This is a genomic window from Paraburkholderia panacisoli, assembly GCF_008369935.1.
Classification (GTDB): domain Bacteria; phylum Pseudomonadota; class Gammaproteobacteria; order Burkholderiales; family Burkholderiaceae; genus Paraburkholderia; species Paraburkholderia panacisoli.
Map to the genome: position 1 here is coordinate 113,453 of NZ_VTUZ01000011.1, position 55,613 is coordinate 169,065.

57 protein-coding genes (2 of these 57 running past the window's edge) are annotated in these 55,613 nt (G+C 61.3%); 34 read left to right on the forward strand and 23 right to left on the reverse strand.

All coding sequences use genetic code 11. The features are described from left to right. Together FVF58_RS18235 and FVF58_RS18240 are read left to right on the forward strand one after the other, a co-directional pair. Positions 1–418, forward strand: the 3' portion of a protein-coding gene (locus FVF58_RS18235) for a CGNR zinc finger domain-containing protein (RefSeq protein WP_149671275.1). 215 nt of this gene lie to the left of the window's left edge; 418 of the gene's 633 nt are visible here — the last part of the coding sequence; its start codon lies beyond the left edge, outside the window; the stop codon is at positions 416–418. A 97-nt stretch (positions 419–515) separates the two neighbouring features. Next, complete coding sequence (locus FVF58_RS18240; protein WP_149671276.1) at positions 516–1,100, forward strand: TMEM175 family protein; 585 nt, start codon at positions 516–518, stop codon at positions 1,098–1,100. Between the two features lie 29 nt (positions 1,101–1,129). Here the strand turns inward: FVF58_RS18240 and FVF58_RS18245 are convergent, their stop codons facing one another. The 3 genes from FVF58_RS18245 to FVF58_RS18255 all read right to left on the reverse strand — a co-directional run bounded on the left by FVF58_RS18245 (position 1,130) and on the right by FVF58_RS18255 (position 4,654). Then, positions 1,130–1,546, reverse strand: a complete 417-nt coding sequence (locus tag FVF58_RS18245; RefSeq protein ID WP_149671277.1) for a hypothetical protein — start codon at positions 1,544–1,546, stop codon at positions 1,130–1,132. Between the two features lie 39 nt (positions 1,547–1,585). Further along, positions 1,586–3,349: a M30 family zinc metallopeptidase gene (locus FVF58_RS18250; RefSeq protein ID WP_188130856.1), complete on the reverse strand. Its 1,764-nt coding sequence runs from the start codon at positions 3,347–3,349 to the stop codon at positions 1,586–1,588. 288 nt (positions 3,350–3,637) lie between these two features. Then, the gene (locus FVF58_RS18255) at positions 3,638–4,654 is read right to left on the reverse strand and encodes an ABC transporter substrate-binding protein (protein WP_246217104.1); all 1,017 of its coding nucleotides are present in this window, start codon (positions 4,652–4,654) and stop codon (positions 3,638–3,640) included. A 664-nt stretch (positions 4,655–5,318) separates the two neighbouring features. Here FVF58_RS18255 and FVF58_RS18260 point away from each other — a divergent pair. Beyond that, on the forward strand, positions 5,319–5,588 hold the full coding sequence (locus FVF58_RS18260) for a MoaD/ThiS family protein (protein WP_149671279.1): 270 nt from the start codon (positions 5,319–5,321) through the stop codon (positions 5,586–5,588). A 130-nt stretch (positions 5,589–5,718) separates the two neighbouring features. Beyond that, a complete protein-coding gene (locus tag FVF58_RS18265; RefSeq protein ID WP_149671280.1) occupies positions 5,719–6,891 on the forward strand; it encodes a WD40/YVTN/BNR-like repeat-containing protein in 1,173 nt (390 codons plus the stop codon). Positions 6,892–7,013: 122 nt separating this feature from the next. Here FVF58_RS18265 and FVF58_RS18270 read toward each other — a convergent pair whose 3' ends face one another. Together FVF58_RS18270 and FVF58_RS18275 are read right to left on the reverse strand one after the other, a co-directional pair. Further along, complete coding sequence (locus FVF58_RS18270) at positions 7,014–7,457, reverse strand: cupin domain-containing protein (RefSeq protein ID WP_149671281.1); 444 nt, start codon at positions 7,455–7,457, stop codon at positions 7,014–7,016. Between the two features lie 441 nt (positions 7,458–7,898). Next, positions 7,899–8,162, reverse strand: coding sequence for an EAL domain-containing protein (locus FVF58_RS18275; RefSeq protein WP_342802405.1), 264 nt, complete (start codon positions 8,160–8,162; stop codon positions 7,899–7,901). Positions 8,163–8,320: 158 nt separating this feature from the next. Between FVF58_RS18275 and FVF58_RS18280 the strand changes: the two genes are divergently transcribed. After that, positions 8,321–8,728, forward strand: a complete 408-nt coding sequence (locus tag FVF58_RS18280) for a GFA family protein (RefSeq protein WP_149671282.1) — start codon at positions 8,321–8,323, stop codon at positions 8,726–8,728. 251 nt (positions 8,729–8,979) lie between these two features. On the opposite strand, the gene FVF58_RS18285 is transcribed toward FVF58_RS18280, so the two are convergent. Continuing rightward, positions 8,980–10,053 carry a GGDEF domain-containing protein gene (locus FVF58_RS18285; RefSeq protein ID WP_149671283.1) on the reverse strand — a complete coding sequence of 358 codons (1,074 nt, stop codon included), beginning with the start codon at positions 10,051–10,053 and terminating at the stop codon, positions 8,980–8,982. A gap of 454 nt (positions 10,054–10,507) precedes the next feature. On the opposite strand from FVF58_RS18285, the gene FVF58_RS52290 reads away from it, so the two are divergent. From FVF58_RS52290 to FVF58_RS18325, 9 genes are all read left to right on the forward strand, one after another. After that, positions 10,508–10,612, forward strand: coding sequence for a potassium ABC transporter ATPase (locus FVF58_RS52290; RefSeq protein WP_223191159.1), 105 nt, complete (start codon positions 10,508–10,510; stop codon positions 10,610–10,612). After that, positions 10,609–10,704: a K(+)-transporting ATPase subunit F gene (gene kdpF, locus FVF58_RS18290; RefSeq protein ID WP_028193906.1), complete on the forward strand. Its 96-nt coding sequence runs from the start codon at positions 10,609–10,611 to the stop codon at positions 10,702–10,704. The genes FVF58_RS52290 and kdpF overlap by 4 nt, the downstream gene beginning before the upstream one ends. After that, the gene (gene kdpA / locus FVF58_RS18295; protein WP_149671284.1) at positions 10,701–12,509 is read left to right on the forward strand and encodes a potassium-transporting ATPase subunit KdpA; all 1,809 of its coding nucleotides are present in this window, start codon (positions 10,701–10,703) and stop codon (positions 12,507–12,509) included. Before kdpF ends, kdpA begins: the two co-directional genes overlap by 4 nt. Before the next feature lie 85 nt (positions 12,510–12,594). Next, entirely contained in the window at positions 12,595–14,658 is a 2,064-nt protein-coding gene (gene kdpB, locus FVF58_RS18300) for a potassium-transporting ATPase subunit KdpB (protein WP_149671416.1), read from the forward strand. 19 nt (positions 14,659–14,677) lie between these two features. Beyond that, positions 14,678–15,259, forward strand: a complete 582-nt coding sequence (gene kdpC / locus FVF58_RS18305) for a potassium-transporting ATPase subunit KdpC (RefSeq protein WP_149671285.1) — start codon at positions 14,678–14,680, stop codon at positions 15,257–15,259. A gap of 20 nt (positions 15,260–15,279) precedes the next feature. Further along, positions 15,280–15,978 carry a response regulator gene (locus tag FVF58_RS18310; protein WP_149671286.1) on the forward strand — a complete coding sequence of 233 codons (699 nt, stop codon included), beginning with the start codon at positions 15,280–15,282 and terminating at the stop codon, positions 15,976–15,978. 115 nt (positions 15,979–16,093) lie between these two features. Then, entirely contained in the window at positions 16,094–16,309 is a 216-nt protein-coding gene (locus FVF58_RS18315) for a hypothetical protein (protein WP_149671287.1), read from the forward strand. Between the two features lie 6 nt (positions 16,310–16,315). Next, positions 16,316–16,660: a hypothetical protein gene (locus FVF58_RS18320; protein ID WP_246217105.1), complete on the forward strand. Its 345-nt coding sequence runs from the start codon at positions 16,316–16,318 to the stop codon at positions 16,658–16,660. 112 nt (positions 16,661–16,772) lie between these two features. Then, positions 16,773–17,189 carry a universal stress protein gene (locus FVF58_RS18325; RefSeq protein WP_149671288.1) on the forward strand — a complete coding sequence of 139 codons (417 nt, stop codon included), beginning with the start codon at positions 16,773–16,775 and terminating at the stop codon, positions 17,187–17,189. Between the two features lie 179 nt (positions 17,190–17,368). On the opposite strand, the gene FVF58_RS18330 is transcribed toward FVF58_RS18325, so the two are convergent. The 3 genes from FVF58_RS18330 to FVF58_RS18340 all read right to left on the reverse strand — a co-directional run bounded on the left by FVF58_RS18330 (position 17,369) and on the right by FVF58_RS18340 (position 20,859). Continuing rightward, positions 17,369–18,883, reverse strand: coding sequence for a CoA transferase (locus FVF58_RS18330; protein WP_149671289.1), 1,515 nt, complete (start codon positions 18,881–18,883; stop codon positions 17,369–17,371). Positions 18,884–18,975: 92 nt separating this feature from the next. Further along, a complete protein-coding gene (locus FVF58_RS18335) occupies positions 18,976–19,923 on the reverse strand; it encodes a 3-hydroxyacyl-CoA dehydrogenase NAD-binding domain-containing protein (protein ID WP_149671290.1) in 948 nt (315 codons plus the stop codon). Between the two features lie 21 nt (positions 19,924–19,944). Beyond that, complete coding sequence (locus FVF58_RS18340) at positions 19,945–20,859, reverse strand: 3-hydroxyacyl-CoA dehydrogenase (RefSeq protein ID WP_149671291.1); 915 nt, start codon at positions 20,857–20,859, stop codon at positions 19,945–19,947. A gap of 585 nt (positions 20,860–21,444) precedes the next feature. On the opposite strand from FVF58_RS18340, the gene FVF58_RS18345 reads away from it, so the two are divergent. The 5 genes from FVF58_RS18345 (at position 21,445) to FVF58_RS18365 (ending at position 26,623) form a co-directional block, all read left to right on the forward strand. Beyond that, positions 21,445–22,335 carry a LysR substrate-binding domain-containing protein gene (locus FVF58_RS18345; protein WP_149671418.1) on the forward strand — a complete coding sequence of 297 codons (891 nt, stop codon included), beginning with the start codon at positions 21,445–21,447 and terminating at the stop codon, positions 22,333–22,335. A gap of 189 nt (positions 22,336–22,524) precedes the next feature. Further along, positions 22,525–23,274, forward strand: a complete 750-nt coding sequence (locus tag FVF58_RS18350) for an SDR family NAD(P)-dependent oxidoreductase (protein ID WP_149671292.1) — start codon at positions 22,525–22,527, stop codon at positions 23,272–23,274. Between the two features lie 135 nt (positions 23,275–23,409). Beyond that, positions 23,410–24,738, forward strand: coding sequence for an MFS transporter (locus tag FVF58_RS18355; protein WP_149671293.1), 1,329 nt, complete (start codon positions 23,410–23,412; stop codon positions 24,736–24,738). Between the two features lie 44 nt (positions 24,739–24,782). Next, positions 24,783–25,625 carry a transketolase gene (locus tag FVF58_RS18360; protein WP_149671294.1) on the forward strand — a complete coding sequence of 281 codons (843 nt, stop codon included), beginning with the start codon at positions 24,783–24,785 and terminating at the stop codon, positions 25,623–25,625. Next, entirely contained in the window at positions 25,622–26,623 is a 1,002-nt protein-coding gene (locus FVF58_RS18365) for a transketolase family protein (protein ID WP_149671295.1), read from the forward strand. The genes FVF58_RS18360 and FVF58_RS18365 overlap by 4 nt, the downstream gene beginning before the upstream one ends. A 312-nt stretch (positions 26,624–26,935) precedes the next feature. Here the strand turns inward: FVF58_RS18365 and FVF58_RS18370 are convergent, their stop codons facing one another. Then, entirely contained in the window at positions 26,936–27,580 is a 645-nt protein-coding gene (locus FVF58_RS18370) for a hypothetical protein (protein WP_149671296.1), read from the reverse strand. Between the two features lie 697 nt (positions 27,581–28,277). Here FVF58_RS18370 and FVF58_RS18375 point away from each other — a divergent pair. Beyond that, complete coding sequence (locus FVF58_RS18375; protein WP_149671297.1) at positions 28,278–29,273, forward strand: ferritin family protein; 996 nt, start codon at positions 28,278–28,280, stop codon at positions 29,271–29,273. Between the two features lie 44 nt (positions 29,274–29,317). Here the strand turns inward: FVF58_RS18375 and FVF58_RS18380 are convergent, their stop codons facing one another. Beyond that, on the reverse strand, positions 29,318–29,953 hold the full coding sequence (locus tag FVF58_RS18380) for a LysE family translocator (RefSeq protein WP_149671298.1): 636 nt from the start codon (positions 29,951–29,953) through the stop codon (positions 29,318–29,320). A gap of 108 nt (positions 29,954–30,061) precedes the next feature. On the opposite strand from FVF58_RS18380, the gene FVF58_RS18385 reads away from it, so the two are divergent. Next, positions 30,062–30,514 (forward strand): Lrp/AsnC family transcriptional regulator, encoded by a 453-nt coding sequence (locus tag FVF58_RS18385; RefSeq protein WP_149671299.1) that lies wholly within the window; start codon positions 30,062–30,064, stop codon positions 30,512–30,514. A gap of 336 nt (positions 30,515–30,850) precedes the next feature. Here the strand turns inward: FVF58_RS18385 and FVF58_RS18390 are convergent, their stop codons facing one another. Then, positions 30,851–31,195 carry a hypothetical protein gene (locus tag FVF58_RS18390; protein WP_149671300.1) on the reverse strand — a complete coding sequence of 115 codons (345 nt, stop codon included), beginning with the start codon at positions 31,193–31,195 and terminating at the stop codon, positions 30,851–30,853. Between FVF58_RS18390 and FVF58_RS18395 the strand changes: the two genes are divergently transcribed. After that, entirely contained in the window at positions 31,194–31,598 is a 405-nt protein-coding gene (locus tag FVF58_RS18395; RefSeq protein WP_149671301.1) for a hypothetical protein, read from the forward strand. The two genes, FVF58_RS18390 and FVF58_RS18395, sit on opposite strands and share 2 nt — an antisense overlap. A gap of 680 nt (positions 31,599–32,278) precedes the next feature. Here the strand turns inward: FVF58_RS18395 and FVF58_RS18400 are convergent. Continuing rightward, positions 32,279–32,875, reverse strand: a complete 597-nt coding sequence (locus tag FVF58_RS18400; RefSeq protein ID WP_149671419.1) for a TetR/AcrR family transcriptional regulator — start codon at positions 32,873–32,875, stop codon at positions 32,279–32,281. Positions 32,876–33,167: 292 nt separating this feature from the next. On the opposite strand from FVF58_RS18400, the gene FVF58_RS18405 reads away from it, so the two are divergent. From FVF58_RS18405 to FVF58_RS18420, 4 genes are all read left to right on the forward strand, one after another. Continuing rightward, positions 33,168–33,827, forward strand: a complete 660-nt coding sequence (locus FVF58_RS18405) for a DUF3313 domain-containing protein (RefSeq protein ID WP_149671302.1) — start codon at positions 33,168–33,170, stop codon at positions 33,825–33,827. A 130-nt stretch (positions 33,828–33,957) separates the two neighbouring features. Next, entirely contained in the window at positions 33,958–34,179 is a 222-nt protein-coding gene (locus FVF58_RS18410; RefSeq protein WP_149671303.1) for a hypothetical protein, read from the forward strand. A 245-nt stretch (positions 34,180–34,424) separates the two neighbouring features. Further along, positions 34,425–35,957 carry a PqiB family protein gene (locus FVF58_RS18415; RefSeq protein WP_246217106.1) on the forward strand — a complete coding sequence of 511 codons (1,533 nt, stop codon included), beginning with the start codon at positions 34,425–34,427 and terminating at the stop codon, positions 35,955–35,957. A 400-nt stretch (positions 35,958–36,357) separates the two neighbouring features. Next, positions 36,358–36,876: a winged helix DNA-binding protein gene (locus FVF58_RS18420; protein WP_246217107.1), complete on the forward strand. Its 519-nt coding sequence runs from the start codon at positions 36,358–36,360 to the stop codon at positions 36,874–36,876. Here the strand turns inward: FVF58_RS18420 and FVF58_RS18425 are convergent. The 9 genes from FVF58_RS18425 to FVF58_RS18465 all read right to left on the reverse strand — a co-directional run bounded on the left by FVF58_RS18425 (position 36,795) and on the right by FVF58_RS18465 (position 45,044). Next, positions 36,795–37,157, reverse strand: a complete 363-nt coding sequence (locus FVF58_RS18425) for a Rieske 2Fe-2S domain-containing protein (RefSeq protein WP_246217108.1) — start codon at positions 37,155–37,157, stop codon at positions 36,795–36,797. The two genes, FVF58_RS18420 and FVF58_RS18425, sit on opposite strands and share 82 nt — an antisense overlap. A gap of 74 nt (positions 37,158–37,231) precedes the next feature. Continuing rightward, the gene (locus FVF58_RS18430) at positions 37,232–38,587 is read right to left on the reverse strand and encodes a purine-cytosine permease family protein (RefSeq protein WP_149671305.1); all 1,356 of its coding nucleotides are present in this window, start codon (positions 38,585–38,587) and stop codon (positions 37,232–37,234) included. 150 nt (positions 38,588–38,737) lie between these two features. Next, a complete protein-coding gene (locus tag FVF58_RS54200; RefSeq protein ID WP_149671306.1) occupies positions 38,738–40,303 on the reverse strand; it encodes a methyl-accepting chemotaxis protein in 1,566 nt (521 codons plus the stop codon). A 172-nt stretch (positions 40,304–40,475) separates the two neighbouring features. Further along, complete coding sequence (locus tag FVF58_RS18440; protein ID WP_246217109.1) at positions 40,476–40,835, reverse strand: BON domain-containing protein; 360 nt, start codon at positions 40,833–40,835, stop codon at positions 40,476–40,478. 43 nt (positions 40,836–40,878) lie between these two features. Beyond that, positions 40,879–41,622, reverse strand: a complete 744-nt coding sequence (locus tag FVF58_RS18445) for an SDR family NAD(P)-dependent oxidoreductase (protein ID WP_149671307.1) — start codon at positions 41,620–41,622, stop codon at positions 40,879–40,881. 20 nt (positions 41,623–41,642) lie between these two features. Then, the gene (locus FVF58_RS18450) at positions 41,643–42,143 is read right to left on the reverse strand and encodes a bacteriohemerythrin (RefSeq protein ID WP_246217110.1); all 501 of its coding nucleotides are present in this window, start codon (positions 42,141–42,143) and stop codon (positions 41,643–41,645) included. Between the two features lie 23 nt (positions 42,144–42,166). Next, positions 42,167–42,712, reverse strand: coding sequence for a cupin domain-containing protein (locus tag FVF58_RS18455; RefSeq protein WP_149671308.1), 546 nt, complete (start codon positions 42,710–42,712; stop codon positions 42,167–42,169). A 28-nt stretch (positions 42,713–42,740) separates the two neighbouring features. Then, positions 42,741–43,856, reverse strand: coding sequence for an alcohol dehydrogenase catalytic domain-containing protein (locus tag FVF58_RS18460; RefSeq protein WP_223191160.1), 1,116 nt, complete (start codon positions 43,854–43,856; stop codon positions 42,741–42,743). 114 nt (positions 43,857–43,970) lie between these two features. Continuing rightward, positions 43,971–45,044, reverse strand: a complete 1,074-nt coding sequence (locus FVF58_RS18465; RefSeq protein ID WP_149671309.1) for a porin — start codon at positions 45,042–45,044, stop codon at positions 43,971–43,973. 460 nt (positions 45,045–45,504) lie between these two features. Here FVF58_RS18465 and FVF58_RS18470 point away from each other — a divergent pair, with 460 nt between their 5' ends. The 4 genes from FVF58_RS18470 to FVF58_RS18485 are packed head-to-tail and all read left to right on the forward strand — an operon-like array spanning position 45,505 to position 50,692. After that, positions 45,505–46,854: an aromatic ring-hydroxylating dioxygenase subunit alpha gene (locus FVF58_RS18470; protein ID WP_149671310.1), complete on the forward strand. Its 1,350-nt coding sequence runs from the start codon at positions 45,505–45,507 to the stop codon at positions 46,852–46,854. 25 nt (positions 46,855–46,879) lie between these two features. Beyond that, positions 46,880–47,902, forward strand: coding sequence for an FAD-binding oxidoreductase (locus FVF58_RS18475; protein WP_149671311.1), 1,023 nt, complete (start codon positions 46,880–46,882; stop codon positions 47,900–47,902). 34 nt (positions 47,903–47,936) lie between these two features. Beyond that, on the forward strand, positions 47,937–49,262 hold the full coding sequence (locus tag FVF58_RS18480; protein ID WP_149671312.1) for a M20 family metallopeptidase: 1,326 nt from the start codon (positions 47,937–47,939) through the stop codon (positions 49,260–49,262). Positions 49,263–49,294: 32 nt separating this feature from the next. After that, positions 49,295–50,692 (forward strand): amidase, encoded by a 1,398-nt coding sequence (locus FVF58_RS18485; protein WP_149671313.1) that lies wholly within the window; start codon positions 49,295–49,297, stop codon positions 50,690–50,692. 48 nt (positions 50,693–50,740) lie between these two features. Here the strand turns inward: FVF58_RS18485 and FVF58_RS18490 are convergent, their stop codons facing one another. Then, positions 50,741–51,313, reverse strand: a complete 573-nt coding sequence (locus FVF58_RS18490) for a winged helix DNA-binding protein (protein WP_149671314.1) — start codon at positions 51,311–51,313, stop codon at positions 50,741–50,743. A 411-nt stretch (positions 51,314–51,724) separates the two neighbouring features. Here FVF58_RS18490 and FVF58_RS18495 point away from each other — a divergent pair, with 411 nt between their 5' ends. The 4 genes in view from FVF58_RS18495 to FVF58_RS18510 are tightly spaced (at most 39 nt apart) and all read left to right on the forward strand, a layout consistent with a single transcriptional unit that may run on beyond the window. Continuing rightward, positions 51,725–54,097, forward strand: a complete 2,373-nt coding sequence (locus FVF58_RS18495) for a bifunctional salicylyl-CoA 5-hydroxylase/oxidoreductase (RefSeq protein WP_149671315.1) — start codon at positions 51,725–51,727, stop codon at positions 54,095–54,097. A gap of 5 nt (positions 54,098–54,102) precedes the next feature. Continuing rightward, complete coding sequence (locus FVF58_RS18500; protein ID WP_149671423.1) at positions 54,103–54,876, forward strand: SDR family NAD(P)-dependent oxidoreductase; 774 nt, start codon at positions 54,103–54,105, stop codon at positions 54,874–54,876. After that, a complete protein-coding gene (locus tag FVF58_RS18505; protein WP_149671316.1) occupies positions 54,873–55,433 on the forward strand; it encodes a MarR family winged helix-turn-helix transcriptional regulator in 561 nt (186 codons plus the stop codon). Before FVF58_RS18500 ends, FVF58_RS18505 begins: the two co-directional genes overlap by 4 nt. A gap of 39 nt (positions 55,434–55,472) precedes the next feature. Further along, on the forward strand, positions 55,473–55,613 hold the 5' end (the start) of the coding sequence (locus FVF58_RS18510; RefSeq protein ID WP_149671317.1) for an enoyl-CoA hydratase family protein. 711 nt of this gene lie beyond the right edge of the window; only the first 141 of its 852 coding nucleotides appear in the window; the start codon lies at positions 55,473–55,475; its stop codon lies beyond the right edge, outside the window.

Sequence of the window (55,613 nt, forward strand, 5' to 3'; positions counted from 1 at the left end):
CCGGGCGCGCGAGTTGCGCGAGTGGTTCAGGGCCTATGTTCAGAAACGCAAAGGACGCTCGTTGGTCGCCAAAGACCTGCGTGAACTTGAGCCGCTGAATCAATTGCTCGAACGCGATGAGCAGTACGGGCAAATCGTGGCGGATGTCGCGGACGGTGTAGTGAGCTTTGAATTACGTGCCAACCGGCGCTGGAAATCGGCGGAGTCGTTGTTGCTGCCGATCGCAGAGTTGCTAGCGAGGCTGGTGTGCGAGGAAGACTTCGCGCACGTCAAGGCGTGCGAAGGTCCACGATGCACGTTGATGTTTGCCGATCACACGCGCGGTCATGCGCGCCGCTGGTGCAGCATGGCGATCTGCGGTAATCGCGCGAAGGTCGCGGCTCACCGCGCGCGTCTGAAGGAACAGAAGAACGGCTGACACGACGGCGGCGGTGAACCGCACAGCCGCCTGCCTGCGCGTGTCTGCCTTGTGCGATCCAGTTCGATCAACGTCTTGCTCACAGCGGGGGGACGCCATGCACGAAGTCAAGCTAACCGCGGAACGGCTGACTGCATTTTCCGATGCGGTCTTCGCCGTGATCGTGACCATCATGGTGCTGGAACTCAAGGCGCCGGACCAGCCGGCATTCTCGGACCTGTGGCCTCTGTGGCCGCAGGCCATCAGTTATGCGGTGAGTTACCTGTTCATCGTCATTATCTGGATCAACCATCATCACCTGATGAGGTTCGTCGGTCCGCCGACGCTGGGACTGATATGGATCAACTTCATCCATCTCTTCATGGTTTCGCTTCTGCCCTTCGCGACTGCCTGGGTTGCGCGCACGCAGCTCGCGTCGTCGCCCGTGGTGTTTTATGCAGGACTGTTTGTCTGCATCGACATCGCCTACAACGTTTTCGAAAAACAGGTGTTGTCGGGCGCGGATGCGAGCCTCGTGCCCATGCGCATGCGGCGCGCGGCCAGGTCCAGATCGCTTGTCGTTCTTGCGGGCTTCATCGGCGCCATGCTGGTTGCAATCGTCGCGCCGCGCGTGGGTTTCGGTTTGATATGCGCGGCGCTGATGCTTCATTTGCGCCCGGATGTGTCGGGCAATCGGCGGTGAGTGCTCTTCGCGGGGCGCCGCCGTGAAGTTCAGCGTGCCGTTCCTTCGTCCGTCGCCGTGACCGAATCGACCTGGAGAGCAGGCAGTCTGGAAGGCCCGGCGGTTTCCGCCACCCGGCCCGTGACGTGCACGACCCGGTTCTGCAACCGGCCCGCGGTGGCATGGTCCACGCCCACGAGTTGCCACATCTGCTTGCCGTCGGAGACGACGGGGTACGTGAAGGGCTCGTTGCCGCGAAGGGTCAATGTGCCGCGCAAATCGACCCGATCGCCCATATGCGCTGTTCCCGCACACGCGGTGCCGGCACACAGAACGAAAGCAGCAAGAAGAAAGTTTCGGAGCATGGCAGCGACGTGAGCCTGTACAAATGCGTTATCGGAAACCCGTTGATGCGCGCCCAGCATGCATGAAAAAAGCCGTCCCTGGAAGGGGACGGCTTCGTGCATCGGACAAACGCGAGGCAGACGCGATGTTGCGCCGCCGCGTTACTGCACGATCACCGACAACGTCACACCGGGCGGCAGCGTCACCGTTTCCTGGTAGGTGCTCGCGACGTGCGAGCGCACGGCCGGGAAGCTCGCGTAGCCCAGCAGGACGCCCGGCGAGGCCGACGGCAGCGCGCGGGTCATCTTCGACGGGTCGATGGACGGCAGCGAGAAGCCGCCTTCCGCGCGCGATGCGAAGCTGTACTGCGCCATGTCCGCCCCGAGCGGCAACAGCGCGCCCGCCGCGACGGTGAAGTGACGCAATTCCTGCGCGACGCTCGAGTCCGGACGAATCTGCCTGATCGCGTCATTCAGAATGTCCGTCGACACCGTCGCGCTTTTGTCGTACAGCAGGTCCTTGTAGAACGTGAGGCCAAGCTGCCGGTTGAGGAATCCGCCGAACGAGCCGTTGGTCGCATAGCTGTCGCATGTCACGTCGCCCACGTCCCATGTCGTCAGACCGCAGGTATAGCTGCCCTGGTTGTGGTACGTCAGATAGCTGATGAAGCGGTCGTCGCGAACGGAGTTGTACGTCGGGTCGATGTTGAAGCTGACCCAGTCCTCCATCATCATCGCCGACATTTCGTCGAGCCACGTGTCGTACGCGTACTGCATACCCATCAGCATGTCGCGGCGGTAGAAGTTCTGCATGTGCGTGCTTTCATGCGCCATCACGGTCTGCATCGTCTTCATGCCGGCGGTGCCCGCCAGATACAGCGTCTCCGAGTCCAGATACAGCGACAGGTCCGCGTTGCTGTAGGTCGTTAAGCCAGTGCCCTGATTCACGAAGTTGTTGAGCGCCCAGAAATAGCCGACTGTGCCGTACGGCTGCGAATCGTGGTTGAAGTTCGCCACGACGAGGTCGACCGGTTGCGATGCGCCGATCATGCCGGCCACGTTCACCGCGCCCCAGAACGGACCGCCGATGCCGGTGACCATGTCGTACACGCCGCCCGTGCCCGCGTAGTTCTGCAGCAGACTGGTGACGATCGTCGGCGTGATTTTCCCGGTGCCGTATTCCGCCGTTTCGACCCAGATATTGACCTTCGTGCCATCGGCCGTCGTGCCGACAGCCTGCAGCGCCATATGACGCTGCGTGCCATCCGCCAACCAGAAGTCGCGCGTATCGCCGATGTTGTAGGTCACCACCGCGCGCTGCACCTTGCTCACGACATCCGCGGACGGACTCGCCGCGGCCGATGCCGCGTTCTGTTGCACGAGCGCCTTCCAGCCGGTCGAGTTGAACTCGTGGATGGCCCGCATGTGCGGGTCTTCGCCGGCCGGCGCTGCCATCAGGGTCTTCGCCGTCGCGGCTACGACATCGGCTGACGGAGTGCTCACGCTGGCATTGATGGGCACCGGCAACATCGCCTGATTGCTACCCTCGTTGGTGAACACGAGCGTGACGTTGCGGCCCGACGTGCCCTTGATCGACACGTTGACGGTATCGGCCTGCGCGCTCGCGTTGAGCGCCTGCCACAAGCCCACGCCGCTGCCTGCGTAGGTCGAATCGTCGGCCGCCCCGCAGCTCGTGCAGGCAGCGTGAAGCTTACCGTCCGCAGACGGCGTCAAAGTGACCGGCGGCGTGCTGCTGACGATGTTCGTGCCGCCACCGGTGCCGCCGTTGGTGGCGCTGCTGCTGTTGTTATTGCTGCCGCCGCTTGCGCTATCGCCGCCACCGCCCCCGCCACATGCCGTGAGGCCTGCCGCCAGAGACAGCGCCACAATCACCTCGAATACACCTTTCCCTCGTTTGATACGCATATTTATTTTTCTCCACTGCCCGATTTTTGCCGTGTAAAAGTCCTTCAACATGCTGTGCGTCTGCTCGTTCCCGGTTCGTTTGGCAAATCGAATCAGGTAGGCGTCAGGCTGCTTCTGGACCGGCCAATGCCGTCATGGCATCGGCACCTTCAAGGCGAACGCTGAGGCCGAGCAAAAACACACCCAGTGTTATCGGCAAAAACATTTCGTAATTTAGGTTAATTTCTTCTTACCCGAATTCAAATGGGTGATTTGCGCTTTAGAAGGGGTTGGGAGCCGGGCTTTTGTCTAGTGGAATTGCCGGTTATTCGAGAGAATTTCGAAATGGAGGGTGCCGCATATAAGGCGGGATAAAACAGTGACCAAAACCTGCAGAGAGCGAGGTACGGGCGTGGTGGCGGTGGCTTCCAGCGTTTCGATCGTCTTGAGATTTTCCTCAAGACCATAGGGCAGCGGATCGTGTCCGACGATCTTGCGCAGTTCGAGATACTTCTTGTCGCTCGCGCTGGTGGCTTCGCCCGCGTCGAGGCGCGCGAGCCATTCCTTCTTCGCCTGTGCGAACGCGTCGTAGATCGACTTCGCGATCCACGGATGCTCGGCGAGCACCGAGTCCTTCACGACGATCGTGCCGTGCATCGGGTACACGCCGGTGCGGCCGAAATATTCCTTCTCGAGTTCCGCCGCGTTCGGCAGCAGATCCGGATAGTTCGCTTCGACTTCCTGCCAGCCACCCGTCGGCGCGCCGGTGCGGCCGATGCCGGCGGCGGCGTCGAAGCCCGCCGACAATTCACCCGACGCCATCATGTCCGCGAGCGAGCTGCCTTCCGGCGCATGGATCACGTTCGCCGGCAGCTTCAATTGCGTGACGTGCTCTTCGTCGTCGACCACCCAGGTGACCTTCGACGAATCGAGACCGAATTCATCGATCAGCACCTGACGCGTCCACACGCCGGTCGTGACCGAGTACGCGCGCACGCCGACCTTCTTGCCTTCCAGATCCTTGGGGGTCTTGATCCCTGCGTCCGGGCGCACCAGCAGGCCGCCATGATGGAAGCGCCGCACGACGAAAATCGGCAAGCCGACGAACGGCGCGCCATACGCACGGGCGACAATGTAGGTGGTCGGCGCCAGCTCGCAGACATCGAATTCAACGTCGCGCACCATCCGGCGGAACGCGCCAATTTGCGGCTTGACTGTGACGAACTCGGCGTCCACGCCCTCGATGGGGATGGAGCCGTTACGGATGGCAGACGTGTGCGGATGCTCAGCGATTGCGATCTTGAGCGGGACTTTCTTGGTCAACATCCTCTCCTGTTGGATTAGTCGTCGCCGACGGCTGGACAAAAACTCCAGCGCCGAACGTATCGTCTCGATGAGGTAAGAATATTGGAGGACGGGTCATGCGTCCCTACACAAAAGTGACATTCAATGGCACTTTTGTTGATTGTGCGTGGGGACGTGTATCGGCGGATTCGGCGTAGCGTCCATGAGGGGCAACGGACCCGCCCGCGCCGTGTTTCCATGGGCTTTTCAGCGGCACTGCATGGCAGAAATGCCATGTCCGCGCGCCCTTTTTTCAGATCATACGAACGGTGATGACAAGAATAGAAACTGTAGAAGGAGTCCCGCGCCTCCTTTAGGTTTTCAACTTGCCAAGAGATGTCGAACTTAACGAATTGCCTATATGGGTCAGTGAATAAAGAACAAGAAGCGCCAATTTTCCTCTTTGCGACCCTGGCTCACATCAGCTGTGAGGATCAGTCAACGGCGAGTTCCTTCGGCCATGACATTGGCGAATTCCTGACGATAGGCCGCGTTTTCATCCTGACAGGACGCGGCGGTGAAACATGCCGCTTTGGCAATGTACCGGGCCCCATCGTCTGGTGCATGGCGATGCCCCGCAGCACTCGGCGAATCGCCTAAACTACAGAAGCAACCGACATTGCCATTCTGACGACGCTACCCCGCCATGGCACACATCTTCTTCGCTGCTTCGATTCAGCGTCATATAGCAACGCCCGAGCGCGAGGTCGACGCACGCACGCTCGGCGAGGCGCTCGAGGCCGTCTTCGCCGAGCAACCTCGACTGCGCGGCTACATCCTCGACGATCAGGGTTCGCTGCGGCGGCATCTCGCCGTGTTTGTCGACGGCCAACGGGTGCGCGACCGACAGCATCTGTGCGACGCGCTCGGCGAGCAAAGCCGGGTTTACGTCGTACAGGCGCTGTCGGGCGGATAAGAGGGTTCCGTACCCGAGCTTTGCATGGGAGCGCTGAAGCGCCAGCTCCGATCGACACCTTTGCATGGGATCGGCGTAAGCGCTAAAGCGCCAACTCCGATCGACATCTGGCCGACAGGAGACACTCAATATGAGCGATCGATTGTTTGTAGCAACCCGCAAGGGACTGTTCATTTTGCAAGCCGATGACGAGGGCCGCTGGAAGTTGGATGAGCCGTATTTCGCCGGCGAGCCGGTGAGCATGGTGCTGCCTGATCCGCGCGACGGATCGCTACATACCGCGCTAAATCTCGGCCACTTCGGGGTGAAGCTGCATCGCCGGCGTGCGGGCATGGCGGATTGGGAAGAGTGCGGGGTCCCCGTCTACCCGCCGCAGCCTGCCGACGAGACGCGTACCGGTGACGGCGCACACGCGAGCATGAACGCGAGTGCAGACACCAGCGCGGACAATGCGAGCGCGGCCGCGTCCGGCCCGCCGCCCGCTCCCTGGACGCTTCAGCAAATCTGGTCGCTCGAAACCGGCGGCCCGGACGAGCCGGGCGTCTTGTGGGCCGGCACGATTCCCGGCGGGCTCTTCCGTTCCGACGATGGCGGCGACACATGGGTGCTCAACCGTGCGCTGTGGGATCGCGCGGAACGCCGTGAATGGTTCGGAGGCGGCTACGACGCGCCGGGCATCCATTCCGTGATGGTCGATCCGCGCGACAGCCGGCACGTGACAATCGGCGTATCGTGCGGCGGCGTCTGGCAAACCACCGACGGCGGCGCGACCTGGCGCGTGACCGCCGAGGGCATGGAGGCCGACTACATGCCGCCGGAGCGGCGCGGCGACGCCAACGTGCAAGACCCGCACCGCGTCGTGCAATGCGCGGCCAATCCAGATGCACTGTGGACGCAACATCATTGCGCGATCTTCCGCTCGACCGACGGCGCGGCGCACTGGCAGCGGATCGAAGCGCAGCCATCGAGCTTCGGCTTCGCGGTTGCCGTACATCCGCGCGAGCCAGACACCGCGTGGTTCGTGCCCGCCGTGAAAGACGAGTGCCGGATCCCGGTGGACGGCCAGTTCGTCATCACGCGCACACGCGACGCCGGCCGCACGTTCGAGCGCTTCTCGAACGGGTTGCCGCCTGCACCGGCGTATGACCTCGTGTATCGGCACGGGCTCGCTGTAGATGACACCGGCATGCGCCTCGCGATGGGGTCGACCACCGGCTCGCTATGGACGTCCGACGACGGCGGCGAAAACTGGCAATTGATTTCAGCGCATTTGCCGCCTGTTTATTGTGTCCGGTTTGGATGAGCGCGGGGCAGGCTAGTGAGACATGAAACGCAGACCGTCCCGTTCATTTTGAGGAGATCGCCTAGGTTCACAGGCTGCCGCGGAGCCGCGATCCCCTGCAGACAACGTTGGATGACCGTTGTTTATTGCGGCGGTGCAGGCACCAGTCCGTACCTTGACATGACACCCATAAGCTTCTCGCGGTCGGGCGGTCCGCCAGCATTTACGATTGTTCCGACATCACGAAAATATTGGGCGCCAATGTCGGGCGTCATGACGATCAGCGCGCGGGCCGGGTCATTGTGCGGGTTGCTAAAGTGATGGACCGATCCGCGTGGGGTAAACATCCATTCACCCGGCGTTAGGTCTCGGACTACCTCGTCGACCGAGTACCGAAGCGTGCCCTCCAGCACATAGACGCATTCTTCGTTATGTGTGTGGCTATGTGGCGGCGGAACTTGCGATCTGGAGGGCACAGTCAACTCAAAAACACCCATCCCGCCTGTGGCAGATCCATCTATCAGGTACTGAATGCTCAATTGACCAACGTTGATTGGTGCGCCTCGCGCCATGCCGCTGATAGTCATTCTCAAACTCCTTAAAACCAAGGATTCTCGTCGTTCCGCCAACCTTGCAGATACGGCGCGCTGTTTGTGGCACTTCTGGCGACCTAAGGGAGCGCAAATCAATCATGATTATGCGCCTCTCCGGAACGTATTTCGTACGAGCGGCGACAGCACGGTATTGGCCGACGGCTCCCTGTGGGCGCCGGCGCCCCAAAGCGGCGTTTCACCGAGATGCGCAGTTACCCGACGGCCGCTTTCGGCGAACATTGGGAACCGCGGCCCTGAGCCATTTCCTAACATACTGATCCGATACGCAGATGTCTGCTGTTCGAAACACACAGGACAATCGAATTCAGTGTCGTCGGTCAGTTGGCACGCGCGTCGCGTTGTCTCGTTGCGTACCCGGGTTACTGATGGATCGGCTGAAGCGTCGATCTGCTTTCCTACCCGGTTCCGAAATCGTCAGACCGGGTGGCCAGCATGCCTGAATGCGGCTATTGTTTGCCGCGTTACATCGGCATCCATAGAGCTTCGCTCCGTCGCTTCGATTCTGACCTGGGCAGGCCGGACGCCCGTATCCCTCAGCCGGGCCGTGAGAGCGTTCAGGAAACGGCGCGTCCGCAAATCCTCGCTGCTCACGTTGATAGAGACGTAGAACGAAGGACGCGAGCGCAAGAGCTGCGACAGCTCGTCGAGCGTCTTGTCCAGTACGAAGGAACGACCCATTCAAGGTAGGAATCCAAACTATTAAGAATCGGGTATGGTCCCTATGCCGTCAAGCGGCTTCACCCAAATGTGGAAGAGCCAAATCTCAATCGGCTCGGTCAGTCTGATAAACTCAAAAAAATTGTGCTGAGTGTATCCATAATCCATGGGAGAGCCCAATGCTGCGTACATACCTTGGAAGTTGCTATTGTCAACTAGTGAGGTTTGAAGCTCGGATTGATTTCAACAATGGTACGTGGAAATGCAATTGCAGCTACTGTAGCAAGCTGCGATTCTGGCACGTCTCGGTTCGGCGGGAAGAGTTTCGTCTCCTTTCCGATGAGACTGCTCTGACGGAATATCAGGGCAAAAACCCGGTAGCGCATCACCCGTTTTGCAAGCAGTGTGGGGTTCATGTATTTGATCGCGTGGATACACCGAACGGAACGGGGTACCCGTATATCAATGTGAACATCATGTGCCTCGACGAACTTGACCTCGACGAAGCGCTGAATGCGCCGGTTACCTACCATAATGGCCGGCAAAACGATTGGGACAATCCCCCTTCGGAAACGCGACATCTTTGATTTGTTGATCAAGGGCTTCGGGGTCGACACGGAAAATTCGCGACGAGGCCGGCATCGCGACTAGCGGGCAGTGGGTGAACTTCCGGGTTCGGCTGCTTTAGCGCGTCGTCCGCGGCAGTCAATCCCAGATGTTGAACTTCACACGCAGCCCAACGGCGCTTCGTGTCCAGCGCGGACCGCCAGGCATTCTGACGCAACCCATTGGTAGCGCCATCGCGATGAGTTGGCTCGGAATCCGTAGCCTTGTGCGCTTACTCGCCTGGCTGCATTTCGGCTGCGTCAGCAAACGCAGTCTGCCCCTTTCCCCGTGTTTTTGCACGGTACATTGCGCTGTCGGCGGCGCGCATCAATGTCCGGGCATCGAAACGGGCCTGCCCGTTCCCTTCCGCCAGCATGCATACCCCAATGCTGCCGGAAACGGCGACCGGATGTCCGCCAACGGCTCGCATGTTGTTGAGGATCGCGTGAATACTATCGGCAATGGCTAGTGCGCCTTGCTTGTCATATACGTGTTGGGCCAATACCACGAATTCATCGCCGCCCAGGCGGGCGAGCGTGTCGCCACGGCGCATGCGGCTTGTCAGGGCCGAGGCAAAGCTCCGCAGCAATTCGTCCCCCGCCGCGTGTCCGTGGGTGTCGTTCACGTCCTTGAAACCGTCAAGATCGATGAGAAGCAACGCCGTCCGACCCGCTTCGACACCTCGCGTGACAAGTGTTCGGCTAATGGCCTGCTCGAGCCGGACCCGATTGCTCAGCCCCGTCAGAGGGTCGGTAGCAGCCTGTTTCTTCAGTCGGTACACCAACACCGCCAGATAGACCGATGTTGCTGCCACGCTAAACGCCATACCCAGGCCGACCGTAATGTTCGTCCGCCACCACGGTTGCCAGAGCGTCAGGCCGGCGAGACCACCAAGCGCCACAGCACACGACAAGCCCAGCATGCGTTGGCCATATCGACAGCCGGCGCCTACGAGGAACCAGAAAACGACCCACAGCAGCGGAAGCGCGGCTTGGCCGCCAACCGCCAGAGCCGTCATTAGCAAGGCCTGGTCGGTAAGGGTGGTAAGGGTTAACCTAAGGTGTGAGCGCGCTGGCGCCATTGTCACGGCCATGAACGTCGCCGCGCCGAACGTCACGTAAATTGCGACCGCCAGTAGCGTCTCATAGGTGTTTCTCGAGTGAGAAACAAAGGCGGCAGCCAGGTACGCGAGAAGGACCACGGTGCCGAGCGAAATACGCAGGACCGCTTGCTCCTTCTCAGGGTTCTCCGAAAACGCGCCAAAGACCGCTTGCCCGGGCCAAGAATGAGAATCCGCCGCGCCCATGCCAGCCACCCCGCTCGAATCTGAATTTTATTGTCTGGTAGTTTAACCCGTGCGCGCGTCTCGATGACGTAAGGTTCGGAAAGGAACAGTCATGGCCCGGGTCGCGCGCCAATCGACGCCGCTCAGCGAAAGTCTGATGTCTGGAAGTAGCGACGTTCGAATGTCGGAATCGATGGTCTCTGGGCGAGTCTGAATATGGGCTATGCGCCAGAGTCGGCGCGCTTATTGATTTCACTCCGTCATCGAGCAGAAAGCGGTCGTTCCGCGCTCGCAGGAACCGCCGCATAGTCGACGCCTACCGCCGACCATCCGTGAATGAAGCGCCGTTCCCGTTTCCGACGACATATGCCCCCACGTCCGTGTTTTTTACAAATCTCCGCAGAGTATTAACGCTGCGTTTACGCGGGATTTCCTAGATTTCACGGTGCGGAAGTCCGTCGTGGGAGACCAGGCCATGGATCTGCTTTACCTCATCGCAATCATCGCGTTCAGCGGTCTCGTCGCGGCCTTCGTGGTCGGCTGCGATAAGCTTCGCCGCGCGCCGGGAGGCCGTCCATGACTACCTGGATGACCTGGCTCGCGGCAGCTTCGACGCTGATTCTTTTTGCCTACCTCGTGTACGCCTTACTGCGCGCGGAGGCCCTCGAATGAACTTCAATAACCTGCTTCAACCCGGCGTCTACATCGTCGTGCTGATCGCGCTTGCCATACCGCTCGGCCGCTACATGACCGGCGTCGTGGACGGTACCTCGGTCGTCGTTCGCCGGATAGGACGGCCGATCGAAACCGCGCTCTTCAGGCTCGCCGGGGTCGACCCGAACGCCGAAATGTCATGGAAACAGTATGCGCTGGCCGTGCTGGTGTTCAACACGCTTGGCGTGCTCGCGGTGTATGGATTTCTGCGTTTGCAGCAGTGGCTGCCGGCGAACCCGCAGGGCTTCGGACCGATGACGCCCGACGCCGCCTTCAACACGGCAATCAGCTTCGTGACCAACACGAACTGGCAGGACTACACACCGGAATCGACCGTCAGCTATCTGACGCAGATGGCCGCGTTGACGGTGCAAAACTTCTTTTCGGCTGCTACAGGTATTGCTGTCGTCATCGCGTTGATTCGCGGCTTCGCCCGTCATACGACGGCGACCATCGGCAACTTCTGGGTCGATCTGACGCGTATCACGCTGTATATCCTCGTGCCGCTCGCAACTGTCATCGCGCTCGTATTCATCAGTCAGGGCGTGATTCAAAACTTCAAGTCGTACCAGGACGTGCCGACGCTGCAAGTGACGACGTATCAAACCCCGAAGACGGATGCCCAGGGCAATCCCGTCAAGGACGCCAAAGGTGACCCGGTGATGGTGGACAACAAGTCCGACAAGCAGACGATCGCCATGGGGCCGGTTGCGTCGCAGGAAGCGATCAAGATGCTTGGCACCAACGGGGGAGGCTTCTTTAACGCCAATTCCGCCCATCCGTACGAGAACCCGACTCCGTTCGCCAACTTCGTTCAGATGATCGCGATGCTCGTTATCCCTGCCGCGTTGTGCCTCGTGTTCGGGCGGATGGTGGGTGACCAGCGTCAGGGCTATGCGGTACTCGCCGCGATGACGATCGCTTTCGCGCTCGCGTGCTGGGGTGAAATTTCCTCGGAGCAGAGCGGCAATCCGCTGTTTGCGTCACTGCATGTCGACCAGAGCGCGTCGGCCGGCCAGGTGGGCGGCAATATGGAAGGCAAGGAAACCCGCTTCGGCATCGCGCAATCCGGCATCTTCACGGTGGCAACCACCGCCGCGTCGTGCGGCGCGGTCCTCAACACGCACGATTCGCTGACACCGATGGGCGGCTTCGTTCCGCTGCTGCTGATCGAGCTCGGTGAAGTGATCTTCGGCGGTGTCGGCTCGGGTCTGTACGGCATGCTCGTATTCGCGTTGCTGGCCGTGTTCGTGGCGGGCCTGATGATCGGGCGAACGCCGGAGTACATCGGCAAGAAAATCGAGTCGTACGAGATGAAGATGGTGTCGATCGCCGTGCTGCTCACGCCACTGCTAGTCCTGGTCGGCGCGTCGATCGGTGTACTGACAGCCGCCGGCACGGCGGGCGTCGCCAATCCCGGTCCGCACGGATTCTCCGAGATCCTCTACGCGTACAGCTCGGCTGCCAATAACAACGGCAGCGCTTTTGCGGGCCTCTCGGTCAATACGCCGTTCTACAACGGAACGCTGGCCGTCGCCATGTGGTTCGGCCGTTTCGGCTCGATTGTGCCGGTGCTCGCGATTGCCGGGTCGCTTGCCGCAAAGAAACGCATATCCGCGACCGCCGGCACCCTGCCGACGCACGGCCCATTGTTCGTCGTGCTGTTGCTCGGCACGGTCGTGCTGGTCGGCGCGCTGACCTACGTGCCGGCGCTGGCGCTCGGCCCCGTCGTCGAACATCTGATCATGGTCGCGGGACATTGACTGAGAGGACAGCATGACTAACGGACTCCAACCGCCGGTTCATCAACCCGGCAACATCGGTCAGGCACGCAACGCCGCGCGCTCGATGTTCGACCCGGTCATTGCCCGGCCGGCGCTGGTCGATTCGTTCAGGAAGCTTGCGCCGCGCCATCAGTTGCGCAACCCGGTGATGTTCTGTGTCTACGTCGGCAGCATTCTGACAACCGTTCTATGGATCGCCGCGCTCGCGGGTCAGGCCGAGGCCCCCGCCGGCTTCATCCTCGCGATTGCGCTGTGGCTCTGGTTCACCGTGTTGTTCGCCAACTTCGCGGAAGCGCTTGCCGAGGGCCGCTCGAAAGCGCAGGCAGCCTCGCTGCGCAGCGCGAAGCGCGACGTGATGGCGAAGAAGCTTCAGGAGGCTCATCCCAAGTCGCCGATCCGCATTACCACGGCGACCGATCTGCGCAAAGGAGACGTCGTGCTGGTCGAAAGCGGCGACGTGATCCCGGCGGATGGCGAGGTGATCGAAGGTGTCGCTTCGGTCGACGAGTCGGCGATCACAGGGGAATCCGCGCCGGTGATCCGCGAGTCGGGCGGCGACTTTTCGTCGGTGACGGGCGGTACACGCGTGCTGTCGGACTGGATCGTCGTGCGGGTCAGCGTGAATCCGGGCGAAGCGTTTCTGGACCGGATGATCGCGATGGTGGAAGGCGCGAAGCGCCAGAAGACGCCAAATGAAATCGCCCTGACGATTCTGCTGGTCGCGCTGACGCTCGTGCTCCTGTTCGCTACCGCTACGTTGCTGCCGTTCTCGATGTTTTCCGTTGAAGCCGCGAAAGCGGGGCATGTGGTCACGATCACGGCACTCGTCGCGTTGCTGGTGTGCCTGATTCCGACGACGATCGGCGGCCTATTGTCGGCAATCGGCGTAGCGGGCATGAGCCGGATGATGCAGGCCAACGTAATCGCTACATCGGGCCGCGCGGTGGAAGCCGCCGGCGACGTCGACGTGCTGTTGCTCGACAAGACCGGCACGATCACGCTCGGCAACCGTCAGGCTTCGGCGTTCACGCCGGCGCCGGGCCTCACGGAAGAGATGCTCGCCGATGCCGCGCAACTGTCTTCGCTGGCGGACGAAACGCCCGAAGGCCGCAGCATCGTCGTGCTCGCCAAGCAGCGGTTCAATATCCGCGAACGCGATATGCATGCGTTGCAGGCGACATTCCTCGCCTTCAGCGCGCAGTCGCGCATGAGCGGCGTCGACCTGCCGGAGCGCCAGATCCGCAAAGGCGCAGCCGATGCGATCAAACACTTCGTGGAGGCCCACGGTGGCCGTTTTCCGGCAGAGGTAACGGCGGCGGTCACCGAAATCGCCCGGCGCGGTAGCACACCGCTTGTCGTCGCGGAGCAGAGCCATGACGCCAGCGCCGCACGTGTCCTGGGCGTGATCGAGCTGAAGGATATCGTCAAGGGCGGTATCAAGGAGCGCTTCGCCGAACTGCGCAAAATGGGTATCAAGACCATCATGGTGACGGGTGACAACCGTCTGACGGCAGCAGCGATTGCCGCCGAGGCCGGCGTCGACGATTTCCTGGCCGAGGTGACGCCTGAGGCAAAGCTGACGACGATTCGCGCGCACCAGGCCGAGGGGCGGCTCGTCGCGATGACCGGCGACGGCACCAACGACGCCCCGGCGCTCGCACAAGCGGACGTGGCGGTGGCGATGAATACCGGCACCCAGGCGGCGAAAGAAGCCGGCAACATGGTCGATCTCGATTCGAATCCGACCAAGCTGATCGAGATCGTCGAGATCGGCAAGCAGATGCTGATGACACGCGGCTCGCTGACCACGTTCTCGATCGCCAACGACGTCGCCAAGTATTTCGCCATCATCCCGGCGGCATTTGCGACCACTTATCCGCAGTTGCGCGTGCTCGACGTCATGCATCTGAGTTCGCCTTCATCGGCGATTCTGTCGGCGGTGATTTTCAACGCGCTGATCATCGTGGCGCTGATTCCGCTTGCGCTCAAGGGTGTCAAGTATCGGCCACTGGGCGCGGCGTCGCTGCTGCGTCGCAATCTTTTGATCTACGGGCTGGGCGGCATCCTGCTGCCGTTTCCATTCATCAAGCTGATCGATATGGTGCTGAACGTGTTCGGCTGGGTTTGACCACGAAAGAGTGAACATCATGAAAACGCTGATTCGCCCGGTACTTGTCCTCTTCATCCTGATGACCGTGATCACCGGCGTGATCTATCCGGTCGTCGTCACGGCTCTCGGCCGCGGCGCCTTCGGGGCACAGGCCAACGGCAGCCTGATCGAGAGGAACGGCAAGCCGGTCGGCTCTAACCTGATCGGTCAGCAGTTCGACGCGCCGTACTATTTCTGGGGACGCTTGTCGGCCACAAGTCCCATGCCCTACAACGCGCAGAATTCGGGCGGTTCGAACCTCGGGCCAACCAACCCCGCGCTTGCGGGCGAAATCAAGGGCCGTCTCGATGCCTTGAAAGCCGCGGGTAACGACATGTCGCAACCTGTGCCGGTGGACCTGGTGACGTCCTCGGGCAGTGGACTCGACCCGGAAATCAGCCCGGCGGCCGCAGCCTATCAGGTTGCGCGTGTAGCGCAAGCGCGAGGTTTGCCGGCCGACCAGGTTCGTGATCTTGTCGCCCGGAATACGTCGGGGCGGCAGTTCGGCATTCTCGGCGAGGCACGCGTGAACGTGCTGAAGCTCAACCTTGCGTTGGACGACCTCAGGCCAATGCAGTGACGTCAGCGCTCGCGGCCGTTATGAGCGAACCCACCATAACAGTCGTTGTGATAGACGATGACAAAACCATAAGCCGCTTCATTCGCACGTACCTCGAAGCGCACGGGATGAACGTGTTCGGAGCGCAGACAGGCGCACAAGGTCTCGCCCAGGCCGCGACGCGGCTGGCGGATCTTGTCATCATCGATCTCGCGTTGCCTGATATGGACGGCATCGATGTGATCCGCCAGTTGCGCGGCTGGTCGGCGATGCCGGTGATCGTCCTGTCGGCGCGAAACCGCGAGGAAGACAAGGTCGCCGCGCTCGACGCCGGTGCCGACGATTATCTGACCAAGCCGTTTGGCTTGCCTGAGCTAGGCGCGCGGATTCGTGCCCATCTGCGCAGGCAAGCCGCACCCGGACGGGTCGGTTCGCCGCTGGTCCATTTCGGCCAGGTCACCGTCGATCTCGGCGAGCGGCAAGTGCTGCGCGATAGCCGTATTGTTCATCTCAGCCCGACCGAATATCGGCTTCTCTCAACACTGGTGCGTCATTCGGGACGGGTCTTGACGCATGCGCAACTGCTTGGCGAGGTATGGGGTCCCTTGCAAACCGATAACCACCACTACCTGCGGGTCTACATGGGACATCTGCGCCACAAGCTTGAAAGCGATCCGGCGCACCCCGAGCACATCATCACTGAGTCGGGCGTGGGGTACCGGCTGGTCGGCGCGCAGTGAAATTCATTGGATTTTTATACCATCACAGGCAATCGTTTCGCGGTCTTAACGCAGCCCTCCGTATAGTTTGTGGCTGGCATTCGCCACAAAGAATATCCGAATTGCTGGAGGCTGCATGGCATTCAAACAAACGAAGGGAAACGTGACCGTCGAGGCTTGTGTGTTTCCCGCCCCGGGCCGCATGTTCAAAGGAGCGCTACGCGTGACGACCACACGGCACGGCAAGGAGGTTCAGCGAGTCACCGGGCGCGGCTGCGGCCGGCCGATGCCGATTTCCGCTCAAGCGCTGGAGCTGGCCGAAATCGAAGCTCGCCGCGTGCTTGGAATCTGACCTGCCATGACACCCTCAAGATTCGCGATGATGTTCCGGGGAATGTGCAAGGTCGTCGCCATCGCCTTCGTGACCAATCAGATTCTTACGACTCTTTTCACGTATCTCGCGCGGCAACTCGATGCTGCGCTTCCGGATCAAGCCCTTTGGCTTTTCAGTTGCGTGACGTGCGGACTGTTGACGCTATGGCTGCAATCCGACGCACGTCGCGCGTTCGGCTTCGCGCGTGAGAAGGGTTTTGTGAAGAAGGGCGGCGACCGCCAGCCGTATGTGCAGATTGCCGACGACTGCCCGAAACGCTGGCTCGTGATTCTGCATATCGAACTGAATCCTGCAGCCGTTCAGGCGTAACCACGCGATTCCTGGGCTGGCCGCCGCCACTAAACAAATCGAATACTTTTACACGGCTTTAACGCAGCTTTAGCTAAGCTAAAAATGCAAAGGTACCGGTTTGGAGTTTTCGATGATACGAATGCTGATTCCCGTCCTCGATCATCGCGGCGCGGTCGAAGCCGCACGCTATGCAGCGTCCATGTTTCTGGAACGCGGTGTCACAGAGGTCGAATTGGTGGAAGTTCTCGAGCCGGTCGATCAGGGGCGCACGGCCGCCTTCCATACCCGCAGCGCTCTGGTTCGCCGCGAGAAGCGGGCCATGCTGAAGGCGTTGATCGACGCCCGCAACATTCTCGAGGACGCCGGTGTGCCATACCGCTGGAAGCGCATATTCGGCCGTTGGACAAAAGCGATCGCCGACTACGCGGCAATCACCCAGCCCGACGTCATGGTGATCGACGTCAGCCACATGGGCTTCTTCCGCAGACTGATCATGTTCACGTCCTTGTCGAGGCGCACCGTCACTCCGGTGACGTTGGTCCACTGAATCATCCGACGTTGATTGGCAGCAGCACCCTCTGTTTGCACTGCTGATGCAGCCGTTTCAGTCGCAATCGGGGACGACGGAGACGAAATGGCGTCTTTTGATTGCAGGAAGCTAACCGACATCAACGATTGCGCCGTCGTGCCCCCGGCCGATTTCGCAGAAGTGCACGTCGGGCGCCTTCACCGCGTCAGCCATTCGGGTTTGCTCGAGCCTCGTGGCACGAGCACTGTCCTGAAGGCCCCGGGCGTCTTCGACAGGACCACCTGGTCGGTCATGCCCTGATACGTGCCCAGCGGGGTCTCCGCAGTGAACAGATCGGGAGCGACGTACGAGTGCTCCTCGGAAGATCCGGCGGTCGCCCGGGCATAGTCCCTGTCGAAGATGCCGAGCGAGAACAGCCACAGCACGGTTCGGGTCAGAGAAACGGTGACGCGATAGCTGCCACCCTCGATTGCACGACGACGCAGCGCCGCGAGTACGCCGACCGTGCCGAGCCAGCCCACCACGTTGTCGACAATGGGGATGATCGGCGGCGATTTCGGACGCGCGAGCGTGCCTTCGACGGCGAACAGCCCCGAGACGGCCGCGCCGATTTCATCGAATCCCGGACGATACTTCCAGGGGCCCTTGGCGCCGTGAAGCAGGACACTGGCATGGATCAACCCAGGCTTTCTGCCGCACAGCTCGTCGGCATCGAGACCATGGCGTTCCAGATAGCCCGGACGCTTGTTCGCGAAGAAGACGTCGGCATCCTTCAGCAGGAGATCGAATTTTGCGCGATCCTCCTTCGAGTAATCCAGGATCGTCGAGCGCATCCCGACCTGAGTGTCCCACGCGAACGCTTCGATCTCGCTGTCGTCGTACGGCCGCCAGATGTTGAGGACATCGGCCCCGTGCAAAGCGAGGTCTCTCCCGATGGCCGCTCCGGCAATCACGTGACCCATCCCAAGTGCGCGAATGCCGTCCAGCGGAGTGGTGCCCTCTTTCCTGAAAGGGATCGGCTCGCTTTCGCCGATCTGTTCCACGTTGATCAGCGACATTCTCGAGAGGACCTCGGTGTACTGAAGCTCCTTGCTGAATTCCTCGAAAGTACGCACCTTCGCGATGACGATCCCGGCCTCCGCCGCCGCATTCTCCAGGTCGTCGGCGCGCCACTGCAGAATGGCGTTGCGCACGGATTCCGGGCTGGCGTCGCACCGGAGCAGGCTGAGTTCGCGGGCAGCCAGCTTGGGATAGATGTTCAGGGGCACGACGTGCCGTCCATCGCGGGTTTCGCGAAAGAGATTCGTATCGACTTTGAGGGCCGGAGGACGTCCATTGATCGTCTCCCATTTCAGATCGAAGAACCCGGCGAAGCGCCGCAACGCTTTACGAACGTCCACTTCGATGTCCTGTTCCTCGCCGCTGCGCAGTCGCCATAGCGCGGCGACGCCGACGGCCTTGGCGGCCAGGGCGATCGCGGACAACGAGCCGAACCGGAAGAGAGCGGGAATGATCGGATCCTGGCCGTGGAAAGTGATCTTGCCCCCGCTGTCCGCCGTCGATAACCCGACGTCTTTCAGTACGTCATTGAGCGCGCCGTGCAGGTCGATTTCCGAGCTCCGCGCCGGATTCGCAAGCTTCGATTGAATGATGCCGGTGAGCCGATCCGTTTCGTTTTCGCTTTCGATTGGAAGATTGGTCGAGTCGTTCATGTGCAAGAATCCATTTCGTTAAGGGAGTGTCAACTGCCCGCGAGCAGCCCACGCGAGCCGCAGCCTCGCGTGGCGTGGCCGCGTCCGTGCCTTTAACGCGCAATTCCTTTGGTGCGCAGTTCGATGAGGCCGAGCAGCATCTCGTCCCGCTCCGCCTCCAACTCCTCGATGGATCGCGATCCGACCTCTGCGTGGACGCTGTCGATGAGCTTCTTCTGCACTTCCGGCGTCAGCTCCGGCGCGCCCAGATCCTTCCACCCAGCCGTCATCGGACCCGTGAACTGATGGAAGAAGTGCTCGATGCCGCCCGGGCCGCCGCCGAGGTGATTGAGCATCATGTTGCCCATCACGCCCCAGCGCAGGCCCGGCCCCCATGAAAGGGCGGTATCGACGTCGGCGGCGCTCAGCACACCCTCCGCCACCAGGTAATAGACTTCGCGCGCGACCGCGAACTGCAAACGGTTGGCAACATGGCCCTGCAATTCCTTGTGCAGGCGCACCGCCCGTTTCCCGATCGACGTATAGAATTCCGTGGCGCGCCGGATCGTCTCTTCCGAGGTCTTTGTCCCGCCGACTATCTCGACCAGCGGAATCAGGTGCGGCGGATTGAACGGATGCCCGACGACGCAGCGCTCGGGATGCAGCACGGCGCCCACCTGGATGCTGCTCATGGGCAGCGTCGAAGTGCTCGACGCGATGATCACGCGGGGGGGCAGCAGCTCATCGAGTTGCCGATAGAGCTCCTGCTTGAATTCGAGCCGCTCGGGGCCGTTTTCCTGGACGAGGTCCACATCCGTGAGCGCTTGTGCGAGCACCGGGGTGAATGTGAGGTTCGCTTGCGACGCTCCGGGGGCAAGGCCCAATCTCTTGAGCGACGGCCATGCGGACTCCACGAACTCCTTGAGTTGGGCTTCGGCATTCGGCGCGATGTCCGTCGCAACGACCTGCAGTCCCTTGGCTAGAAACAGCGCGGTCCAGCTGGCGCCGATCACGCCGGCGCCGATGACGGCGATGCGACGAATGGCCGTGGTATCAGTCATGTCATGTCTCCAATGCGTTGGTCAGACTTCGGCATAGGCGATGCCGGTGAGATTGCCTTGGGCGAAGAGGAAATTGCGCTGGTTCTTTCCATCGAGATCGACGCAATAGACGGAGCCGGCCAGGTCCGTGATGAACATCCGATTGCCGGGAACGTCGAGCGCGATACCGATTCCCTCCATCAAGTGCGTAACGACGATTTCGGCCGCCGCCTCCCCGTCGACCAGCACGCGATTGACGGTATTGCCGCGCGGAGGATCGCCGCGGTCGGTCCAGTAGAGGACGCGGCTCGCCAGGTCGAGCTCGAGGTCGATGGGCTCTGGCAGTCGGTCGAACAGCACCTCGATGTCGGAGCGGTTTGTCGGGTCTTCGCCCGCCGGGATGTCGATGCTGGCGCGCAAGAGGCGGCCCAGGCCGGCGTTGTCCGGGCCTTTCTGCGTCCAGTAGAGTTTCCCTAGCTTCGGATCGATCGTGATTCCAACGCACCAGCGGGTCTGGTCGAGCCGGTCCTTGTCGCCATGTCCGGTCGCGACCAACGTTTCGACCTGAGAGCCGTCGAGGTTGGCGCGCATCACGCGCATGCCCTCGCGGTCGCACCAATAGAGCTTGCCGCCCGCCTTGTCGAGATGAATCTGCTTGGGTGTGTGCGTGACGCCTTGCGGGACGATAACCACACGGTTCTTGCCGTCGAGGTCGGCTCGCTCGATCGAGCCATCATCGAGGCCGACCGTACCCATGTTGGTCCAATAGATATGACCAGCATCCGCCTCCACGACTATGCCGTCGGGGAGGCGGCAATCCGTGACGATCGTCTTGCGGTCGGATCCATCGGGCTTTGTCGAGAGAATGCGGCCGCCGCTCAATTCGAGGAAAAACAATCGGCCGGAGCGGGTCGCATCCGCGGAAACATGTGTTCCACTGCCTTGGGACACGGTCATAGTGCGTCCTTTCGTGTGACTACCATTGGAAGAGGAAAGAGAGACTGAATGCCGGGCGCGACTGCGTACCGCCGGGTAGCGGTCTCGTCGATCATCGTGAAGGGTTCGGAAAGCCGTCGTTTGGTGCCAGGAAACTACCTGGGTTACCGAAACCCCGAGTTTTTTGATCATAGTTGGCGGGGGCGAAGGACGGCTACTACATGAATCTGGTATGAGCCAAGCAAGGCCACTGGCGCTCGACGGTTGTTGAGCAACGAGCCCTGTCACCTGGATGTGCTTCGGAGTACACAAAGAGGCAATGTCTCGGCCGAGCACGACGTTACCTTGTCGCGCCAGATGCTCTACCGATGTTGGTATAGAACGGCTGCTACGGAGCAGCGCCTATGGCTGCTCCGGATCGACTACGGCAGGTTGACGTCGGAAAGCAGCGAACGACGCAGCCTGTCGAGCTAGTGGGCAATTTGATAATCTGATTCGGCCGAACCCGGCTTGCCTTTACCTCCCGGATGCGCGACATTGCTGGAACCGCCAGCAGCAAAGCAGAACACCCTGATCCACGACGAATCGCAACCTCTGCATGGAACAATGCGCATCCCACCACTGAAAGCCATCATCGCGTTCGAGAGTGTGGCCCGCACAAAGAGCGTGAATCGGGCGGCTGATGAACTAGGATTGACGCCATCGGCGGTCAGCCATCAAATTGCCAACCTCGAATCCATGGTCGGAAGACCCTTGTTCACGCGACTGGGGCGCGGACTGGTGCTGACGCCAACGGGTCAGCAATATCTGGCCGATGTCACCGGATCGCTCGCTGATCTGAGCCGCGCGACGGAGCGCGCATCGAACCAGTCGGGCGTGGAGATTCTTCGCATTCATTCGAGCCCCAGCTTCGGGCTGATGTGGCTGCTGCCGCGCCTGGCTTCCTTCCAGGAAGCGAACGGCGACATTCAGTTAAATCTGGCGTGTTCATACGAGGATGTGTCGTTCACGTCCGGCTACTATGACGTCGATGTACGGCATGGCTACGCGCATTGGACCGACGGCGAGATCAAAACGCTTCGCCATGAATTCATCGCGCCTCTTGCATCGGAGGAGTACCTGAGAAAATTTCCGGTGCTCACCCCCGAGGACCTGCTCGAGCGTCGCCTGATCTTCTCGGAGACGCCTCTCGTGCAGTGGAAGCAATGGTTCGGCAAGTTCGGCGTCGCGGAGTCGCGCAAGTCATACGATTTCGCATTCGACCGCTCGTACATGTCGCTCGAGGCCGCGGCATTGGGGCACGGCATCGCGCTCGAAAGCACGATGCTCGCATCGGTCCATCTGAAACGGGGTTCGCTCGTACCGGTCTTCGATCGCACGTATGCGGTGGAGGTCGGAGCCCACCACCTCGTTTACCCTTCCCAGAACGCGGATTTGCCGCGCGTGGCCAAATTTTTGGCCTGGGTCGAACAAGAGATCAGCCGTAACGCCGTGTAGCGCCGGGCCAAGCCAGGCGGGACGGCGGCGCGCTGCCCTATGCGAAAAGGGCCGCCTTCGCACGCCTGTGACTCCAAGGTGCGCGACACCTGAAAATTCTTCAGCAATAGTTGAGCCGAACTGCATTGATCGCGATGGTTGAAGCACTGAAACTGCGTCTACCAACTAACGTGATCGATGGAGACAAACATGTTGCTCGACAGCAAAGTCGTAATCGTAACCGGTGCAGCCTCGCCGCGCGGCATCGGCAAGGCGACCGCCAAAGCGCTTGCCGCCCAAGGCGCGCGAGTGGTGATTCTGGACCTTCGCAAGGAAGACGCCGAGAGTGCCGCGCGTGACCTCGGCGAACAGCACCTCGGCCTCGCCTGCGATGTGACCGACAAGACCGCATGCGTTGCGGCCGCCAGGGCGGTCATCGAGAAGTACGGCCGCGTCGATGGCCTGATCAATAACGCGGGCATCACCCAGCCGTTGAAGACGATGGACATCGAAGCGCACAACTTCGATGCGGTCGTCGACGTGAACCTGCGCGGCACGCTCTATATGTCGCAAGCTGTTATTCCGCAGATGAGAAAGCAAAAGAGCGGCAGCATCGTCTGCATGTCGTCGGTCTCCGCGCAACGCGGCGGCGGCATCTTCGGCGGTCCTCACTACAGCGCCGCAAAAGCGGGCGTACTCGGCCTCGCTCGTGCGATGGCGCGTGAACTCGGGGCGGACAACATCCGCGTCAACTCGATCACGCCGGGCCTCATCCAGACCGACATCACCGGCGACAAGCTCACGACAGAGATGCGCGCCGACATCATCAAGGGCATTCCGCTGGGCCGGCTCGGCGATGCTGCCGACGTCGCGAACGCCTGTCTGTTCCTTTCGAGCGACCTGTCCGCCTATCTCACCGGTATCACGCTCGACGTCAACGGCGGCATGTTGATCCACTAAGGACGACATCCGGCGCGATTGCGGCGGATGAGTCAATGCACCTAGGGAAAATCCGGGGCGATAGGGTCGCAAGCATCTTGCATGGGGCCAGAGTAAGCGCTAAAGCGCTAACTCTGGCCGACACAGGAGACAAGCATGAAAACGAAGTCCACCGCGCCGTCGATGACAGGCGATGTGAAGTCGCTCGCCGATCCGGCGAGCTTCGAATCAAAAACGTATGCGAAAGTCGGACGGCGCTTGATACCGTTCCTGATGGTGTGCTATCTGGGCGCTTATCTCGATCGTGTCAACGTGGGCTTTGCGAAACTGCAGATGCTCAACGACCTGCGATTCAGCGAAACCGTATATGGCATCGGCGCAGGGGTCTTCTTTCTCGGTTATTTTCTCTTCGAGGTGCCGAGCAATCTCCTGTTGCATAGGGTCGGCGCACGTAACTGGCTCGCTCGCATCATGCTGACGTGGGCAGTCATTTCCGCCTGCTTCGTCTTCGTGAAGTCGCCCACCAGCTTCTATGTGCTGCGCTTTCTATTGGGCGTGGCCGAGGCGGGGTTCGCGCCCGGGGTCATCCTGTATCTGACTTACTGGTTTCCTTCGGCACGGCGCGCAAAGGCGCTCTCGCTCTTTTTCATGGCAATTCCGCTTGCCGGCATTGTCGGCGGGCCGCTGTCCGGTTTCATCCTGCATGCGTTCCAGGGGGTACATGGCCTCGCGGGCTGGAAGTGGCTGTTCATCCTCGAAGCACTGCCGTCGTTGCTCCTTGGCGTCGCCATCTTGCTCTACCTCGACAATGGTATCGCCGCCGCCAAATGGCTCACCGATGCGGAGAAGGCGCTGCTCTCACGCAACGTGGCGAACGACAACGCCCACAAGATCGCCCATGTGTCGATCAGGTCTTTCATCGCGGATCGTCGTTTGTGGTTGATGGCTGCCATCTACTTCTGCGTCGTGCTCGGTCAATATGGGCTGACGTTCTGGCTGCCGACGATCATCCGCAAGTCGGGCGTCGCTGACCCCCTGTGGGTCGGTATCTTCACCGCCATTCCTTACCTCTGCGCCATCGTTGCGCTGCCCCTGGTAGGCGCAAGCGCTGACCGCCATCGCGAACGGCGTCTGCATCTTGCGATCCCGATGCTCGTATCGGCGGCGGGCTTTGCCACGCTTCCGATGCTGGGCGGAGTCGGCGCGTCGCTGGTGTGTGTCAGCGTGGCCGCCGCCGGCATTCTCGCTTCGTCGTCACAGTTCTGGTCGCTGCCGACCGCGCTCCTCGGCGGCATGTCCGCAGCGGCGGGTATCGCCGCGGTGAACTGCTTCGCCAATCTCGCAGGCTTCTTCTCGCCGGCCATTGTCGGCTGGTTGAACGACCTGACCGGCAAGTCGACGGCTGGGCTCATCTTTATCTCCGTCGCTGTCGTCATCGGTGCCGGGCTTGTTTTCCTCGTGCCAGCCAAAACTGTCAATCGCTGACACCGTCTGCTGCAAAGACTCACTTTTTAGATCAAGGAGACACCATGAACAGTCCGTCAACAGATACGGTGACGCTCGCCGAGCGCGCCTACCGGATTCGCAGAAACGCCTTGCTGATGGGCGAAGTGCAGGGGCAAGGCTATATCGGCCAGGCCCTCGACATCGCCGATGTACTCGCGGTTGCCTACTTCGGCGCGATGCGCTACCGGGCCGACGATCCCGAATGGGAAGGCCGCGACCGCTTCCTGCTGTCCAACGGCCACTATGCGATCGCGCTTTACGCCGCGCTTTTCGAAGCCGGCTTCCTGCCACCCGAAGAACTCGAAACCTACGGCAGCGACGACAGCCGGTTGCCGATGTCCGGCATGGCGAGCTACACGCCTGGCATGGAGATGTCCGGCGGCTCGCTCGGCCACGGTCTCACGATCGCGGTGGGCCGTTGCCTGGGACTGAAGCGCAAGGGCTCAAAGGCCTTCGTCTACACGCTCTTTTCCGACGGCGAACTCGATGAAGGCGCGATCTGGGAGGGCCTGATGTCGGCCGCTCACTGGAAGCTGGACAACCTGATCGCCATGGTCGACGTCAACAACCAGCAAGCCGACGGTCCCTCCTCGAAGATCATGGCGTTCGAGCCGCTCGTCGAGAAACTCGAAGCATTTGGCTGGTTCACGCAGCGCGTGGACGGCAACGACATTGACGCAGTCAAGACGGCCTTCGATGCTGCACGCAATCATCCGAAAGAGCAGCCCCGGATTATCGTTTGCGATACCCGCATGGGCTGCGGCGTGCCGTTCCTCGAAGAACGGGAAAAGAATCACTTCATCCGCGTCGATGCCCATGAGTGGCAACTGGCGCTCGCAGCACTCGAAGCAGGGAGACAAGCATGAGCGACACCACCACCCAAAAGCCGCGTCTGAAGACCTCGGCGATGATTGCATCGATCGCCGGCGAAGGACAGGTCACGCGTTCCGCTCCGTTCGGTCATGCATTGGCCCAACTGGCTCGGGAGAAGACGAACGTAGTGGGTATGACTGCCGACCTCGGCAAGTACACCGACCTGCACATCTTCGGCAAGGAGTTCCCGGAGCGCTACTACCAGATGGGCATGGCCGAGCAGTTGCTGATGGGCGCGGCCGCCGGTATGGCGCATGAAGGCGTCCAGCCGTTCGTGACGACGTACGCCGTGTTCGCGACCCGTCGCGCGTATGACTTCATGCACCAGGCGATTGCGGAAGACAACCTCGACGTGAAGATCATCTGCGCGTTGCCTGGCCTCACGACCGGCTACGGCCCGAGCCACCAGGCAGCGGAGGATCTTGCCCTGATGCGTGCGATGCCGAACATGACGGTCATCGATCCGTGCGACGCGCTCGACACCGAGCAGATGGTGCCCGCGATCGCCGCGCATAACGGCCCGGTGTATGCGCGCTTGCTGCGTGGCAACGTTCCGGCCGTGCTCGATGAATACGACTATCAGTTTGAACTCGGCAAGGCGAAGCTGCTTCGCGACGGCGCCGAGGTGCTGATCATTTCGTCGGGCATCATGACCATGCGCTCGCTGGAAGTCGCAAAGCTACTGGAAGCGGACAACGTCGGGGTCGGTGTGTTGCACGTGCCGACCATCAAGCCGCTCGACACCGCGACGATCGTGCGCGAAGCGAGGCGCACGGGCCGGATGGTCGTGGTCGCCGAGAATCACACGGTGATCGGCGGTCTCGGAGAAGCGGTCGCGACCACGCTGCTCACGGCCGGCGTCACACCGACCTACCGTCAAATCGCACTGCCCGATGAGTTTCTCGCTGCGGGCGCGCTGCCGACCTTGCACGATCGCTATGGCATCTCGACCAGCGTCATGGCCGATACCATCAAGGGGTGGCTTGGATGAGCCCACGGGGTCGTTCAGACGCTGCGGCACGGCAGACATCGCTCCGCCTGAGCGTGAAACGAGTCGTCCGCTAGTTTGATCGGGACGGTGCGTCGGTTGCATCGACGCACCGTGACGGTGATTGGCGAGATGCTTCCATAGCGCAGCCGGCAAGCTTCGAAGTGGAGCAGTTGTTCGGGTGACGGAATTGTGTGACGGACGAGCGGCAACAATTGACCGGGCGCCGAAGTCCAATTAAGCGGTCAGCCCTCCTTTCGCCTCTCTCAAGCTGGGTGCAACAGTTTGCCCGAGAACAGCGCCTCCAGCAGTAGCTCAGGTCTGGACGTTTTTCTCGCAATCTTCCCAGTACCTCAGCGGGTCGTGATGTTGTGGATAGTGTAAGTTGAGCCACGCCGACAGCCTGGTCCAATCTGGATGGTTGGTACCAGTTTGAGCAGACCAGGTCGACGACCTCTCAAGAATTTGACCGTTCTCTCGATCACGGACAAGCAAGCTGCCTAGTCCGTTTGAACTGTTCGCCTGTGACTCAACCAGATACCGTGGGAGAATCCTGAGTTCAGCATCCTTGGCCCACCCGTATAAGGCACGGACCACGCCGGACGGATCTCGCAACTCTATGGGGCCGCTTTCCGGGCGAACGGCGGTCCATCCTTCAGGAAACTCGGCGACGACCTCGTTTTTACCCTCCCTCACCCACTTCACGCGCCATGCGCGAGCCATTGCCTCGCGCATGCGAGACACCGACTCGTAGCCGGCCGGCAACTCGATCACCATCGGAAGAGTAATGAGGTTGTCTTTCCAGAGTTTGGTTTCGTCGTCGACGCGCTCGACCACGTCGAACGCCCCTGCTTCGAATGGGTTCTCGGGCCGGCTCGATACTCTCACGTTCCCCTCCGGCAGCCCCTCGAATAGGCGCTCAGCGTCATGGCGGGTAAGTTTTGTCTTTCCTTTCTTCATTGATCTCTCTGCAGCAAAGTTGTCTCACTAACGCCTGGGTCCTCGTGCCCGAAGTCGGGCGCCACCTCCTCTCACGCGCGTTTGAAGGTGCTCACGATCCTATTCTGCGCCTTTCGCTAGTTCCCGGCTTGCGCAGTGGCAATGGCACGGCTTGTCCCGCCGTCCCTGCCGCCGGATATCGGATGGATCGATCCACGCCAGGGACTAGAGGATGTGCAGACGAGCGATTATCGACTCCTCGCAAAGTCGCTTTCTGCGACCGACAGCGGTTATCGAATGGAAGGAGACGGCAGCGCCCGGGCAACTCACCTCCCGCACACGCCCCCGTGCCGTCATTCGAGTCGCCGCGACGTCAGCCCATCAGAAGGACAGTTCGGGCAAACAGCCGCTTTGACCGCAACATAACGGTAGTGTACGACTCTCTTCGGCCGTTGCTGCGGCGCCGCGAAGGGACGGCTCGTCATCGGCGGCGACGCTTACCGGTGGCGCCTGGGTCAAGCTTTAGCGACCGCACCCGCCGTTCGATCCGCTTTTTGACTGGTGGCCATGAACGGATAATCGATAAATCGAAAGCAACTTTGCGAACACCGAGCTTGTGCCCCTGATCAGGGGTCAGATATCGAGGTGCCACTTCTACACAAAGCCCCTCAAGTAATGTCAGAATTCGTGGTGATGCATTCACCTGGGAGTCTCCGGAATGAATGATTCGATCTCTGACACATTCGCTGTCGAACGGCTGATTCAAGGCTTTACCGCGCCGGCGCTGCCGCAAGACAGACCCGACCAGGCCGCCATCGACGTGGCAGACCGCAATGCCCGGCACTGGACGAGCATCATCGCCGGACCGCTGAAGCCCGGCTCCGATGAACATCGCCGCGAGATATGCCGAATGTTTCGCGAGACCTTCAATCCGTATCGTCCATCGGTGCTCGAATGGCCCAATCTCGAGCCCGAAGCACTTGAGCGGATTGTTTCGCTGCCGATATGGGACATCGCCGTGCAGACGGAAGGCAGGGCACGGCTGCGCATGGCAGCGTACGCCGCTACCGTCAACGAGCCTGACGTACGCGAAGCGCTTGCGCTGAACGCATGGGAGGAAAGCCGCCATAAGGAGGTGCTCACGCGGATGGTGGCTGCGTACGGCATTCCGCTCGCGAGCGAAGCGCCCTACGTCTATCCCAGGGACGCCGAGTGGGCCTACCTCGTGACGGGGTACAGCGAGTGCATCGACAGTTTCTTCGCCTTCGGCCTGTTCGAGGTCGCCCGACGTTCGGGACTGTTCCCGCCCGAGTTAGTCGACACCTTCGAGCCGGTTATGCAGGAAGAGTGCCGCCATATCCTGCTGTTCGCAAACTGGGTAGCATGGCATCGCGCACGGCTGTCGTGGTGGCAGCGCATCCGCTTCGAGCTGAAAGTGGCCGGCGTGTGGGCGTTCCTCGGCTGGGAGAGGATGACCCTTGCGCGCACGCTCGATGCCGAGGGCAACGAGCACAAACACGATAACAACTTCACGGTGAACGGCGCGCAAGCCGTGTCCTCAGTCGAGGTCAGCGTGCGCGAACTGATGACGCTGTGTCTCACGGAGAGCGAGCGGCGCTTCTCTGGTTACGACCATCGTCTGCTGCGCCCCGGGACGATGCCGAAGCTCGTACGATTCGCGCTGCGGTTCATGCGGGCGGACAACACAAATTAAAGGCGCGTGAAGCTTGAGACCGGTCAGTCGCAGTGGAAGCCCAGCTATCGCTTGAACGCCAACGACTGCTCGAGTAAAAGAAGCACGGCAATCACAATCATGGCGGCTCCCGAAATCTGGCTGACCAGGCGAGCAACCGTCGGACGCGTGCGCAGCACGATCTTCGACCCGACACCGACAAGCGTATAGACCACGGCGCAATTGACAATGTGCACAATGCCCATTGCCCCTATCTGTTCGGAAATCGGCCACGCACCGTTGCGGTTAGTGAATTGAGGAAGCAACGCCAGAAAGAGTAAAAGCGCCTTTGGGTTCAGACCGCTCGTGGCGAACCCGCGAATGGACCACTTCAGGCTCGTGTTCGCGACCTCTTCGTCAGCGACAGTCAGTGCGGAAGGGCGAGCGAGAATATTGCCGCCAAGCCATAGGAGATAGCCCGCTCCAACAACAGTCAGAACGGTGAGTATTGCCGGAACACTCGCGACGAGAGCCCCGATGCCCGTCGCTACCACAAGGGTGATAGCCAGATACCCCAACAGCATCCCTGTGACAGCGGGCGCGATTGCCCTGGCGCGCAAGCCTGCCGCTATCGCATACGCCCAGTCCGCACCGGGAACCATCACCAACGACAACGAAACGAGCCAAAAAGCCGTCAACAAACTGATTTCCACCGCCGCCATCCCTATCAATAGGCACATCTGTTCAATGGGGAAATGTTACGGCGTCATCAATCGAAAGTGCTCCCTATTTCTTGTCAGCAAGTCACGATTTAAGCTAACATTTTGCGAATGGACGACATTGACCGCAAGATTCTTGCTGAACTGCAGCAAGACGGAAGACTCACCGTCACGGAATTGAGTGAACGCATAGGCTTGAGCCTTTCGCCCTGCCAGAGGCGGCTTCGAGCCTTGGAAAAGGCGAAAGTCATTGGTGGCTATCGGGCCACCATTGATCCGGCATCGGTCGGTCTAAACTTCTCGGCGATTGTGTTTGCGACGTTGCGGGAAGTTACGAGCAAGAATGTTTCGTCATTCGAAGACGCCTTGCTTGGCATCCCGGAGATCACGCGAGCCGAACGTCTTTTCGGTGATCCAGACTACATGCTGCACGTCGTCACGCATGATCTAAAGGCGTTTCAAACACTATACGACCGCAGTCTTTTGGCTCTGCCTTGCGTGCTTCGGCTGTCGTCAACCCTTGTGATGAAGAGCATTTGCCAGGACCGGCCACTACCGCTGTGATGACTGTTGACGGTTTGGCCCCGCGCAACCAATGGCTCGTCCTGACCGATTGTCATCGGACGAGCGCGCGATCCGGGGCTGCGTAACAGTCGGGTGATGCTTCAGGAAGGGAAGTTTCGTGTGCTGCAGATCTTCTACAGCAAGGGTAGACATCTGTATCTGACAGGCGTTGCGCCTGCCGAGTCACCTTCTGAACTAGAGGGTGACTCGTCGGGAACGCACCGAAACGCATGAGCGACACTCACCCGATACGAGGCAAGCGTACGTCATGCGCCCGCGCAAAGCGGACATCCTTTCCTTCCGGGAAGGATGCCTTTCCACCATGGTTACCTAACTTCAGGCCGACATACTGACAAACATCCCGCTTGCGCCGGACATGCCGCCTTGCAGGTTGCTAGCGAGCGTCGTCAAGAATTTCTGCAGATCCGTGGTGCTGGACGTGCTGGAGGAGCCGTCCGCCGATCCAAGCGCCGTCAAAAGATTCTGGAAATCAGTCGACAGCGTGCTGTCGCTCGACGACGTGCCCGTCGTACTCGCATCCGTTGACGTGCTGCCCGAATCCGAAGTCGAGGTCGAACTTGACGTGGAACTCGACGTCAGCGCTTGCGCGAGGCTCTCGATCGCCGACGCGAAACCGCCGCCGTAGCCCTGCGCGGGCGGCGGCGGAGGGGGCGGCGGCATGGCACCGGCAGAAGCCGCGGTGGTCGCATCCGTACTGTCGGAGGTGTCGGTGCTCGCGGTCGAAGTCGTACTCGCCGCCGTGGCGGCGAGACTGCTCGCATCTCTGGCGCTGCTGCTCGACGATGCCGAGTCCGGGCCGCTTTGCGCAGCGGCTGCCTGGAACAGCGCGCCCAGGAACTGCTGCAGCGCCGCGGTGATTGCGCTCGAGGACGTGGACGATGTGGCCGAGGTCGAATCAGTCGACGAGGATGCGGAAGTCGACGTCGTCGAAGCAGTCGACGTGCTGCCCGACGACGTAACGCCAAACTGCGCCAGCGCGGCGGCGATTGCAGCGACCAGCGGGTTAGTTGCCGACGCGCTGCTGGTTGACGACGATGACGAGTCGGAATCGTTTTGCGATTGATAGACCCGTGAATTAGTCGACCACCAGGCTTCCGAGCTAGCGGAGGTTCCCGTTAAAGCTGAAATAGACATTGATTCACTCCGTAATGTTGGCGAGATCTCTCGCTGAGAGGCTCATCCAATTCATGGATTCGCCATTCGCTATTACGGCTGAAATACCTTGAATCTAAGGGGAACGCTCAGTAAGCTTGGCTTACCAAATCTTTTCTAATCCGACCAATGTACACGGAGAAAGAATTGGTAAGGAAATTTCGGAGAACAGATAGTTCATCACTGACTGCAGATATGCTATCGGCGAAAAAGTGACCGTTGCTGCGACCGCCGGTCGCGCATGAAATACTCATTCGCGAGGATATGCTGTGAGGTGGAAGCCGCGAAAGAAACAATAGCGAAGAGTGATGAGGTAGCGCCGTGCGGCTACTGCGCAGATGCGCCAAAGAATCCAATGATTTGGTTTTTAATGCAGTAGTCGCAGGCGTGCTACCGGAAGCCCGTCGCCATTGTCGAGTACGCTGCGGCTCACACTATCCGGACGTAGAAAGGTGCGTGGGCATTAATCGCTGTTGACCGCCCGTGAATGGATACCGGAGTTCTGACGGTCCCTGAATTGAAGAAGGCGAAAAACTACGGAAAGCCCGTCTGCGAATGAAGCCATTCGGTCCCGCACTTTGCCTTTAACAGTCATCCCGCCGATCGCTTACGACGTTTTGCCTGCGGATTCAGACCATGCCATTTTTCTTCGTCCAGAAGCCGGTCGAACAGCCGGTTCCGGTCCGCATCCTCCAATGGCGACATCCCCAGCAGAGCGTGAAATGCAAGACCGCTGGCAGCAAAGTAGCGCAGCAATGACAAATCCAGGTCGATCGCTTCATTCTGTAACGCGTTCATCTTCGCCTCGTCCGACGCCTTCATTTCATCCACGAGGTTCGGACTCTCGATCAGCGCTGCGAGAATCGCCCTCGCCATGGAATGCGGTTGATTGATCGATTCCCGGTAAATGGCGATCTGGGCCGCGAGGGTGGGTTCGGCTTTCGACGCGCCTTCCTTCGCCACATAGTCGCGCGCGATCTGCTCGAACTGCCCCCGCTGATATTCGAGCAGCGCGCACAGCACGCCTTGCCTGGTGCGGAACTGATGCAGCAATCCGCCTTTGCTGATGCCGCTTTCCCGCGACAACGAATCGAATGTCAGCCCCCCCACGCCTTCCCGGGTCAGGATGGCGAGAGCGGCATCAATTGCTTTCCTGCGGGAAATCTCCGAACGGGTCTGGTTGTCCATTGTCGATAGTGATGACGTTGCGACGGTTGCGGTGCTGGCCCGGCGGTTGCCGCGTCGTGATGGTGTCTGGCAAGTAACTCGGTGCGCTGAATGCGTGTCGGCGCACGCCCCGCAAACGTCGGCGCGATCGGCGTTTGCCATGAAAGGTGGAATTGTACCGCTCCCTACATTCTACAAACAAACCGGATAGACGGTTTACATTGAAGTCAGACGATGCTACTGTTCGACCCCATCGGTTCTCCGCCGATCCGGACGCCGCCCGGCAGCCAGGTTGCTTATCAAGGAACATAGCATGTTCACGCACAAACTCGTCCCGCTTCTTTTCACCGCGACAGTGCTAACCCTCACGGCGTGCGCCGGTGTGCAGCCCGTCGCCTACTCGGGCATCGCATCGTCGTCGCAGTTGAAGCAGAACCGGGACGATGATTCGGGCAAGGTGCCGTTAAAGTACGCGGCCCCCGTGGTCTGGTCCCGGTACACGCAGGCCATGCTGGATCCGGTCACCGTGTACCAGGGCGTCGACAACCAGTTCGGCGACATGAAGGACGTCGACCGGACCGAGCTAGCCAGTTATATGACCGAGACGTTTTCGAAGAAGCTGGCGAAGCGCTTCGACGTTGCGAAGCAGGCCGGTCCCAATACCGTGCGAGTCAAGCTGACGTTGACCGGTGCCGAAAAGACCACGCCACTTGTCGGGCAGGCCATGCATTTCGACATTGCGGGCAACGTCTATAACGGCGTGCAGTCGATCCGCGGGGGCCAGGGCGCATTCAGCGGCTCGGTTTCCTATGCCGTGGAGGTCTACGACAGCGCCAGTGGCCAACTGTTGAAAGCGTACGTATCGAAGCAGTACCCCAACGCGATGAACCTGCCGGCAGCCTTCGGTTCCCTGAGCGCCGCAAAAACCGGCCTCGACAAGGGCGCCGACGCGCTCGTGGCCGAACTTCATTGATGGGTTTGCGGGTTTTCCGCCTTGCGCGCGGCGACGCGGTGGTGAGCCGTATGCAGTTGTCCCAACGCGCCGTCTCCGGAACGGGTAGCAGCGACAAGCACGCCGTTCCGGATCACCGCGAGGTCTGAGCATGCACAGAATTGCCGCTGCCGTTGTCTCATTCGCGCCGCCCACTCTGATGGTCGTCATCGTGTTCTCGGTCGCCTACCTGCTGGTGGGGATTCCGGTTCATTTCAAGCGCGGCACAGCAGCGAGGGACGTGCTCGGCACGCTGGCCGGGATCTTCGCAGCACTTGTCTATATCACGCTGGCCGTGGGCTTCGCTCCAGACGCTCATACCGGTTCACGTTAGTCCTGCCAGCGTCTCCAGAGGGTCCGGACACCATGCGCCCACAGCATCAGAACGGCCTTCGCACTTGGGGCAAGATCAGGGCTTTCTGTCGGCAGAGGCTGAAGCACGGCACCGTCGCTTACGGGATGGCAGGCTTGCTGCGCTGTCTGGTGAAAGGCTTCCTGCGCGTTGGCAAAATGGCTAAGCAGATCGGCGACGTGGTCTGTGGACGGCTGTAAATGCGCGTGAGCCCAGTATCGTTATCCATGTGGCTTGTTTCGCTTGTTGCGGCCTTGGTCTGTCTTGCGCTTCTGGTTTCATTGCTCACACGGTCGGGACCTGAGGTCACGGTCAGTTTTGTCACCGCCGAGGGACTCGAAGCCGGCAAAACCCGCGTGCGCTACAAGAACGTTGAAATTGGCAGGCTGGCAGGACTGCGGCTGTCGGCGGACCGGACCCGCGTGCTTGCCATCGTCCAATTCGAGCCGTCCGCCGGCCGGTTCGCGGCGTGCGGCACACGGTTCTGGGTCGTGCGCCCACGAATTGGCATCACCGGCGTATCGGGTCTGACGACGGTCGTCGCGGGCCCACACATCGCCGTGGACATCGGCCGGGCTTCCGCTACATGCAGAGAGTTTGTCGGCCTGGAAACTCCGCCTTCAGTTACCGCCGATCAGAACGGAGGGCGCTTCGTTCTGCACGCCGAATCACTCGAATCGCTCAATGCCGGTTCGCCGATCTATTTCCGCCGCGTGCAGGTGGGCCAGGTCCTCAACTATTCGTTAGCTAAAAACGGCGAGGGCGTCGATGTTGACGTGTTCGTGAAAGCGCCATACGACCACTACGTGAATTCGCGCGCACGATGGTGGCACGCGAGCGGCATCGACCTGCGCCTCGACTCCAGCGGATTGCGACTGGACACTCAATCCATAGCGACTGCCCTCTCGGGAGGCGTTGTGTTCGACCTGCCGGAATCGCCGGTTCCAGAGAACCGTGCCAACGACGGCACCGTGTTCGCGCTGGAAGCAACCGGGACCAAAGCCATGAACCGCGCCGACGACGGTCCTGCGGCACCTGTGCGCATGAGGTTCAACGGCTCGGTGCGGGGACTGTCGGTCGGCGCACCAGTCGATTTCGATGGCGTCGAACTGGGCGAGGTCACCGCAATCGACCTCGACTACAACCCCAAAGAAATCGGCTTCGACATGATCGTGACACTCAATCTGTTTCCGTATCGCCTTGGACGACGTTACAGGGAAGCGCTCGGACCAGGCTCGGGCGAAGCCGCGAAGACGCTTTTGCATCAACTGGTGACGCAAGGTCTGCGCGGCCAGTTGCGCATGGGCAGCGTTCTGACGGGCCAGCGTTATGTGGCGTTGGACTTTTTCCCGCACGCGCCTGCAGTCAGTATCGACACGAGGCGCATGCCGGTCGAATTGCCGACCGTGCCCAATACACTCGAAGAACTGCAGGACCAACTCGCCGACATCGTGAAGCGGCTCGATCATGTTCCGTTCGAGGAGGTCGGTTCCAATCTCAACCAGGCGCTCGTCAGCGTCAATTCGCTATTCAAGCGCGTTGATATAGAGCTGGTCCCGCAGGCACGCACGACGCTCGATGCGGCTCACGCGTCGTTCAATGCCGCGAGTGCGACGTTGCAGCAGGACTCTCCGATGCAGTCCGATGTTCATCAGGCGTTGACCGAATTGCGTAGGACGCTTGCTTCGTTGAGAGCACTCTCGGATTACATGGAACGGCAACCTGAATCACTCATGTGGGGAAAGTCGACGGATCACTGAGGTGTTTGGAGTTTTTCGCCGGTATTCAGCTCCGCCAGAGACCGCACTCTTTCTGCAGCAAAAACATGGACATTCCAGCAGTAGTGCGGCGATGGCGTTTGCATGCGCCAAGCCCGAAAAAACAGGCAACCGCGCACAGCGATTTTTGCGGAGTCCGCGCCTCGTTCGATCTCACCGCGACATTGATAGATCACCCAGTGTCATTCAAGTTATTGTCGATTGATAGTTGCACCTGTGCCCCCTCGCACACAGCAGCCGGCCTTAGTGGGTTAAGCCTTGCGATGCCGGTGCTTGTCGGCAGCTGTATCACCAGGCCGCACTCCCCTTCGACAATCATTGGTAAGCGGATCAAGCAATGGAACCTAGATTCTACCGATCATGGCACCTCGCAAAATCGGACATGGAGTACAAGATCGCGGAGTTCGAGTGGTCGCTGATCCGCTTTTACGAATCCTTCACGCGCTTTGTTCTGGCCACCGGCGTCGTCACCATTACAGCGAACATCGATCTCAAGCATCAGGAGCATGTGATCCTTCATGTCATCCGTATGCAGGATCGTCCCAAGACCAGCGCGATGATCGGACGATTGATGAATCGCGACGACATTCCCAACATCCAATACAGTCTGAGAAAGCTGGAGGCCGCGGGCTTGATCGAAAAGCGCCAGGACACGAACAACAAGACGTACTTGTATTGTGCGAGCGAGTTGGGGATACGATTGACGGACGAGTATTACAAGGTCCGGAAAGAGATACTGATCCAGCGTCTGGGAGAGATCAGCGACACAGAGGAAAAATTTGAGCGCTACGCGCGTTTCATGTCTCTGCTGACCGGGATTTACGACGACCAGCAGGAGAGTGTCTTTTTGTTGAAGCACATCGGCTTTTCCGAAAGGCGAACGCCGCGGTGCAGGCATTGATCTTTCAGCGCATAGACTTTGCCGTTGGCCCGCCGCAGCACGATCGGGATTCCGCAGATCTGCACGCCTTGCAATTCGTCTTCAGCCAGTTCATGACTGAAGAGTGCCGGATACCAGTGGTTGACAAACCCCCACGCAGCGTCCTTATAAGGTTGATACTGGCTCGACGTGCCACCGTTCCCGCCGCTGACCGTCCGGCGGCGAACAACTGCCTGATCTGATATTGCTTTGCTCCTCCGTGAATTTGGGGACTGCCGGGATGCAGTGAGCGGAGTCCCCATGACCAAATGGGTCTGAGCAGGCCGGATGAAGCGCGGTTTCGATCACCCGGCCCTCTTCGAAGCCGACTTGCGTATTACACCGTCACGGAGACAGATCGCTTCCGGTACGCCGACACGACCAGGTACACCGCAACCGAAGCCACGAACGTTGCCGGCGCGGAGAAAGTGCGGATCGGTTCCGGAGCGTTCATCACGACGATGCCCGCCGCCACACCAACAAACCACGCCGTCAACCCGCGAGGATTGAAGGTCGGTACGTTGCTCAGGGTCGATTCGAGTGCGTCATCGGAAAACCGCTCGGCCTTGTTCGACAAGATGTGGGCAAGCGCGACCGCCACCCACGCCACGACGAACACCCCCTGGTAGGCCAGCGCCTGGAGCAGTTTTGAGAAAATGCCGGACAGCATCAGGACATACACGACGATACCGACGACAATCGTCCAGACGAACTTCGGCAACCGCAGACCCAGCCCTGCTTCGAATAACGCCTGCGTGTTGATCGTCGCCAGATAGTAGTTGGCAGTGTTGATGCGCGTTTGCGTGACCACGAGAAATCCGAGCCCCCAGAGCCCCATAAGCTTGAGCAGTGCGAGCACGACGGACACTTCGGATAGCGCACCTTGATCGGCGATCGTGCTGACCAGATAAATTCCAATGAGACCGTTGACCATAAACGTAACGATCCAGAACGGCATACCGAAGTTGATCAGGCTGTGGTAGCGGACATCCTGCTTCTTGCCGAAGCGCGCGAAATCGAAAGCTGCCAGCATGAAGAGCCAGACGCCCATGTAGTAGACGAAACAGTCCCACCATCCGTTCGAAACCGCGGCCCCCTTTGACTCGCCGAAATGCATCCAGGATGGGCTATACCCGTGTGTGATCGTCGCCACGGCCACAGCCGCGATCAAGCCGGCCGCGTAGAACGGCAGCAACACGCCGTTTAGCTTGTCGAGCCAGTTCTGCACGCTACCGAAAACCAGTGGCACGCTGTATGCGACGACGATCAGACAGGCCACAGGATAAGAAACGGACGGAAATAGACTGTTCAGGGCCACCGCGATGACTGAGCTCTCGAAGACTGAGTAGTAAATGACGGTCGCCGCGAAAATCAGCGTAGCCAGTGCGGCGCCCGCGCTGCCGAACAGCACGCGGGAGAATAGCGATACCGACAACCCCGTGCGGATCGCGTAGGTCGTCAGCACGTAATTCACAGCGGAATAGACGACCACGGACAGCGCCATCCCGATGACGGCGTTGGTCGTGCCGTAGTAGAGGGCTAGCGTCGCCCCGATGATGAGATACACCATGGCGCTGCACAGCGACCACCATGCCATGGTCAGCGCGAACTTCGGCATGCGTGATCGTTCCGGAACGCGGACTGTTGAAACGTCCACTTCGTTTTCCACCGTCGATTCAATCGAGTTAGCCATGACTCTCTCCAGGATTTTTGCCGACTGGCAAAGTTATGATTTATCTAGTATTCCTTATCACCTACCGCACTCTCTTCCAACTACGTATGCACGATTCGCGCTATCAGCGCACCGTTACCGGTGCGTTCGCCATACTGGCCTGATGCAGACTCAAACCGAAGACGCCGCCGACGCTTCCAGATTGAAAACCGACACGACACGAGCCAGGTGACCAGCCTCGTCGCGCAGCGCGTTCGCAGCAGCCGCGGCCTCTTCCACCATTGCCGAGTTCTGCTGAACCGCTTCGTCCATCTGCATGACCGCGCGATTGATCTGGTCGATGCCGGCCGACTGCTCCTGGCTCGCCGCCGAAATCTCGCCCATGATGGACGCCACCCGTTGGATGCTCTCGACAACTTCAGTCATCGTCGCGCCCGCCTCGTCGACGAGCCGGCTGCCCGCGCTGACCTTGGACACCGAATTGCCGATCAGCGCCTTGATTTCCTTCGCGGCTTCAGCGGATCGCTGCGCGAGACCGCGCACCTCCGAAGCCACCACCGAAAATCCCCGCCCCTGGTCCCCCGCGCGCGCGGCCTCCACCGCCGCGTTCAACGCCAGGATGTTGGTCTGAAACGCAATGCCGTCGATCACGCCAATGATCTCGACGATCCGTCTCGATGACTCGTCGATCCACGTCATCGTCTCGATCACACGCTCCACCGCTGCGCCACCGCGAACGGCAACCTCCGACGCCGAACGTGCCAGACGATCGGCCTCGCGGGCGTTCTCGGCGTTCATCTTCACCGTCGAGCTCAGTTGCTCCATCGACGACGCGGTCTCTTCGAGCGAGGCCGCCTGCGACTCCGTGCGCGCAGACAACTCGACGTTGCCACCGGCGATCTGGTTCGACGCGGCTTCGATGGTATCGGAGCTGTTGCGTACCTCGCGCACCATCCGGGTCAGGCTTTGGTTCATCTCCTGTAACGCGGCCAGCAACCGCCCGGTTTCATCGCGCGACGTGACGCCGATCGTCTGCGTCAGGTCGCCTCTAGCGACTCGCTGGGCAACGCCGACTGCATCGTCGAGCGGCACCGAAATCGCGCGAATCAGCCAGCAGCCGAACGCGATTGCCGTCAGTACGCCGCCGCCTATGGACACCAGCGACAGCACGCGCACCATCGCGTAGACAGCCTGCGAGCGTTCGTATTCGTGCTGGCCGACTTCCATCTGGATCGCGATCAAACCGTCGAGACCGTCTTGCACCGGCGGATACAGCGACTCCATCGGCCCGTGCACAATCGTCGCAATGCGCGCGACGTCGTGGGCCTGCATAGCCTCCAGCGCGGGCTGCACGGCCTGCTCGAAAAACCGCCGATAGATGCCCACGAATGCTTCCGCGCGAGACTTTTCGTCCGGCGTGAGTTCGCCGGCGCTGTATTCAACCCACGCCTGGTTGCCGTCGGCGAGATCCTTCTTCAGCCCCGCAAGCTTGGCTTCGATCGCGCCGGGGTTCGTGTCGTCGGCCGCTGAGGCCACCGAATAGCGCAGACGATTAAGCGCTCGCACCATCAGGTCCAGACGCCCCATCGATACGAGGCGAATCTCATACACGGCCTTCAACGACGCGTTCACCCGCTTGAGGCTGTTCAAGCCGAGCAGGCCTGTTCCGATCAGGAGCAGGCACAGGAAAACCATCACGATGGTCAGCCGCGACTTGATGGTGAGGCTTTCGAACATGCACTTCCCTCTTCTGTATTTTGACGACGGGCCCTGAATTGCGAGTCGGCACAAGCATCAGAGCCCATCAGGTTCCGTCATGCTCCGCAACGGCGAAGCGGAACCGGTCTGCTTGATTCATCCTCCGGGGCACGAGCATTCGACGCCAAACCACCGCGCCCCGGGCGATGACTCATTGCCCGACTGGCCGCACCGTCAGCTGGTTGTTCACCGACTTCACACCGGGCACGCCTTGCGCCACGTGCTGCGCGAGTTGCAGTTGCGACCCATCCGGCACCCATCCCTGCAACGTGACCACGCCAGCGCGCGCGCGTACCGCGATCCCCGAGGCGGCCAGGCCTTTCGTGTGGGCCAGCGCGCGCCGCACCGTCTTCTGCAACTGCCGGTCCGCAGCCCGCGTCGCGCTCGCGTCTGTTGCGGCGCTCGCGGCCGGCGTCGACGCCACTGCGCCGCCGCCCTGTGCGTGCGCACCGAGCGCTATCAGCGCGACGAGCGCGCCACCCATACACCTTGCTCCACGACTGAATTTCACGTTTCTTTCTCCTATTGCCTCGTGCGCCTGACACGGCCGCTCATCAAATTGTCATGCCGCCATCGACGGACAGCGTCGTGCCCGTCACATATGCCGCCTTCGCCGAGAGCAGCCAGAGCACGGCATCGGCGACCTCCTGAGGCTGACCGATCCGGCTCATCGGAATCATGTCATCGAGCAGGTGAACGTCGCCGTTGGTCGATCGCATGTAGTTCGGCGTTTCGGTCGCCCCCGGGCACACCGCGTTGACACGGATATTGCGGTCTGCATACTCCTTCGCGACGGCGCGAGTCAGGCCAACCACTGCGTGCTTGCTTGCGACGTAGTGAGCGATCCCGTTCATGCCACGCAGGCCGAAGATCGACGCGTTGTTGACGATCGAGCCGCCACCGGTGCGCAGCATCGCTTCAACCTGATACTTGACGCCGTAATAGACGCCCTTGAAGTTCAGATCAATCACCCATTCCGACTCTTCGAACGAGGTCTGGTCGATAGGCTTGAAGTCGGCGTGACCGCCCGCGTTGTTAAACGCGAAGTCGAGTCTGCCGAAACGCGACTCGACAAAAGCCACGAGCGCCTCGTTGTCTTCGCGACGCGACACGTCTGCGCAGCGAATCTCCGCCTTCCCGCCTGCACACACGATTTCATCGCGCACCGCCGCGAGCTTCTCCTCGCCGCGGCCGGCCAGCACGACGAGCGCTCCCTCGCGCGCGAGCGCAAGGGCAGCCGCGCGCCCCATGCCGGAGCCGCCTCCTGTCACAAGCCCCACCTTGTCTTTCATTGTCATGTTCAGCTCCGTATCGCGGTTCATGCCACCGCTGTGGCCTGCAGATCGCGCCGCAACACCACGGGCGCGCCACCATGCATCTTCTTGTTGATCCACGCCGACAACGCCGAGTCCATGTAGTCGGCGTGGCCCGGAAACCAGTCGGCCAACGCCTGGGCAAGTCGCTTCACGTCATGCAGGCCGACTTCGCCCACCGCCGCGAGCGCATTCACCTTCTGCACGGCGTCCATTACGCGTTGATGCTCGTCGAGATGGCAGTCCGCAGCCGGAAATTCGGTCTTCTCCATCCATTCCTGCTCGATCGCGAAGTGGGACAGCAGATGTGCCTCCACGTCCCGAAGACAACCGAGCGCGGAATGCTGCGTACAGTCGGCGAGCGCTGTCACCACTTCGACAAATTCTTCATGTGCCACGTCGATCGGCGCATGGCCGAGCAGCATCGCATCGCTCCATTCCAGCGTTTCTGCGCGCAGTAACCTGGGCGGTCCGTCCTGCGGACGATCCGGTTGTGAACTCATCATTTGCTCTCCCGCTTTGTTCTCGCTTACTGACCGTTTTGCTTCGCGGCGCCGATCAACACCGCGACCATCACCGCCGGCACCGTGCCGCGATTGCGCCACGCATGCCGGGTCCCGTTCTGAATCACGATATCGCCCGCCTTCAAGTGGCGAATCTCTCCATCGTCGAGCTCGAGCCACAGTTCGCCTGACACGATGATGTCGTAGTCAACCGTCGCGGTGCGGTGCATGCCCGAACCATCCGGCTCGAAGGCCTGCGCGAGACCCGGCAGATGGGCCTCGTACTCCTGCCCGGCGGCAACCGGGTCGAAGTCGGCGGAATCGAGCGAACTATCGGGCGGGAACTGCACGACCAGAAGGCGCGTGCCGTGAGGATCGGGCACGACTGATTGGATGCTGACCACCGGATCGCCGCCTTCATGCGGCAGCGGCGCGACGCCCTGCAGCGTCGCCCATGCCAGTGTGGTCCGAAACCCGGGCACGGCCGCATAGTCGTGCGTGGTGGCCACAGGGCCATCGGAGACGAAAACTGACTTCCCATTTTGCTCGCCGGTCACGACGCGTCTTACCATGATGTTCTCCTGATTGGTTCGTAGTGCTTTACTGAACGACGACAACGTTGACGAAGCCGCCTGAGCGCTTTTCTGCTTCCGCAAGCGCCTCGTTGGCCTGATCGAGCGCATAGCGGTGATGTTCGAACACGCCAAGGTCGAGCGTGCCGGCCGCGGCCATCGCGGCCAGGTCCTGGCCCTCGGCTACCGAGAACCACAGCGAGCCGACGATGCTCACTTGTGCGCACATCATCTCGTGCAGGTTCATCGGCAGCGGATCGGTCATCGCACCGATCTCGACAAGCCGGCCACCGCGCCTGAGCGCGGCGATACTGTCGAGCGTCACCTGATGCGACGCGCCCGGCGCGATCGCGTCGACGACCGCATCGACGCCCACGCCGCCGGTTTGCTCGCGCGCCCAGTCGGCAAGCGATCCCTTGCCGTACGAAAACGTGCTGATCCGTTGCGGATCGAGCGCGCGCACGCGCTCGAGCAATGCTTCGTTGCGGGCCACGCACAGGATGCGTGTCGCTCCCATCGCCCGCGCGATTTGCACCGCACCGAGGCCCAGCGTGCCGCTCGCGCCGACGATCAGCACGGTCCGGCCGGCCCCGACACCCGCCTTGCGCAGACCCGAATACGCGGTACCGAGGTAGCCGAAGCGCGCCGCCTGCTCGAAGCTCACCTGCTCCGGAAGTTTGACGAGGCCGTCGGCGGGTGCCGTCGCGAACTCGCTGAAGCCGCCGTACGGGTATTGCCGGTACATCTGCTTCGATTGCGGGCCGAAGCCGAAGTAGCCCTGAAATGTGAACGCCGCGCAGTTGATCGGCTCGCCGATCCGGCACGCGTGACACGAGCCGCACGAACGGCCCGGGTTGATGTAAACGCGATCGCCCGGTGCAATGCCGGTCACCGCGCTGCCCACTTCCGCGACCACGCCGGCCGTATCGAGCCCGTATATCGCAGGCAGATCCGGCACCGTGAGGTAAGCGCGCTCGCCGTAATTGCTCATCACGTTGCGCAGATTCGGTACGACGCCGGACGCCTTGACGTCGACCAGCACGTCAGTCGGCCGCAACAGTTCGGCACGTGGGATCGTGTCCATGACGAAGCGGCCGCCCGGTTCGTGAACGCGCATCGCGTGCATGGTGGAGTTCGTGTTCATCGTTGTGTCTCCTGTATGGATTGCGTTAGTTGTGACCAGGTGCACCAGTCGCGAAGCGAGGTGCCGGCGTCACGCTCAGTCGAGGCGCCGCACCTTCGCGGGTTTGTCGTGTCGTCAGAACACGTGCAGAAGACCGACGTCCACCGCCGTCTGCCGACCGCCCGAGGCCGGCCCGGGCACCAGCGAAATCCAGGCGGGACCGCCTGAGGCCTGCTGCAACGCGAGTGCCGAGTAGATGCTCGTGCGTTTGGAAAGCGAATACATCAGCGACAGCGTTTCCTGATTGGCCTTCTGATTCTTCAGGACATCATTGCCCTTCATGTATTGGTAAGCGAGATTCGCATGCAGGAACGGCGAGACCGTCCAGGTCACGTCGGCTTCGTACACGCCGACACGTGCACCGTTCTGTGTGTTTTGCGTGCTCGTGTACAGTGCGGCCAACTCGGTCGGACCCACCACCCACGAAGCGGCAAGCCCCATGTTGCGGATTCCGGCATTCCCGTTGTTCAGCTCGGGATATTTGACGTAGGTGTACGCGCCGTTCAGCGCGACGGTGCCGATGTGATAGTTGAGCCCGAAACTCTGCCCGCTGTTCTGGCCGAACGAACCGGCCTGCCCGCCGAAGCTGTATTGCGCGCCGGCCGACAAGCCGCCAATCGTGGGGCTCATGTACTTGACGGAGTTCGCGATCGGCGCGCCCAGCGTGCGGTCGAAGTCGAACGAGTTGTTGCCCGGCGGCCCCGGTATGTTCAGCCCGGAAAACGAGCCTTGTCGCAGGCTCAGCGAATTGACGAAGGGAAACGCGGGTCCCCAATGATCGACGATGAGCGAATAGAACATGAAGTCGATCTGGTTGCCGGCCGTCAGCGTGCCCCACTTGTCGTCACGAAGACCCACGTAAGTCTCGTGGCCGAAAAGCCCGTTGACGGATGCGCCGGTGTTCAGGTTGAACATGGCCTCCAGCTTGAAGATCGCCTTCAGGCCATTGCCCAGATCTTCCGATCCGCGTAGGCCGAACAGGTTGGGGGCCGCCGTATCCGGGTCGGCCAGCCAATTGCTGTGACCGCCCACATTCGATACGTACATCACACCGGTGTCGATAATCCCGTAGATTTCCACGCTGCTTTGCGCATGAGCGTTTGCGGCCATCGCCAAGCTGATCAGTAGTACAGACTTCCTTATATTCACCGCCTTCTCCTCTCTTCATTGTCGATAGTCTTCCGTACGGCTCGCTCACCGGAGAGCTACTTCACGCCCGTTTCTTTTGCGCCACTTCGTCGCGCTCTCGCCCGCTGCCTGCCTTCAACTCACGCTCGCCCCGTGGCCTCGAAGTTCGCTCCGTCGCCAGGGACAACCCTGATGCGACCTCTCTCCGATGCACGCTCCCGAGCCTCTGCGCCGCCCGTCCGGGGCCGTCGCGAGGCCTTTGGCCAGCTTTCGCATGCTCTACATCTTGTCGATGTTCAATCGAATAATGACCGAAGATTGATTGAAAATAAATTGACTGTCAATTTGTGTTTGCGTAATCTTCGCTCACAGCATCGGGCACGACGCAATGGCGCCACACCTCGAACCGCCGAGGCTGTACAGAATCAGCGTTCGTGACCCTTCACGAGACGCGACCCAGTCCACACATCAGGAGCACTCAATGAGCGACACGCCCATCGTCCGCCGGCGCAGCACCGGCGAGAGACTGAACGAGATCAGCGATGCCCGCGTCAACGACGCGAAGGTTCAGAGCCAATATCAGCCCTACAAAGACGCAGCGTGGGGGTTCGTCAATCACTGGTATCCAGCACTGTTCAGCCATGAACTGCCGGAAGATGCTGTCGAAGGCATTCAGATTTGCGGTGTGCAGATCGTGCTGCGCCGCGTGAACGGCAAGATCCACGCGCTGAAGGACCAGTGCATTCACCGTGGCGTGCGACTGTCGGCCAAGCCGATGTGCCTGACCAAGGACACCATCAGCTGCTGGTATCACGGCTTTACGTTCGACCTCGAAAGCGGCAAGCTCGCGACCATCGCCGGCAATCCGGACGACAAGCTGATCGGCACCACGGGACTCACGACCTATCCGGTCGAGGAAGTGGCAGGCATGATCTTCGTCTTCGTGCGCGAGGACGACTATCCGGATCAAGACGTGCCGCCGCTCGCGCACGATCTGCCCATCCGCTTCCCGGAGAATGACGAGCGCTTCCCGCACCCGCTGTGGCCGTCTGCGCCGAGCCTGCTCGACAAGGACATCGTCGCCTATGGCATGCACCGCACGGGTTACGCGAACTGGCGCATCGCCTGCGAAAACGGCTTCGATAACGCGCACATCCTCGTTCACAAGGACAACGCGATCATCCAGGCCAAAGATTGGGTCCTGCCGCTCGGCATCGTGCCGACCTCGGACGACTGCATCGCGCCGGTCGAAGACGAGAACGGCCCCAAAGGCCTCGTGCAATGGCTCTTTACCGAAAAATGGAATCCCATTCTCGAGAACGCGAAGGTCGATCTCAAGATCGAAAGCGTGAACGCCCGTCCGTACCGCACCTCGGTTTTCCTGCCCGGCGTGCTCATGGTTGAGAACTGGCCGGAGGAGCACGTTGTTCAGTTCGAGTGGTATGTGCCGATCACCGACGACACCTACGAGTACTGGGAAATCCTCGCGCGCGTGTGCCCGACCGAGAAAGAGCGCAAGGACTTCAAGTATCGCTACGACTATCTGTTCAAACCGCTGTGCCTGCACGGTTTCAACAACTGCGATCTGTACGCGCGCGAAGCGATGCAGGACTTCTACGCGGACGGCACCGGTTGGGACAACGAGCAGCTGGTTGCGACCGACGTTTCGCCGATCACGTGGCGCAAGATCGCGTCGCGCTGGAATCGCGGCATCGCCAAACCGGGCCGTGGGGTCGACGGCACCATCAAGGCATCGAGCATTCGCATGAAGAGGACGGCTGACGGCAAACGTCCCTCCTATTTCGTCGAAAAGATCGAAGAAGACCAGTAATCACCGCAGCACAGAAGGTATCCGTATGTCTTCAGTTAGAAACGTCACATTGAGCTTCCGCGACGGGAAGGCGACATCGGTTGCCGTGCAGCAGGGCGAGAGCGTGCTCGACGCCGCTCTCGCGGCAGGCATCCCGGTCATCCACCAGTGTCGATCGGGGTCCTGTTCGAGTTGCATGGCGAAGCTTGTCGAAGGCCGCGCCGGCATGCGTGCGGGCGCCAGTTCGACGCTGTTGCGCAGCGAATACGACGCCGGCGACCGACTGCTGTGCCTGACCGAACCCGAAACCGACTGCGCGTTCACGTTGAACTACGAGAGCAACGCCGGTGTCACGCAGGCGGCAAAGGCGCATGCGTTCGTCGACAGCATCGACAAGGTGGCAACCAACGTCGTGCGCCTGAGGCTCGAACTGGCTGAAGGCGCCTGGCTCGACTTCAAGCCGGGCCAGTTCATTCAGGTGCGCGTGCCGGGCACGAACGTCACGCGCAGCTACTCGCCGGCCAGCACAGCGGCCGATCTACCGAAGATCGAACTGCTCATTCGCGTGCTGGAAGACGGCGTCATGTCGAAGTGGCTCGAACACGAGGCGAAAGCCGACGATGTCCTCGAAATCGAAGGTCCGTTCGGCAGCTTCTTCCTGCGTGAGAAAGTACCCGCGCCGCACATCATGGTCGCGGGAGGCACGGGCCTCGCACCCATCCTGTCGATGATCGATACCCTGCGCCGGCAGCCCGGGCGCAAGCCTCCGATCCTGCTGAGCTTCGGCTGCGCGACGCCCGAGCAACTCTTCTCACTCGACGACATCGAGTTGCGCCGTCAATGGCTGCCGAATCTCACGACACGGATCTCGGTGGACCATCACGCGAGCGGCGAACTGCTCTCCGGCAATCCCGTCGACGCGATTTGCGAAGCCGACGTGGCCCATGAGAACGCCGTGGCCTACCTGTGCGGCCCCCCGCGCATGATCGAGGCCGCGACGACGAAGCTCTTGAATCTCGGCCTGCGCCCGGAAAACATCTACGCCGAACAGTTCGCAGCGTCGAACTGACCACGCATTGCAACGGAATCTGGAGGTATCAATCGTGGTTCGCACCACCCCATCGCCGTTTTCTCCCGAGCAACAGGCCTGGTACGAGAAGGCCTGTGCAAAACTCGACGCGCGGCGGCTTCAAAAGCTGCTGTTCGATCTCACGGACATCCACAGTCCGACCGGAGCGGCACGCGAAGCGAGCCAGTTCATGGCGCGCCATCTTTCGAGCGTTGGCCTGAACGCCAGCTACCGGCCCATGAACGAGCAGACCGGCAACGTCGTCGCCGAGAAACGCGGCAGCGGCGGCGGCGCGGCGCTTATGCTGTACGCGCCGATCGACACCCACCTCGAAGGCGATGCCAGTGACGAGCCGTGGGTTGGACCACCCGACTACGCCGACCTGAAGCCGCAAGCCCTCATGGAGGGAGACTGGGTCTACGGCCTCGGCGCGTCGAACCCGAAAGGCATGATCGCCACGCTGACGGAAGTAGCGACCGCGCTGATCGAGGCCGATGTGCCGCTCACCGGCGACCTGATCGTCGCAATGGCGGACGGCGGCATGCCGGTCGATCTCGCCGAGCGTGACCACGCCGGTATGTCCGCGGGCGTTACGCACATGCTGAGCCGCGGCGTCGCGCCCGATTTCGCGATCGTGATGAAGCCCTGGAACTGGGTCTATCACGAGGAGCCCGGCATGGGCTGGTTCAAGCTGAAGGTCAAGGGCACGCTCGGCTACGCGGGTGTGCCGCGCGAAACACCGGGCTTTCGCAGTTCGGTCGTGCCGGCCGCTCATGTGATCCTCGAACTCGAACAATGGCTGATCGAGTATGCCGAACGCAACACATCGGGCGCGGTCAAGCCGCATGGCTGGATCTCGGGCGTGCGTGCGGGATGGCCCGAGCGTCCGGCGTTTCCCTCCGCCGTCACCGAAATTTTCTTCGATGTCCGGATCAATCCGCGCACGACACCGGGCGACGTGAAGGCCCAGTTCGCCGAGTTCGTCGCGGCGCTGCGTGAACGTCACCCCGATTTCGATCTCGACTGGGAAATGTACGGCTCCGTCCCCGGCGGCACGACCTCGCCGTTGAACTGGATCGTGCAGTCCGCCCGGCGCGGCTGGGAACATATCGAACAGCGACCGCATCCGACACCCGACCTGCTCGGCGGCCAGACCGACGGTGCCGCGTTGCGCCGCTTCGGCATTCCGACCGCGCGTATCGGCTGGCCGTGGCCCGCCGAGGGTTCGCCGGTGCCGGTGGCCGAGGGCCTCGGCGGCATGGGCGCGACCTATATCCCCGACCTCATGCCTTGTGCCCACAAGATCATGTACGCCGTAATCGACACGCTCACCCGGCAACGGGCCGAGCTTGGACTTTGAACCGCGCCATTGAGCGCGAAGGCAGATTGACCATGTCTCATTCAGACCTGCACTACCTCGAAGCGCATGAGGTCGCGCGCCTGATCGCCGCTCGCGAGATATCGCCGGTGGAACTCACGGCCGCCATGCTCGAACGCATCGAGCGGCTCGACAGCACACTGTATAGCTACGCGCTCGTGATGCGCGAAGAAGCACTCGCATCGGCACGCGCAGCCGAGCGCAAGGTGTTGGCAGGTGAGCCTCTCGGGCCGCTGCACGGCGTGCCCGTTGCGGTGAAGGACCTGTACTGGAGCGCGGGCTCGCCGACTGCCGCCGGCACGACGATCCATCGCAACTTCGTGCCATCCGAAGACGCTACCGCCGTCAAACGGCTGCGCGACGCGGGCGCCATCCTGCTCGGCAAGCTCCAGTTAACGGAAGGCGCATTCGCTACCCACCATCCGGACATTGCCGAACCGGTCAATCCGTGGCACCCGGGCCATTGGGCCGGCGCCTCGTCTAGCGGCTCCGGCGTCGCGACGGCAGCGGGCCTGTGCTTTGCGTCGCTCGGCACGGATACGGGCGGCTCGATCCGTTTTCCGGCGGCGGCCAACGGTCTCACGGGCATCAAGCCCACGTGGGGACGGGTGAGCCGGCACGGCGTGTTCGCACTCGGCGCCAGTCTCGATCATGCAGGGCCCATGGCCCGCAGCGCCGCCGACGCGACGCTAATGCTCGGGGCGATTGCCGGCCACGATCCGCTGGATCCGACCTCGATGCCCGAGCCGAAGCTCGCCCTGCCCGATCACGCCCACGATCTGCGCGGACTGCGAATCGGCATCGACCCAGAGTGGAACAGCAACGGCACCGATGAAGTCATCGTCCGCGCGCTCGCGCAGGTCGTCGAAGTGGTCAGGTCGCTGGGCGGCCAGGTCGAGACGGTGCGCTTTCCCGAGGTGCGCACGGTCGTCGACGAATGGGAGATCAACTGCGGCGTCGAAGTGGCGGTGGCCCATGCCGATACCTATCCGCGACTCGCTGCGGACTATGGCCCTGCACTCACCCGCCTGATCGAGATCGGTCGTGGAACGAGCGGGATGCAGTATCAGCAGGTTCTGTTGAACCGCGCCGCGTTGCGCGGAAAAATCAATCGGCTGATGAGCGGGATCGATCTTCTGATCGTGCCGGTTCAGCCGTTCGCCGCGCCGACACACGAGCAGCTCGGCGCGCTCGCCCAGGACCCGGACCTCAACGCCCGTCTGATCCAGTTCACGGCGCCTTTCAACTCCAGTGGACATCCCGCGATCACGCTGCCATGCGGGCTCACGCAGAGCGGCATGCCGATCGGCTTCCAGTTCGTCGCCGCGCACGGCGCCGAGCCGCTGCTGTGCCGCGCAGGCATGGCGTTCCAGAACGCCACCGACTGGCACCATCGGCATCCGGTGCTGTAACGCTCGCGCGAGCCGGGACGCCGCGGGTTGCTCGCGGCTTCTCGATGGTCAGCCCGTCTTGCGCGAACTCTTCGGCTTCGGCGGCGGCTCGTCGGTTTGCGGCGTGATCGTCGCCGAATCGCGCGCCGCCTCTTCATAAATGCCGGTCAAGAGCGACATGAAGCGCGCGCACCGCTCGAACTTTTCATCGACGTCGCTGATCTCCTCGAAGCGCTTAACAAGGATTTCCTGCCGAACCTTGTTGTACTCGTCCGTCAATTTCACGCCGAGTTCGCTCGCGGTATACGAGTAGGTCTTGCTGTTCTTGTCCTTGAGCTTTTCAATCAGCCCGGCGGACTCCAGCTTGCGCAGGCTGTATTGAATGTTCGGGATGTCGTCCCGGTTCATCAGCCGGGCAATCGTCGCGCTGTTTTTCGGGCGATCCTGCATACGGATCACGTGCAGGATCACGTGCTCCTGATACTTGATATCGACGTCGGCGGCAATCGTGATCATGCCGGTCGTCAGAACGAAACGCGAAAACGACTCGTAAAAACGGATCAGCGCCCATTCGAATTCGGTAGCCTTGTATTCCATGTCCGATTTTGCGAGGTGCCAGCCGCGGTAGAACTTCGGTTCCATGCTTCCGTCAACCTTTCATAGTTTAAACAGCCAATACCGCCGGGCGCGGCGCGCTGAGCGTGTGAATGCGCCTGAACGCTCCGAGTGCGGCCGCGGTGTCGGATCGCAGTCGATGCTCCGACTGGTCGGTAAATCACGCGAACGATCAGCTTGTCGAGCTTTTATCAACGACCAATTGGTTTTGAAGCGATAGTGTACCAACCCTCGGGCGGTATGCCGCTCCTAAGGTGCAAAGCGGCGGAGTGGAAAGCCCTGGGGCGCAGCGAGAGTCGGCGCGATCCCGGCCTGATCGTCGCTACCCTTACCATCAATGAACGGCACGCACCCCCTGGACAAGCCGCGAGTTTTACTTGACACCTAAACTATCTAAGCCTAAATTAACACTCAGGCAGAATCACTTGGGGAGCGAGCATGCGCATTGTCTGTATCGGCGGCGGTCCGGCCGGCTTGTACTTCGGCTTGTTGATGAAAAGCCGCAATCCGGGTTACGAAGTCACGGTCGTCGAGCGCAACCGTCCCTATGACACATTCGGCTGGGGCGTTGTGTTTTCCGACCAGACGCTCGGCAACCTGCGCGCGGCCGACGCCCCCAGCGCCGACGCAATCCTCGACGCGTTCAACCACTGGGACGACATCGAGATCAATTTCCGCGGCCGGCAGATCCGCTCGTCGGGTCACGGCTTTTGCGGCATCGGCCGTAAGCGCCTGCTGAATATTCTGCAGGCGCGCTGCGAAGAACTCGGCGTCAAGCTGGTGTTCGAAACCCAGGTAACGGACGACAGCGTCTACGAAGCCGACCTCGTCATCGCGTGCGACGGCCTGAACAGCGCGATCCGGCAAAAGTACGCGGCCACCTATCGGCCGGACATCGACACGCGCGACTGCCGCTTCGTGTGGCTCGGCACCAAGAAGCTTTTCGACGCCTTCACGTTCGCGTTCGAAGAAACCGAATTTGGCTGGTTCCAGGCGCATGCCTATCGTTTCGACGATCAGACTTCCACCTTCATCGTCGAGACGCCTGAGCGCGTGTGGCGCGCCGCCGGTCTCGACGAAATGAGCAAGGAAGACAGCATCGCGTTCTGCGAGAAGCTGTTCGCGAAGTACCTGGACGGCAACGCGCTGATGTCGAACGCTGCGCATTTGCGCGGCTCGTCGCAATGGATTCGTTTCCCGCGCGTGGTCAACGGCGAGTGGGTCCATTGGCGCCGCAACGCCGACGGCTCGCAAACGCCGGTCGTGCTGATGGGCGACGCCGCGCATACCGCGCACTTCTCGATCGGCTCGGGCACCAAGCTCGCGCTCGAGGACTCGATCGAACTCGCCAACAGCATCGGCGCCCATCCCGGCGATTTGCCCGCCGCGCTGAAGCATTACACCGAGGTGCGCAGCATCGACGTGCTGCGCATCCAGAACGCCGCGCGCAATTCGACCGAGTGGTTCGAGCACGTCGACCGCTACACGTCGTTCGAGCCGGAACAGTTCGCGTATTCGCTGCTCACGCGCTCGCAGCGTATTTCGCATGAAAATCTGCGCGAGCGCGACGCGCGCTACCTGTCGGGATTCGAAGACTGGCTGGCCCGGCGCTCCGGCGTGGAGCGCGCGCCGGACAAGCACTCCGTGCCGCCGATGTTTACACCGTTCACGTTGCGCGGCGTGACGTTGAAAAACCGCGTGGTGGTGTCGCCGATGGCGCAATACTCGGCGGTCGACGGCGTGGCCGGCGACTATCACCTGATGCACCTGGGCGCACGCGCGATGGGCGGCGCCGGCCTAGTGATGACGGAAATGACCTGCGTGTCGCCCGAAGCGCGCATCACACCCGCGTGCCCCGGCATGTACGCGCCCGAGCATCTCACCGCGTGGAAGCGGATCGTCGATCTGGTGCATCGTCAGTCGGACGCGAAGATCGGCATCCAGCTCGGCCATTCCGGTGCCAAGGGTTCGACGCGCGTCTCGTGGGAAGGCATCGACCTGCCGCTCGCCGAAGGCAACTGGCCGCTCGTGTCGGCCTCACCGCAGCAGTATCTGCGTGGCGTCAGTCAGCACTCGCGCGAAGCCACCCACGACGAGTTGCGCAAAATCGAAGCGCAATTCGTCAACGCCGCGCGCATGTCGGTCGAAGCCAGTTTCGATTGGCTCGAATTGCACTGTGCGCACGGCTACTTCCTGTCGAGCTTCCTGTCGCCGCTCACCAACCATCGCACCGACGAATACGGCGGCTCGCTCGAAAACCGTTTGCGCTATCCGCTGCAGGTGTTCAAAGCGATCCGCGCCGTGTGGCCGCAAGAGAAACCGATTTCAGTACGCATCTCCGCGAACGATTGGGTCGAAGGCGGCACCACGCCGGACGACGCCGTGCAGATCGCGCGCGCCTTCAAGGCGGCCGGCGCCGACATGATCGACGTGTCGTCGGGTCAGGTCAGCAAGGAAGAAAAGCCGGTGTTCGGCCGCATGTTCCAGACGCCGTTTGCGGACCGCGTGCGCAACGAAGCCGGCATCGCGACGATCGCGGTCGGCGCGATTTCGGAAGCGGATCACGTGAACAGCATCATCGCGGCCGGGCGCGCCGACCTGTGCGCGATTGCGCGTCCGCATCTGGCCAATCCGGCCTGGACGCTGAACGAAGCGGCGAAGATCGGCTATTTCGATGTCGCGTGGCCGAAGCCTTACACCGCCGCGAAATCGCAACTCGAACGCAATCTGGAACGCGAGCGCGCGCAGGCCGCCGCGAATGCAGGCCTGTCCGCGCAAGAACGCGCGCAACGCGCCGAGGGAACGTCGTGAGCCACCTGAATACTCCCCACTCCGCGCTTGCGGGACATCACGCCGTCGTGACCGGCGGCGGCAGCGGCATCGGCGCGGCGGTCGCGCAGGCGCTGCTGCGCGCCGGCGCACGCGTAACCCTGATGGGCCGCAACGTGCAACGGCTCGAAACGCAGCAGGAGAAATGCCGCGCATTGGGCGACGTGACGTACATCGGTGTGGACGTGACGCAGGAAGAGTCGGTTGCAAACGCGTTCAGCCTGGCGGGCGCCGTCGATATCCTCGTCAACAATGCGGGCCAGGCGCAGGCCGCACCGTTCACCCACACCGACATCGCGCTGTGGCAGCGCATGCTGGACGTAAACCTCACCGGCGTCTTTCTCGGCACGCGCGCGGTGCTGCCTGGCATGCTCGAACGCGGCCACGGCCGGATCGTCAATGTCGCCAGCACGGCGGGGCAAATCGGCTACGCGTATGTGGCCGCCTACTGCGCGGCGAAGCACGGCGTGATCGGCCTCACACGCTCGCTCGCGCTGGAAGTCGCGACCAAAGGCATCACGGTCAACGCCGTTTGTCCCGGCTACACGGAAACCGAACTGCTACACGCGTCGCTCGAACAGATCACCAGCAAAACCTCGCGCACTGAAGAGCAGGCGCGCGAAACCTTGCTGCGCTCGAATCCGCAACGTCGCTTCGTGAGTCCCGAGCAGGTCGCCAACAGCGTGCTGTGGCTGTGCCAGCCCGGCTCGGACGCCATCACGGGGCAATCCATTTCCATCTCCGGTGGAGAAGTGATGTGACCAAGTCAACCAACATCAAGAAGCCGGTGGCGGCCGGTGAAGCGAAGCCGCCGCGCAAAGGCGTGGCCAAACCTGCGGAGAACGTCGTGGACCTGGAAATGAGCACGGGCGCGGACAGTCACATGGGATTGCGTTTGTGGCTGCGCATGCTGACCACGACCAACCTCGTGCAAGCCGAATTGCGCAGACGTCTGCGCAACGAATTCGACACGACGTTGCCGCGCTTCGATCTGATGGCGCAGCTCGAACGCCACCCCGAAGGTCTGAAGATGACCGAGCTGTCGCGCCGTTTGATGGTGACGGGCGGCAACATCACCGGCATTACGGACCAGCTCGAAAAAGAAGGCCTGGTATCGCGCGATACCGATCCGAACGATCGCCGTTCGATCAGCGTGTGTCTCACGCCCGCCGGCCGCAAGGCATTCGACAAGATGGCGGTCGCGCACGAGCAATGGGTCGTCGAACTGTTCGGCGGCCTGAGCCTCGATGAAAAGTCGCGCACGCATCAGCGTCTGGGCAAGCTCAAGCAACATCTGCTGGACAGTCTGAAGGACTGAAGCACACGGAACGCAGCAACCATCTGCATGGGAGACAACATGACACGATCCAACGCCGACGCGCTGCTGGCCGGCAACCGTCTGACGCTCGCCGGATACGAGGCGCAACACTTCGGCTGGTCGGTGACGGCCAAGGTCGCGACGATCACGCTGAACCGTCCGGAGCGCAAGAACCCGCTC

What these genes read in the sequence shown, in the direction of transcription:
- FVF58_RS18260 (WP_149671279.1), top strand. Translation starts at nt 5,319, where the DNA reads ATGGCACACATCTTCTTCGCTGCTTCGATTCAGCGTCATATAGCAACG.
- FVF58_RS18380 (WP_149671298.1), bottom strand. Translation starts at nt 29,953, where the DNA reads ATGGCGGCGGTGGAAATCAGTTTGTTGACGGCTTTTTGGCTCGTTTCG.
- FVF58_RS18275 (WP_342802405.1), bottom strand. Translation starts at nt 8,162, where the DNA reads ATGGGTCGTTCCTTCGTACTGGACAAGACGCTCGACGAGCTGTCGCAG.
- kdpC (WP_149671285.1), top strand. Translation starts at nt 14,678, where the DNA reads ATGAAAACGCTGATTCGCCCGGTACTTGTCCTCTTCATCCTGATGACC.
- FVF58_RS18390 (WP_149671300.1), bottom strand. Translation starts at nt 31,195, where the DNA reads ATGCCGCCGCCCCCTCCGCCGCCGCCCGCGCAGGGCTACGGCGGCGGT.
- FVF58_RS18245 (WP_149671277.1), bottom strand. Translation starts at nt 1,546, where the DNA reads ATGCACGAAGCCGTCCCCTTCCAGGGACGGCTTTTTTCATGCATGCTG.
- FVF58_RS18410 (WP_149671303.1), top strand. Translation starts at nt 33,958, where the DNA reads ATGCACAGAATTGCCGCTGCCGTTGTCTCATTCGCGCCGCCCACTCTG.
- FVF58_RS18470 (WP_149671310.1), top strand. Translation starts at nt 45,505, where the DNA reads ATGAGCGACACGCCCATCGTCCGCCGGCGCAGCACCGGCGAGAGACTG.
- FVF58_RS18405 (WP_149671302.1), top strand. Translation starts at nt 33,168, where the DNA reads ATGTTCACGCACAAACTCGTCCCGCTTCTTTTCACCGCGACAGTGCTA.
- FVF58_RS52290 (WP_223191159.1), top strand. Translation starts at nt 10,508, where the DNA reads ATGGATCTGCTTTACCTCATCGCAATCATCGCGTTCAGCGGTCTCGTC.
- FVF58_RS18250 (WP_188130856.1), bottom strand. Translation starts at nt 3,349, where the DNA reads ATGCGTATCAAACGAGGGAAAGGTGTATTCGAGGTGATTGTGGCGCTG.
- FVF58_RS18360 (WP_149671294.1), top strand. Translation starts at nt 24,783, where the DNA reads ATGAACAGTCCGTCAACAGATACGGTGACGCTCGCCGAGCGCGCCTAC.
- FVF58_RS18265 (WP_149671280.1), top strand. Translation starts at nt 5,719, where the DNA reads ATGAGCGATCGATTGTTTGTAGCAACCCGCAAGGGACTGTTCATTTTG.
- FVF58_RS18455 (WP_149671308.1), bottom strand. Translation starts at nt 42,712, where the DNA reads ATGGTAAGACGCGTCGTGACCGGCGAGCAAAATGGGAAGTCAGTTTTC.
- FVF58_RS18335 (WP_149671290.1), bottom strand. Translation starts at nt 19,923, where the DNA reads ATGACTGATACCACGGCCATTCGTCGCATCGCCGTCATCGGCGCCGGC.
- FVF58_RS18370 (WP_149671296.1), bottom strand. Translation starts at nt 27,580, where the DNA reads ATGAAGAAAGGAAAGACAAAACTTACCCGCCATGACGCTGAGCGCCTA.
- FVF58_RS18445 (WP_149671307.1), bottom strand. Translation starts at nt 41,622, where the DNA reads ATGACAATGAAAGACAAGGTGGGGCTTGTGACAGGAGGCGGCTCCGGC.
- FVF58_RS18270 (WP_149671281.1), bottom strand. Translation starts at nt 7,457, where the DNA reads ATGACTATCAGCGGCATGGCGCGAGGCGCACCAATCAACGTTGGTCAA.
- kdpA (WP_149671284.1), top strand. Translation starts at nt 10,701, where the DNA reads ATGAACTTCAATAACCTGCTTCAACCCGGCGTCTACATCGTCGTGCTG.
- FVF58_RS18365 (WP_149671295.1), top strand. Translation starts at nt 25,622, where the DNA reads ATGAGCGACACCACCACCCAAAAGCCGCGTCTGAAGACCTCGGCGATG.
- FVF58_RS18415 (WP_246217106.1), top strand. Translation starts at nt 34,425, where the DNA reads ATGTGGCTTGTTTCGCTTGTTGCGGCCTTGGTCTGTCTTGCGCTTCTG.
- FVF58_RS18485 (WP_149671313.1), top strand. Translation starts at nt 49,295, where the DNA reads ATGTCTCATTCAGACCTGCACTACCTCGAAGCGCATGAGGTCGCGCGC.
- FVF58_RS18375 (WP_149671297.1), top strand. Translation starts at nt 28,278, where the DNA reads ATGAATGATTCGATCTCTGACACATTCGCTGTCGAACGGCTGATTCAA.
- FVF58_RS54200 (WP_149671306.1), bottom strand. Translation starts at nt 40,303, where the DNA reads ATGTTCGAAAGCCTCACCATCAAGTCGCGGCTGACCATCGTGATGGTT.
- FVF58_RS18310 (WP_149671286.1), top strand. Translation starts at nt 15,280, where the DNA reads ATGAGCGAACCCACCATAACAGTCGTTGTGATAGACGATGACAAAACC.
- FVF58_RS18420 (WP_246217107.1), top strand. Translation starts at nt 36,358, where the DNA reads ATGGAGTACAAGATCGCGGAGTTCGAGTGGTCGCTGATCCGCTTTTAC.
- FVF58_RS18425 (WP_246217108.1), bottom strand. Translation starts at nt 37,157, where the DNA reads ATGGGGACTCCGCTCACTGCATCCCGGCAGTCCCCAAATTCACGGAGG.
- FVF58_RS18495 (WP_149671315.1), top strand. Translation starts at nt 51,725, where the DNA reads ATGCGCATTGTCTGTATCGGCGGCGGTCCGGCCGGCTTGTACTTCGGC.
- FVF58_RS18255 (WP_246217104.1), bottom strand. Translation starts at nt 4,654, where the DNA reads ATGTTGACCAAGAAAGTCCCGCTCAAGATCGCAATCGCTGAGCATCCG.
- FVF58_RS18340 (WP_149671291.1), bottom strand. Translation starts at nt 20,859, where the DNA reads ATGACCGTGTCCCAAGGCAGTGGAACACATGTTTCCGCGGATGCGACC.
- FVF58_RS18320 (WP_246217105.1), top strand. Translation starts at nt 16,316, where the DNA reads ATGACACCCTCAAGATTCGCGATGATGTTCCGGGGAATGTGCAAGGTC.
- FVF58_RS18315 (WP_149671287.1), top strand. Translation starts at nt 16,094, where the DNA reads ATGGCATTCAAACAAACGAAGGGAAACGTGACCGTCGAGGCTTGTGTG.
- FVF58_RS18400 (WP_149671419.1), bottom strand. Translation starts at nt 32,875, where the DNA reads ATGGACAACCAGACCCGTTCGGAGATTTCCCGCAGGAAAGCAATTGAT.
- FVF58_RS18430 (WP_149671305.1), bottom strand. Translation starts at nt 38,587, where the DNA reads ATGGCTAACTCGATTGAATCGACGGTGGAAAACGAAGTGGACGTTTCA.
- FVF58_RS18325 (WP_149671288.1), top strand. Translation starts at nt 16,773, where the DNA reads ATGATACGAATGCTGATTCCCGTCCTCGATCATCGCGGCGCGGTCGAA.
- FVF58_RS18385 (WP_149671299.1), top strand. Translation starts at nt 30,062, where the DNA reads ATGGACGACATTGACCGCAAGATTCTTGCTGAACTGCAGCAAGACGGA.
- kdpF (WP_028193906.1), top strand. Translation starts at nt 10,609, where the DNA reads ATGACTACCTGGATGACCTGGCTCGCGGCAGCTTCGACGCTGATTCTT.
- FVF58_RS18280 (WP_149671282.1), top strand. Translation starts at nt 8,321, where the DNA reads ATGCTGCGTACATACCTTGGAAGTTGCTATTGTCAACTAGTGAGGTTT.
- FVF58_RS18345 (WP_149671418.1), top strand. Translation starts at nt 21,445, where the DNA reads ATGCGCATCCCACCACTGAAAGCCATCATCGCGTTCGAGAGTGTGGCC.
- FVF58_RS18490 (WP_149671314.1), bottom strand. Translation starts at nt 51,313, where the DNA reads ATGGAACCGAAGTTCTACCGCGGCTGGCACCTCGCAAAATCGGACATG.
- FVF58_RS18350 (WP_149671292.1), top strand. Translation starts at nt 22,525, where the DNA reads ATGTTGCTCGACAGCAAAGTCGTAATCGTAACCGGTGCAGCCTCGCCG.
- FVF58_RS18450 (WP_246217110.1), bottom strand. Translation starts at nt 42,143, where the DNA reads ATGATGAGTTCACAACCGGATCGTCCGCAGGACGGACCGCCCAGGTTA.
- FVF58_RS18240 (WP_149671276.1), top strand. Translation starts at nt 516, where the DNA reads ATGCACGAAGTCAAGCTAACCGCGGAACGGCTGACTGCATTTTCCGAT.
- FVF58_RS18330 (WP_149671289.1), bottom strand. Translation starts at nt 18,883, where the DNA reads ATGAACGACTCGACCAATCTTCCAATCGAAAGCGAAAACGAAACGGAT.
- FVF58_RS18285 (WP_149671283.1), bottom strand. Translation starts at nt 10,053, where the DNA reads ATGGGCGCGGCGGATTCTCATTCTTGGCCCGGGCAAGCGGTCTTTGGC.
- kdpB (WP_149671416.1), top strand. Translation starts at nt 12,595, where the DNA reads ATGTTCGACCCGGTCATTGCCCGGCCGGCGCTGGTCGATTCGTTCAGG.
- FVF58_RS18475 (WP_149671311.1), top strand. Translation starts at nt 46,880, where the DNA reads ATGTCTTCAGTTAGAAACGTCACATTGAGCTTCCGCGACGGGAAGGCG.
- FVF58_RS18460 (WP_223191160.1), bottom strand. Translation starts at nt 43,856, where the DNA reads ATGAACACGAACTCCACCATGCACGCGATGCGCGTTCACGAACCGGGC.
- FVF58_RS18355 (WP_149671293.1), top strand. Translation starts at nt 23,410, where the DNA reads ATGAAAACGAAGTCCACCGCGCCGTCGATGACAGGCGATGTGAAGTCG.
- FVF58_RS18395 (WP_149671301.1), top strand. Translation starts at nt 31,194, where the DNA reads ATGGCACCGGCAGAAGCCGCGGTGGTCGCATCCGTACTGTCGGAGGTG.